This window comes from Bacillus paramycoides (assembly GCF_038971285.1).
In the GTDB taxonomy this organism is placed as follows: Bacteria; Bacillota; Bacilli; order Bacillales; family Bacillaceae_G; genus Bacillus_A.
The window spans coordinates 92,501-148,385 of the sequence record NZ_CP152427.1 but is presented as its reverse complement, the minus strand read 5'-3'; the positions used below and the strand labels follow the sequence as shown (position 1 = coordinate 148,385).

At 39.2% G+C, this 55,885-nt stretch carries 71 protein-coding genes, 2 rRNA genes and 2 other annotated features (2 of these 75 cut by a window edge); of the genes, 1 reads left to right on the top strand and 72 read right to left on the bottom strand.

Features of this window, described 5'->3' with window-relative positions:
- Positions 1–192, top strand: the 3' portion of a protein-coding gene (gerD, locus tag AAG068_RS00860) for a spore germination protein GerD (RefSeq protein ID WP_098669532.1). It extends 426 nt beyond the left edge of the window; only the last 192 of its 618 coding nucleotides appear in the window; the start codon falls outside the window, past its left edge; the stop codon is at positions 190–192.
- Positions 193–248: 56 nt separating this feature from the next.
- Here gerD and AAG068_RS00855 read toward each other — a convergent pair whose 3' ends face one another.
- From AAG068_RS00855 to AAG068_RS00500, 72 genes are all read right to left on the bottom strand, one after another.
- Positions 249–1,316 (bottom strand): Mrp/NBP35 family ATP-binding protein, encoded by a 1,068-nt coding sequence (locus tag AAG068_RS00855; RefSeq protein WP_342716617.1) that lies wholly within the window; start codon positions 1,314–1,316, stop codon positions 249–251.
- Positions 1,317–1,460: 144 nt separating this feature from the next.
- Positions 1,461–2,174, bottom strand: a complete 714-nt coding sequence (cwlD, locus tag AAG068_RS00850) for an N-acetylmuramoyl-L-alanine amidase CwlD (protein WP_306188733.1) — start codon at positions 2,172–2,174, stop codon at positions 1,461–1,463.
- Positions 2,175–2,240: 66 nt separating this feature from the next.
- Positions 2,241–2,669 (bottom strand): DUF2521 family protein, encoded by a 429-nt coding sequence (locus AAG068_RS00845; RefSeq protein WP_048526371.1) that lies wholly within the window; start codon positions 2,667–2,669, stop codon positions 2,241–2,243.
- A 162-nt stretch (positions 2,670–2,831) separates the two neighbouring features.
- Positions 2,832–3,224: a 30S ribosomal protein S9 gene (gene rpsI, locus AAG068_RS00840; RefSeq protein ID WP_000079986.1), complete on the bottom strand. Its 393-nt coding sequence runs from the start codon at positions 3,222–3,224 to the stop codon at positions 2,832–2,834.
- Between the two features lie 21 nt (positions 3,225–3,245).
- On the bottom strand, positions 3,246–3,683 hold the full coding sequence (gene rplM / locus AAG068_RS00835) for a 50S ribosomal protein L13 (protein WP_001260793.1): 438 nt from the start codon (positions 3,681–3,683) through the stop codon (positions 3,246–3,248).
- A gap of 152 nt (positions 3,684–3,835) precedes the next feature.
- Positions 3,836–4,579, bottom strand: coding sequence for a tRNA pseudouridine(38-40) synthase TruA (gene truA, locus AAG068_RS00830; RefSeq protein WP_342716616.1), 744 nt, complete (start codon positions 4,577–4,579; stop codon positions 3,836–3,838).
- Between the two features lie 14 nt (positions 4,580–4,593).
- Positions 4,594–5,388 carry an energy-coupling factor transporter transmembrane component T family protein gene (locus AAG068_RS00825; protein WP_098669536.1) on the bottom strand — a complete coding sequence of 265 codons (795 nt, stop codon included), beginning with the start codon at positions 5,386–5,388 and terminating at the stop codon, positions 4,594–4,596.
- Positions 5,376–6,257, bottom strand: a complete 882-nt coding sequence (locus tag AAG068_RS00820; protein ID WP_342716615.1) for an energy-coupling factor ABC transporter ATP-binding protein — start codon at positions 6,255–6,257, stop codon at positions 5,376–5,378. The genes AAG068_RS00825 and AAG068_RS00820 overlap by 13 nt, the downstream gene beginning before the upstream one ends.
- A complete protein-coding gene (locus tag AAG068_RS00815; protein WP_342716614.1) occupies positions 6,233–7,075 on the bottom strand; it encodes an energy-coupling factor ABC transporter ATP-binding protein in 843 nt (280 codons plus the stop codon). Before AAG068_RS00815 ends, AAG068_RS00820 begins: the two co-directional genes overlap by 25 nt.
- Before the next feature lie 103 nt (positions 7,076–7,178).
- Positions 7,179–7,541, bottom strand: coding sequence for a 50S ribosomal protein L17 (rplQ, locus tag AAG068_RS00810; protein WP_000331490.1), 363 nt, complete (start codon positions 7,539–7,541; stop codon positions 7,179–7,181).
- 35 nt (positions 7,542–7,576) lie between these two features.
- Positions 7,577–8,521 (bottom strand): DNA-directed RNA polymerase subunit alpha, encoded by a 945-nt coding sequence (locus tag AAG068_RS00805; protein WP_000569643.1) that lies wholly within the window; start codon positions 8,519–8,521, stop codon positions 7,577–7,579.
- Between the two features lie 180 nt (positions 8,522–8,701).
- Complete coding sequence (gene rpsK / locus AAG068_RS00800) at positions 8,702–9,091, bottom strand: 30S ribosomal protein S11 (RefSeq protein WP_000101798.1); 390 nt, start codon at positions 9,089–9,091, stop codon at positions 8,702–8,704.
- A gap of 24 nt (positions 9,092–9,115) precedes the next feature.
- Positions 9,116–9,481, bottom strand: a complete 366-nt coding sequence (gene rpsM, locus AAG068_RS00795) for a 30S ribosomal protein S13 (protein WP_000090788.1) — start codon at positions 9,479–9,481, stop codon at positions 9,116–9,118.
- 21 nt (positions 9,482–9,502) lie between these two features.
- Positions 9,503–9,616, bottom strand: a complete 114-nt coding sequence (gene rpmJ, locus AAG068_RS00790) for a 50S ribosomal protein L36 (RefSeq protein WP_000868344.1) — start codon at positions 9,614–9,616, stop codon at positions 9,503–9,505.
- 35 nt (positions 9,617–9,651) lie between these two features.
- Positions 9,652–9,870, bottom strand: coding sequence for a translation initiation factor IF-1 (gene infA, locus AAG068_RS00785; protein WP_001029884.1), 219 nt, complete (start codon positions 9,868–9,870; stop codon positions 9,652–9,654).
- 68 nt (positions 9,871–9,938) lie between these two features.
- Entirely contained in the window at positions 9,939–10,685 is a 747-nt protein-coding gene (gene map, locus AAG068_RS00780) for a type I methionyl aminopeptidase (RefSeq protein WP_000582539.1), read from the bottom strand.
- Complete coding sequence (locus AAG068_RS00775) at positions 10,685–11,335, bottom strand: adenylate kinase (protein ID WP_098669539.1); 651 nt, start codon at positions 11,333–11,335, stop codon at positions 10,685–10,687. Before AAG068_RS00775 ends, map begins: the two co-directional genes overlap by 1 nt.
- Positions 11,336–11,391: 56 nt before the next feature.
- A complete protein-coding gene (gene secY / locus AAG068_RS00770) occupies positions 11,392–12,693 on the bottom strand; it encodes a preprotein translocase subunit SecY (RefSeq protein ID WP_000490117.1) in 1,302 nt (433 codons plus the stop codon).
- Positions 12,693–13,133, bottom strand: coding sequence for a 50S ribosomal protein L15 (rplO, locus tag AAG068_RS00765; protein WP_000766080.1), 441 nt, complete (start codon positions 13,131–13,133; stop codon positions 12,693–12,695). Before rplO ends, secY begins: the two co-directional genes overlap by 1 nt.
- Positions 13,134–13,166: 33 nt before the next feature.
- Positions 13,167–13,349, bottom strand: a complete 183-nt coding sequence (rpmD, locus tag AAG068_RS00760) for a 50S ribosomal protein L30 (protein WP_001085234.1) — start codon at positions 13,347–13,349, stop codon at positions 13,167–13,169.
- Positions 13,350–13,362: 13 nt separating this feature from the next.
- Positions 13,363–13,863, bottom strand: a complete 501-nt coding sequence (gene rpsE, locus AAG068_RS00755; RefSeq protein WP_000554646.1) for a 30S ribosomal protein S5 — start codon at positions 13,861–13,863, stop codon at positions 13,363–13,365.
- A 21-nt stretch (positions 13,864–13,884) separates the two neighbouring features.
- Positions 13,885–14,247 carry a 50S ribosomal protein L18 gene (gene rplR / locus AAG068_RS00750; RefSeq protein ID WP_000628816.1) on the bottom strand — a complete coding sequence of 121 codons (363 nt, stop codon included), beginning with the start codon at positions 14,245–14,247 and terminating at the stop codon, positions 13,885–13,887.
- 31 nt (positions 14,248–14,278) lie between these two features.
- Entirely contained in the window at positions 14,279–14,818 is a 540-nt protein-coding gene (gene rplF, locus AAG068_RS00745; RefSeq protein ID WP_000086558.1) for a 50S ribosomal protein L6, read from the bottom strand.
- A gap of 32 nt (positions 14,819–14,850) precedes the next feature.
- Positions 14,851–15,249: a 30S ribosomal protein S8 gene (gene rpsH / locus AAG068_RS00740; protein ID WP_000245511.1), complete on the bottom strand. Its 399-nt coding sequence runs from the start codon at positions 15,247–15,249 to the stop codon at positions 14,851–14,853.
- Between the two features lie 29 nt (positions 15,250–15,278).
- A complete protein-coding gene (gene rpsN / locus AAG068_RS00735) occupies positions 15,279–15,464 on the bottom strand; it encodes a 30S ribosomal protein S14 (RefSeq protein WP_001085700.1) in 186 nt (61 codons plus the stop codon).
- 33 nt (positions 15,465–15,497) lie between these two features.
- Positions 15,498–16,037 carry a 50S ribosomal protein L5 gene (gene rplE / locus AAG068_RS00730; protein WP_001080829.1) on the bottom strand — a complete coding sequence of 180 codons (540 nt, stop codon included), beginning with the start codon at positions 16,035–16,037 and terminating at the stop codon, positions 15,498–15,500.
- Between the two features lie 26 nt (positions 16,038–16,063).
- A complete protein-coding gene (rplX, locus tag AAG068_RS00725; RefSeq protein ID WP_000558200.1) occupies positions 16,064–16,375 on the bottom strand; it encodes a 50S ribosomal protein L24 in 312 nt (103 codons plus the stop codon).
- 38 nt (positions 16,376–16,413) lie between these two features.
- The gene (rplN, locus tag AAG068_RS00720; protein WP_000615912.1) at positions 16,414–16,782 is read right to left on the bottom strand and encodes a 50S ribosomal protein L14; all 369 of its coding nucleotides are present in this window, start codon (positions 16,780–16,782) and stop codon (positions 16,414–16,416) included.
- Between the two features lie 43 nt (positions 16,783–16,825).
- A complete protein-coding gene (gene rpsQ, locus AAG068_RS00715; protein WP_000004106.1) occupies positions 16,826–17,089 on the bottom strand; it encodes a 30S ribosomal protein S17 in 264 nt (87 codons plus the stop codon).
- A 20-nt stretch (positions 17,090–17,109) separates the two neighbouring features.
- A complete protein-coding gene (gene rpmC, locus AAG068_RS00710; protein ID WP_000855718.1) occupies positions 17,110–17,310 on the bottom strand; it encodes a 50S ribosomal protein L29 in 201 nt (66 codons plus the stop codon).
- Complete coding sequence (gene rplP / locus AAG068_RS00705) at positions 17,300–17,734, bottom strand: 50S ribosomal protein L16 (RefSeq protein WP_000928971.1); 435 nt, start codon at positions 17,732–17,734, stop codon at positions 17,300–17,302. Before rplP ends, rpmC begins: the two co-directional genes overlap by 11 nt.
- 1 nt (position 17,735) lies before the next feature.
- Positions 17,736–18,395, bottom strand: coding sequence for a 30S ribosomal protein S3 (gene rpsC / locus AAG068_RS00700; RefSeq protein ID WP_000529956.1), 660 nt, complete (start codon positions 18,393–18,395; stop codon positions 17,736–17,738).
- A 3-nt stretch (positions 18,396–18,398) separates the two neighbouring features.
- A complete protein-coding gene (gene rplV, locus AAG068_RS00695; protein WP_001148024.1) occupies positions 18,399–18,740 on the bottom strand; it encodes a 50S ribosomal protein L22 in 342 nt (113 codons plus the stop codon).
- A 17-nt stretch (positions 18,741–18,757) separates the two neighbouring features.
- Complete coding sequence (gene rpsS, locus AAG068_RS00690) at positions 18,758–19,036, bottom strand: 30S ribosomal protein S19 (protein ID WP_098669541.1); 279 nt, start codon at positions 19,034–19,036, stop codon at positions 18,758–18,760.
- A 60-nt stretch (positions 19,037–19,096) separates the two neighbouring features.
- Entirely contained in the window at positions 19,097–19,927 is an 831-nt protein-coding gene (gene rplB, locus AAG068_RS00685; RefSeq protein ID WP_000511582.1) for a 50S ribosomal protein L2, read from the bottom strand.
- Positions 19,928–19,955: 28 nt separating this feature from the next.
- Complete coding sequence (gene rplW / locus AAG068_RS00680) at positions 19,956–20,246, bottom strand: 50S ribosomal protein L23 (protein ID WP_001205558.1); 291 nt, start codon at positions 20,244–20,246, stop codon at positions 19,956–19,958.
- On the bottom strand, positions 20,246–20,869 hold the full coding sequence (gene rplD / locus AAG068_RS00675) for a 50S ribosomal protein L4 (RefSeq protein WP_001127258.1): 624 nt from the start codon (positions 20,867–20,869) through the stop codon (positions 20,246–20,248). The genes rplW and rplD overlap by 1 nt, the downstream gene beginning before the upstream one ends.
- A gap of 25 nt (positions 20,870–20,894) precedes the next feature.
- Complete coding sequence (gene rplC, locus AAG068_RS00670) at positions 20,895–21,527, bottom strand: 50S ribosomal protein L3 (protein ID WP_000160207.1); 633 nt, start codon at positions 21,525–21,527, stop codon at positions 20,895–20,897.
- Positions 21,528–21,561: 34 nt separating this feature from the next.
- Positions 21,562–21,870 carry a 30S ribosomal protein S10 gene (gene rpsJ, locus AAG068_RS00665; RefSeq protein WP_001040596.1) on the bottom strand — a complete coding sequence of 103 codons (309 nt, stop codon included), beginning with the start codon at positions 21,868–21,870 and terminating at the stop codon, positions 21,562–21,564.
- 398 nt (positions 21,871–22,268) lie between these two features.
- Entirely contained in the window at positions 22,269–23,456 is a 1,188-nt protein-coding gene (gene tuf, locus AAG068_RS00660; protein WP_001029614.1) for an elongation factor Tu, read from the bottom strand.
- A gap of 117 nt (positions 23,457–23,573) precedes the next feature.
- Positions 23,574–25,652 carry an elongation factor G gene (fusA, locus tag AAG068_RS00655; protein WP_000090370.1) on the bottom strand — a complete coding sequence of 693 codons (2,079 nt, stop codon included), beginning with the start codon at positions 25,650–25,652 and terminating at the stop codon, positions 23,574–23,576.
- A 208-nt stretch (positions 25,653–25,860) separates the two neighbouring features.
- Positions 25,861–26,331, bottom strand: a complete 471-nt coding sequence (rpsG, locus tag AAG068_RS00650) for a 30S ribosomal protein S7 (protein WP_001137493.1) — start codon at positions 26,329–26,331, stop codon at positions 25,861–25,863.
- A gap of 29 nt (positions 26,332–26,360) precedes the next feature.
- Positions 26,361–26,783, bottom strand: coding sequence for a 30S ribosomal protein S12 (gene rpsL / locus AAG068_RS00645; RefSeq protein WP_001142340.1), 423 nt, complete (start codon positions 26,781–26,783; stop codon positions 26,361–26,363).
- Between the two features lie 114 nt (positions 26,784–26,897).
- Entirely contained in the window at positions 26,898–27,146 is a 249-nt protein-coding gene (locus AAG068_RS00640; RefSeq protein ID WP_342716613.1) for a ribosomal L7Ae/L30e/S12e/Gadd45 family protein, read from the bottom strand.
- A 113-nt stretch (positions 27,147–27,259) separates the two neighbouring features.
- A complete protein-coding gene (gene rpoC, locus AAG068_RS00635; RefSeq protein WP_048526366.1) occupies positions 27,260–30,871 on the bottom strand; it encodes a DNA-directed RNA polymerase subunit beta' in 3,612 nt (1,203 codons plus the stop codon).
- Positions 30,872–30,908: 37 nt separating this feature from the next.
- Positions 30,909–34,442: a DNA-directed RNA polymerase subunit beta gene (gene rpoB / locus AAG068_RS00630; protein ID WP_000147554.1), complete on the bottom strand. Its 3,534-nt coding sequence runs from the start codon at positions 34,440–34,442 to the stop codon at positions 30,909–30,911.
- 293 nt (positions 34,443–34,735) lie between these two features.
- Positions 34,736–35,335: a class I SAM-dependent methyltransferase gene (locus tag AAG068_RS00625; RefSeq protein ID WP_000763282.1), complete on the bottom strand. Its 600-nt coding sequence runs from the start codon at positions 35,333–35,335 to the stop codon at positions 34,736–34,738.
- Positions 35,336–35,411: 76 nt separating this feature from the next.
- Positions 35,412–35,771: a 50S ribosomal protein L7/L12 gene (gene rplL / locus AAG068_RS00620; protein WP_000159736.1), complete on the bottom strand. Its 360-nt coding sequence runs from the start codon at positions 35,769–35,771 to the stop codon at positions 35,412–35,414.
- A 67-nt stretch (positions 35,772–35,838) separates the two neighbouring features.
- Positions 35,839–36,339 (bottom strand): 50S ribosomal protein L10, encoded by a 501-nt coding sequence (rplJ, locus tag AAG068_RS00615; protein WP_000048716.1) that lies wholly within the window; start codon positions 36,337–36,339, stop codon positions 35,839–35,841.
- Between the two features lie 39 nt (positions 36,340–36,378).
- Positions 36,379–36,522, bottom strand: a sequence feature (ribosomal protein L10 leader region).
- Positions 36,523–36,571: 49 nt separating this feature from the next.
- A complete protein-coding gene (gene rplA / locus AAG068_RS00610; protein ID WP_002020168.1) occupies positions 36,572–37,264 on the bottom strand; it encodes a 50S ribosomal protein L1 in 693 nt (230 codons plus the stop codon).
- Between the two features lie 177 nt (positions 37,265–37,441).
- Complete coding sequence (rplK, locus tag AAG068_RS00605; protein ID WP_001085872.1) at positions 37,442–37,867, bottom strand: 50S ribosomal protein L11; 426 nt, start codon at positions 37,865–37,867, stop codon at positions 37,442–37,444.
- Positions 37,868–38,034: 167 nt separating this feature from the next.
- The gene (gene nusG / locus AAG068_RS00600; protein WP_000415794.1) at positions 38,035–38,568 is read right to left on the bottom strand and encodes a transcription termination/antitermination protein NusG; all 534 of its coding nucleotides are present in this window, start codon (positions 38,566–38,568) and stop codon (positions 38,035–38,037) included.
- Positions 38,569–38,699: 131 nt separating this feature from the next.
- Complete coding sequence (gene secE, locus AAG068_RS00595; protein ID WP_001241321.1) at positions 38,700–38,879, bottom strand: preprotein translocase subunit SecE; 180 nt, start codon at positions 38,877–38,879, stop codon at positions 38,700–38,702.
- 32 nt (positions 38,880–38,911) lie between these two features.
- Entirely contained in the window at positions 38,912–39,058 is a 147-nt protein-coding gene (rpmG, locus tag AAG068_RS00590) for a 50S ribosomal protein L33 (RefSeq protein WP_002070160.1), read from the bottom strand.
- A 127-nt stretch (positions 39,059–39,185) separates the two neighbouring features.
- The gene (locus tag AAG068_RS00585) at positions 39,186–39,845 is read right to left on the bottom strand and encodes an RNA polymerase sporulation sigma factor SigH (RefSeq protein ID WP_000387198.1); all 660 of its coding nucleotides are present in this window, start codon (positions 39,843–39,845) and stop codon (positions 39,186–39,188) included.
- 67 nt (positions 39,846–39,912) lie between these two features.
- Entirely contained in the window at positions 39,913–40,425 is a 513-nt protein-coding gene (locus AAG068_RS00580; RefSeq protein WP_342716611.1) for an NYN domain-containing protein, read from the bottom strand.
- A 3-nt stretch (positions 40,426–40,428) separates the two neighbouring features.
- Complete coding sequence (gene rlmB / locus AAG068_RS00575) at positions 40,429–41,172, bottom strand: 23S rRNA (guanosine(2251)-2'-O)-methyltransferase RlmB (RefSeq protein WP_000093759.1); 744 nt, start codon at positions 41,170–41,172, stop codon at positions 40,429–40,431.
- Positions 41,169–41,576 (bottom strand): Mini-ribonuclease 3, encoded by a 408-nt coding sequence (locus AAG068_RS00570; RefSeq protein ID WP_168898396.1) that lies wholly within the window; start codon positions 41,574–41,576, stop codon positions 41,169–41,171. Before AAG068_RS00570 ends, rlmB begins: the two co-directional genes overlap by 4 nt.
- A gap of 2 nt (positions 41,577–41,578) precedes the next feature.
- A complete protein-coding gene (gene cysS / locus AAG068_RS00565; RefSeq protein WP_306188688.1) occupies positions 41,579–42,976 on the bottom strand; it encodes a cysteine--tRNA ligase in 1,398 nt (465 codons plus the stop codon).
- Positions 42,957–43,622, bottom strand: a complete 666-nt coding sequence (cysE, locus tag AAG068_RS00560; RefSeq protein WP_098669546.1) for a serine O-acetyltransferase — start codon at positions 43,620–43,622, stop codon at positions 42,957–42,959. Before cysE ends, cysS begins: the two co-directional genes overlap by 20 nt.
- 138 nt (positions 43,623–43,760) lie before the next feature.
- Positions 43,761–43,989 (bottom strand) — a binding site (T-box leader).
- Between the two features lie 47 nt (positions 43,990–44,036).
- Positions 44,037–45,494: a glutamate--tRNA ligase gene (gltX, locus tag AAG068_RS00555; RefSeq protein WP_000415154.1), complete on the bottom strand. Its 1,458-nt coding sequence runs from the start codon at positions 45,492–45,494 to the stop codon at positions 44,037–44,039.
- 89 nt (positions 45,495–45,583) lie between these two features.
- The gene (ispF, locus tag AAG068_RS00550) at positions 45,584–46,060 is read right to left on the bottom strand and encodes a 2-C-methyl-D-erythritol 2,4-cyclodiphosphate synthase (RefSeq protein ID WP_000488386.1); all 477 of its coding nucleotides are present in this window, start codon (positions 46,058–46,060) and stop codon (positions 45,584–45,586) included.
- A gap of 115 nt (positions 46,061–46,175) precedes the next feature.
- Positions 46,176–46,856, bottom strand: coding sequence for a 2-C-methyl-D-erythritol 4-phosphate cytidylyltransferase (gene ispD, locus AAG068_RS00545; protein WP_342716610.1), 681 nt, complete (start codon positions 46,854–46,856; stop codon positions 46,176–46,178).
- 16 nt (positions 46,857–46,872) lie between these two features.
- The gene (locus AAG068_RS00540; protein WP_342716609.1) at positions 46,873–47,982 is read right to left on the bottom strand and encodes a PIN/TRAM domain-containing protein; all 1,110 of its coding nucleotides are present in this window, start codon (positions 47,980–47,982) and stop codon (positions 46,873–46,875) included.
- 160 nt (positions 47,983–48,142) lie between these two features.
- Complete coding sequence (gene disA / locus AAG068_RS00535) at positions 48,143–49,216, bottom strand: DNA integrity scanning diadenylate cyclase DisA (RefSeq protein WP_342716608.1); 1,074 nt, start codon at positions 49,214–49,216, stop codon at positions 48,143–48,145.
- A gap of 3 nt (positions 49,217–49,219) precedes the next feature.
- Positions 49,220–50,596: a DNA repair protein RadA gene (gene radA / locus AAG068_RS00530; RefSeq protein WP_001085207.1), complete on the bottom strand. Its 1,377-nt coding sequence runs from the start codon at positions 50,594–50,596 to the stop codon at positions 49,220–49,222.
- A gap of 96 nt (positions 50,597–50,692) precedes the next feature.
- Complete coding sequence (clpC, locus tag AAG068_RS00525) at positions 50,693–53,128, bottom strand: ATP-dependent protease ATP-binding subunit ClpC (RefSeq protein WP_000971179.1); 2,436 nt, start codon at positions 53,126–53,128, stop codon at positions 50,693–50,695.
- Between the two features lie 22 nt (positions 53,129–53,150).
- Positions 53,151–54,215 (bottom strand): protein arginine kinase, encoded by a 1,065-nt coding sequence (locus AAG068_RS00520; protein WP_342716607.1) that lies wholly within the window; start codon positions 54,213–54,215, stop codon positions 53,151–53,153.
- Between the two features lie 4 nt (positions 54,216–54,219).
- Complete coding sequence (locus AAG068_RS00515) at positions 54,220–54,768, bottom strand: UvrB/UvrC motif-containing protein (RefSeq protein ID WP_342716606.1); 549 nt, start codon at positions 54,766–54,768, stop codon at positions 54,220–54,222.
- 173 nt (positions 54,769–54,941) lie between these two features.
- Positions 54,942–55,403 (bottom strand): transcriptional regulator CtsR, encoded by a 462-nt coding sequence (ctsR, locus tag AAG068_RS00510; protein ID WP_342716605.1) that lies wholly within the window; start codon positions 55,401–55,403, stop codon positions 54,942–54,944.
- 207 nt (positions 55,404–55,610) lie between these two features.
- A 5S ribosomal RNA gene (gene rrf, locus AAG068_RS00505) occupies positions 55,611–55,726 on the bottom strand.
- A gap of 49 nt (positions 55,727–55,775) precedes the next feature.
- Positions 55,776–55,885, bottom strand: a 23S ribosomal RNA gene (locus AAG068_RS00500) (it continues 2,812 nt past the right edge of the window).

The following is a 55,885-nucleotide window of genomic DNA, read 5'->3' as shown; positions in this document are numbered from 1 at the left end:
ACGATGAAGAGCAAAGAATACCGCCAATATTTACAACAAGTACTAACAGAAACTGCCGAAAGCCCACTCTTCCAAGCTAAGATGATTGATATTATTAGTAAAGGTGTACAAAAGGCTGAAAAAAGTGGTTCTGATAAAAAAGAAGCAGGCGGTGAAGGTGGTTCTCAAGGCGATAAAAAGGAACAGCAATAACAATAATAACGATAATAATGAGTGGACAATATGCGTATCGTCCACTCATTATCATTTTATTTTTGCGCAACAGCTGTTTTATCAATCACTGTCTCAGCTATCGTGCGATAAATAAGGCCTGTCGTATGTGTATCTTCGTATACCGACGGCGCAAAGTCTTCTTTATTCCAATCAGGTTGCTGAAGCGGGATTCGGCCAAGTACTTCCGTTTGCAGTTCTGCAGCTAATTTATCTCCTCCGCCTCTTCCAAACACATATTCTTTTTCACCAGTTGTTTTACTTTCAAAATACGCCATATTTTCAACAACACCAAGAATACTATGTTCTGTGCGTAAAGCCATAGCTCCAGCACGCGCTGCTACAAATGCCGCTGTTGGATGCGGCGTTGTGACAATAATTTCTTTACAAGCCGGCAACATCGAATGTAAATCTAGGGCAACATCACCTGTACCCGGTGGTAAATCTAAAACTAAATAGTCTAAATCTCCCCACTCTACTTCTGTAAAGAAATGATTTAACATTTTCCCAAGCATAGGCCCTCTCCAAATAACTGGTGCATTATCTTCTACAAAGAACCCCATTGAGATTACCTTTACACCTAGACGTTCCACTGGAATGATTCTATCTCCTCTTACAACAGGACGTTTTTCTATCCCCATCATATCCGGTACGCTAAAACCATAAATATCGGCATCAATGATACCAACCTTTTTCCCTAGACGAGCTAAAGCAATAGCAAGGTTAACAGAAACTGTTGATTTCCCAACTCCACCTTTTCCACTCGCCACTGCTAAAAATGTCGTTTTTGAATTTGGTGACAATAAAGATTCAGTTTGCTCATCTTCCTGTTTTGGTGCAAACTGAGCTAATTCCTCTTCTGTAAATTCTGCAAAGCGAAGCCCTACTGTTGCTGCTCCTAGTTCTTTTACTAACTTTACAATTCCAGATTGCAATTGCATTTGTTCCGCTGTACCGGTTTTTACGATTGCAATTTTAACACTTACATGTTCCTTTTCAGGCTTAACCGTTACCTCTTTAATTGCCCCTGTTTCTTTTAGCGTTTTATGTAAAAACGGATCTACAATCCCTTCTAACGCTTCCACTACTTGCTCTTTCGTTACCATAATTAGCCCAGCCCCCTGTATGAAAAATAACGTAATGTTAATTTATTGTATCTCTCTTTATTTTAGAAATAAATGCGTTTACATTTCCAGTATAACATATTTTCGGAAAACTTCGTTAACGAGAGAAACGCAAAAAAATCCTCCTTATTCTGGAGGATTTCCTTTTTCCGTGAAATAACGTAATATACCACGATATACTGCAGCCGCTACCTTTTGCTGATATTTCTCCGAATTTAACATATACCTTTCATTCACATTCGATAAAAAGCCAGCTTCAATTAAAGCGCCTGGTGTTTTCGCATACTTTAATAAATACACATGAGAAATTGTTTTAGCAGAACGATTCGTATTCTCTAAACTTGTTCTCAATTCTGCTTGTATAAATTTCGCAGCACGTTCATTTTCAATCGAAGAACGGTAATAGAACGTTTGTGCGCCTTTCGATCCACTACTAGTTAAAGCGTTTAAATGAATACTCGCAAAAAAGTCTACATCAGGTTTATTAATAATCTCTACACGCTTTTTTAAATCCTCTGCTTTACGTCTACTATATGATTTTGTATCTTTCTGTGCTAAATCATAATCTCCATCACGCGTTAAAATAACTAGTGCACCTTGCTCTTGTAAATAATCTTGTACCTTCTTTGTAATCTCAAGCGTAATATCCTTTTCTATAATATCCTTTCCACCAACAGCCCCTCCGTCTGGTCCACCATGCCCAGCATCTAATACAATTACTTTCCCTGATAAGGGTAAATTCCAAGCTCGCCACGATTTTGTAATTTGAAACTCTTGTTTAACTAAAAAAAACAAAACAACCGCAGCGAGTGCAAAAGAGATAATTCGAATTCTCTTCATACCTTTCCTCCTCCAGCTAGTCCCTCTAATTACTTATATGGGACAAGAGGAAAGTTTATGCTTGTCTTAATGAAGCTTTAATCGATATCTTCTTTCACCTTTTTCATATCCCTCCTGCCACCATAAACCGATAAACTGCTGGCAAGATTCAAAAAGCAATTCCTCATCTTGTAATTTAATTTCCCGCATAGTCATGCTAGCCAAAAATTGAAATAGTGTTTCCGTTAATTGTTGCTCTTCTTCTAAGGCTCTATATTTCACATCAAAAAATGATTCACCGTAATAACCAAACTTACTATATCTCGCTCCTAATAAATACGATTCTATCCCTAGTTCAATACAGTAATCTTCATACTGTCGATGAAGTTCCTGCATCTGAAAGGCATCTCTAATATTTGAACGTAATGTTTTTAATGATAACTCCCGCAGCATCTTCCGTTCATATTTCAACTGCTTTTCTTTTTGTTTTTCTTGTAAGCTGACAATGACATTCATAGTACTTATAAACCTCCCTAATACATATTAGTCTAAACTTCTAAAGAAGAAGCATACGCGAGAGGATAGCACTAAAATATTCCAAACTACAAAAATTCCAAAAGAGGAATGAAACATAAAAAAACCCCAACCAAAATGGTTGGGGTTTGTAGTTCGCAAAAATTAACGTTTTGAGAACTGAGGTGCACGACGTGCGCCTTTAAGACCGTATTTTTTACGCTCTTTCATACGTGCGTCACGAGTTAATAGACCTGCACGTTTTAGTGTTAGACGGTATTCTGGATCAGCTTTTAATAAAGCGCGAGAAATACCGTGACGAATAGCACCAGCTTGACCAGTGTATCCACCACCATTTACGTTTACAAGTACATCGTAGTTACCTAAAGTTTCTGTTGCAACTAGAGGTTGTTTCACTACTTCACGTAATGCAGCAAATGGGATATAGTTTTCAAAATCACGACCGTTAATGATAACGCGTCCTTCGCCTGGAACTAGGCGTACGCGCGCTACTGAACTCTTACGACGTCCAGTGCCATAGTATTGAACCTGTGCCAAAGTAAGCCCTCCTTTAATTGATTATCCGCGAAGTTCGTAAACTTCTGGTTTTTGTGCTTGGTGTGGATGCTCTGCTCCAGCATACACGTTTAGTTTCTTAGAAACTTGACGGCCTAAGCGTCCTTTTGGAAGCATGCCTTTAATTGCAAGCTCTAACATTTGTACAGGGTAGTTTGTACGCATTTCAAGAGCTGTTCTTTGTTTAAGTCCACCTGGGTGGTTAGTGTGACGGTAGTAAATTTTATCGTTTAATTTATTACCTGTTAAGTGAATTTTCTCAGCGTTAATAATAATTACATGATCACCCGTGTCAACGTGTGGTGTAAATGTAGGTTTGTTTTTACCACGTAAAATGGATGCTACTTCACTAGCAAGGCGACCTAAAGTTTGACCTTCAGCATCAACCACATACCATTTACGCTCAACTTCGTTAGCTTTTGCCATAAAAGTCGTACGCATGTGTTTCCCTCCTCGTTATCTTTTCCATAGAAAAAATCTATTGTTTATCTTAAACACGATTTCCTTCCGGGGCTAATCGTGGTTTTAGAAACAATACCATATGTTATGATATACTTTTGAGTTTCTAATGTCAAGCAAATGTTACACCAGGATTAGTTGTTATAGTTTACCTGCCATAAGTAAAGCCCATGACCAGGAGCCATCTTTCCAGCAAACTGACGATTTTGTTTCGCTAGAATCTCTGGAATGCTGTCTGGATCAAGCTTTCCTTGCCCTACGCTCAGTAACGTACCAACAATAATTCTGACCATATTATATAAAAATCCATTACCTACAAAACGAAAAATTAATTCATCGTCTTGCTCAATTAGCTCAATTTCATAAATTGTTCTCACTTTATCTTTTTTGTCAGTTTTTGCCGAACAAAAAGAAGTGAAATCATGCGTTCCAATAAAATAAGGGATCGCTTTTCTTATAGCGTTTATTTCGAGCGGATATGGATATTGATATACGTAATTTCTACGGAATACATCCGCAGTCTTTGATAATAATACACGATAACGATATTCTTTTCTCTCGACACCGTAACGCGCATGAAATTCTTTTGTTTTTTTCTCTACCTGTCTAATAACAATATCATCTGGTAGCATTGTGTTTAATGCATTACTCCATTGCCACTCTTCAAGAGACAACGGTGTATCAAAGTGTATCACTTGTCCTTTAGCATGAACAGTAGAATCTGTTCTGCCAGATGCTTGCACACGAACAAGTTCTCCTTTATGCAATTTCTGTAAAGCTTTCTCTATTTCTTGTTGAACAGTACGATGCTGCGGCTGAATTTGATAACCACAAAAATGCATGCCATCATATGCAACCGTACATTTTATTCTATCCATTTCTCTATTCTCCATTACGATCGCACCCATGCCAAAATACAAGCTAAACAAAGTAAGCTTATAATCGTTACTGTATCACTTGTTTTCCAGCGCAGTTGCCTAAATTTAGTACGTCCTTCGCCACTTTGATACCCACGAGCTTCCATAGCAATTGCTAAGTCCTCTGCGCGCTTAAAAGCACTGATAAATAGAGGGACGAGTAGTGAGATAATAGCTTTCATCCTATCCTTTATCGGTCCCCCAGCAAAATCAATACCACGTGACGCTTGTGCCTTCATTATTTTACTCGTTTCATCCATCAATGTCGGGATAAAACGAAGAGAAATTGACATCATTAATGCGATTTCATGAACAGGAACTTTTATACGCTTCAACGGTTTTAATAACGTCTCCAAACCATCTGTAATCTCAATAGGTGTCGTCGTTAACGTTAATAATGTCGTCATTAAAATAATAACGAAGAATCGTATAGAAATGTATATCCCTTGCTCTAATCCTTTTTCATGTATCGAAAACCAACCAAGCTGGAATAGTACTTCCCCTTCTTTATTTGTAAAAATATGCAGGAAAAATGTAAAAAGAAAAATCCATAGAATTGGTTTTAAGCCCGAAAGTACATAACGAATCGGCACTTTTGCAAAAAATAAAGCAATGAGTGCATATAAAAATAAAAATCCATATGAAATCGCATTATTTGCTAAGAAAACAACAAATACATATAAAAAGACAATCAGCAGCTTCGTACGTGGATCAAGTTGATGAATAAGAGAATTCCCTGGAATATACCTTCCAATAATCAACTGCTGCATGATTCATGACCACCTTTTCGTAACACCTGCACAACTTCATGAGTAAGATCCTCTAAAGATAAGGTAGCCTTTGGGATTGAAATGCCAAACTTCTCTTCAATTGCACGTTTATACTTTAAAGACATAGGAAGATCCACGCCAATTTTCTCTAATTCATCAGCATGTGAAAATACTTCCTCTGCACTTCCTTGCAAAAAGACCGTTCCTTTATGCATGACTACAATCTGTTCGGCATATTTAGCAGCATCCTCCATATTATGCGTTACAAGGATAACTGTAAGACCTTTCTCCTTATGTAGCTTATAAAACATCTCCATAAGTTCATTCTGCCCTTTTGGATCTAGTCCTGCTGTAGGTTCATCTAATACAAGCACTTCGGGTTCCATAGCTAATACGCCTGCTATCGCAACACGCCTCATTTGCCCACCACTTAACTCAAACGGTGAACGTGCTAACAGTTCTGGTTCTAACCCTACAAGTTCAATTGCCTCTCTTGCCTTTTGCTTCGCTTCTTCTACAGATACTCCGAAATTAGTAGGACCGAAACAAATATCTTTCTCCACAGTCTCTTCAAACAACTGATGTTCTGGGAATTGAAAGACAACCCCTACCTTTTTACGTAGTGACTTTAGCTTTTTTTCTTTCTTTCCTGCCGAAATGAAATGTTCACCAATTTGAACTGTGCCATTTGTCGGCTGCAATAAACCATTTAAATGTTGAATCATCGTCGACTTACCTGAACCAGTATGACCGATAATGGCATAATAGCCCCCACTTGGAAACGACACGTTTACATCATAAAGTGCGCGTCTTTCAAATGGAGTTTTATATTGATAACGATGTTCTACTTTTTGGAATGTAATCTCCAAAGTTCGTTCACCAAGCTTTCCATTGTAAGATGCGTATTTTGCAAGAGAATTTCATTTCTTTTTAATAATTCTGCTATTTTCAATGAGAATGGTACATCTAATCCAATTTCTTGGAGCATATGAGAGGACTTGAAAATTTGTTCTGGAGTTCCTTCCTCTAATATCTCTCCCTTATTTAAAATAATGACACGGTCTGATTGTGCCGCTTCTTCTAAATCGTGCGTAATTGATAACACGGTAATACCTTTTTGATTAACGAGTTGTCTAACCGTTTCTACTACTTCACGTCTCCCTTGGGGGTCTAGCATTGACGTTGCTTCATCTAATATTAAAATAGATGGCTGAAGTGCCAAAACGCCTGCTATTGCCACTCGCTGCTTTTGCCCACCAGATAACGAATGAGGCTCATCATTAAGAAACTCTTCCATACGGACGAGTCGCAAGGCCTGATTTAATCTTTCTACCATTTGCTCTCTTGGCATTCCGATATTCTCTAAGCCAAAGACAACGTCATCTTGCACTGTCGTTCCAACAAATTGATTATCTGGATTTTGAAATACCATCCCAATTTGTTTTCGAACATCCCATACCGTTTCCTCTGATAAAACCATTGTATCATTTACTGTAATAGTTCCTGCTTCCGGCAAAAACAAACCATTCAATAATTTTGCAAGTGTAGACTTCCCTGAACCGTTTTGTCCAATAACAGATACCCATTCTCCTTCATATAAGGAAAATGAAACATCTTTTAACGCATAAGTGGCTGCCCCAGGATATTGAAATGATATATTTTCTGTCCGAAGTTTCTCTTTTTTCAATACAAGGCACCCTTTCCTTCGTCAAGTAAGCCTATTTTTATATTTAAAAAAAAGGGCCATGACCAGTTTCTTGAAAAGAACTGTCCTGCCCTTTTAATTATCATTATACTAACTCGATAATTACCATTGGTGCTGCGTCTCCGCGACGTGGACCAATTTTTGCAATACGAGTGTATCCGCCTTGGCGCTCAGCATAGCGTGGAGCTACATCAGCGAATAATTTTTGAAGTGCATCTTGACCAGTCTCAGCGTTAGCTACTTCATTGCGAATGAAAGCTGCTGCTTGACGACGAGCATGAAGATCTCCGCGTTTACCTAAAGTGATCATTTTTTCCACTACAGAACGAAGTTCTTTTGCACGAGTTTCTGTCGTTTGGATGCGCTCGTTGATAATTAAATCAGTAGCTAAGTCACGTAACATAGCTTTACGTTGCGCACTTGTACGGCCTAATTTTCTGTATGCCATTCGTAGTTCCCTCCTTTGTTGATGGGTTTAAATCCTCAGTCGTCTTTACGTAAACCTAAACCTAATTCCTCAAGTTTATGTTTAACTTCTTCTAAGGATTTACGTCCTAAGTTACGAACTTTCATCATATCTTCTTCTGTTTTGTTCGCAAGCTCTTGTACAGTATTAATTCCTGCACGTTTTAGGCAATTATAAGAACGAACAGAAAGGTCTAGTTCTTCGATAGTCATCTCAAGAACTTTCTCTTTTTGATCTTCTTCCTTCTCGACCATAATCTCAGCATTTTGTGCTTCATCAGTTAAACCAACAAAGATATTTAAATGCTCAGTTAAGATTTTGGCACCTAAAGAGATAGCTTCTTTTGGCCCGATGCTTCCATCCGTCCATACATCAAGCGTAAGCTTATCATAATTAGCCACTTGTCCGACACGTGTCTTTTCCACTTGGTAAGTCACACGTGATACCGGAGTATAAATAGAATCAATAGGAATTACTCCTATTGGTTGATCTTCGCTTTTATTTGCATCAGCTGGCGTATACCCACGGCCACGCTTTGCAGTTAAACGCACGCGGAAATGCGCATCTTTTGCTAACGTTGCAATGTGTAAATCTGGATTTAAGATTTCTACATCACTATCGTGAGTAATATCAGCAGCTGTGACAATACCTTCGCCCTGCACATCAATTTCCAACGTCTTCTCTTCTTCAGAGTAGATTTTAAGAGCTAACTTTTTCAAGTTTAAGATGATCGTCGTAACGTCTTCTACTACGCCCTCAACTGTTGAAAATTCATGTAATACGCCATCGATTTGGATAGCAGTAACAGCGGCACCAGGGAGTGAGGATAAAAGAATACGACGTAAGGAGTTACCCAAAGTAGTACCATATCCACGCTCAAGCGGTTCAATTACGAATTTACCATATTTAGCATCTTCGTTAAGTTCAACCGTTTCGATTTTCGGCTTTTCGATTTCAATCATTAACTAAACCCTCCTTCAAAACGTCGAAACCCCGGTTAAACAAAGGTATAACCCCTGTCTAACCGAAAGTCCCCCTTAGGCAGTTCCCGATTGTGCACAACAAGCGATGTTTCTGTACGAAATTTCTCGATAATGCATCATATCCATTATAGACAAAAGGGAAAATTCTATACAGAAAAATTACACACGACGACGTTTTGGTGGACGACATCCATTATGAGGAACTGGAGTAACATCTCTAATTGCTGTTACTTCTAGACCTGCAGCTTGAAGAGCACGAATTGCAGCTTCACGACCAGCACCAGGACCTTTAACAGTAACCTCTAAAGTTTTTAAACCGTGCTCCATTGCAGCTTTAGCAGCAGTTTCAGCAGCCATTTGCGCAGCGAATGGAGTCGATTTACGAGATCCACGGAAACCAAGTGCACCAGCACTAGACCAAGAAAGTGCGTTACCGTGAGTATCTGTAAGAGTTACGATTGTGTTGTTGAAAGTAGAACGAATATGAGCTATACCAGCTTCAATATTCTTTTTCACACGTTTTTTACGAGTGTTTGTTTTACGTGCCATTGTTAGTTCAACCTCCTTTACTTATTATTTCTTTTTATTTGCTACTGTACGACGTGGACCTTTACGTGTACGAGCATTGTTTTTAGAGTTTTGACCACGAACTGGTAAACCACGACGGTGACGAAGACCACGGTAAGAACCGATCTCCATTAGACGTTTAATGTTAAGAGATACTTCACGACGAAGGTCTCCCTCAACTTTAATACGATCGATGATATCACGGATACGTCCTAATTCGTCTTCCGTTAAATCACGAACTCGTGTTTCTTCAGAAATACCTGCTTCAGCAAGAATTTTTTCAGCAGTTGTGCGACCAATGCCGAATACGTAAGTTAAAGAAATAACAACGCGTTTGTCTCGAGGAATATCTACACCTGCGATACGTGCCATTACGAATGCACCTCCTTCTGATTAACCTTGTTTTTGTTTATGTTTAGGGTTTTCACAAATAACCATTACTTTTCCACGTCTACGAATAACTTTACATTTTTCGCAGATTGGTTTAACTGACGGTCTTACTTTCATGTCTCGAACCTCCTTAAAGATTACGGAGTGCTATATTATTTAAAACGGTACGTAATACGACCACGATTTAAATCGTACGGAGATAATTCTACCGTAACTTTGTCTCCTGGTAAAATACGAATGAAGTTCATACGGATTTTACCAGAAACGTGAGCCAATACGACATGCCCATTCTCTAATTCTACTTTGAACATAGCATTTGGCAACGTTTCAAGAACGGTACCTTCGACTTCAATTACATCATCTTTAGCCATTCAATAGTTCTCCCTTCTTCAAATCAGTAACATTTTACACTGCTCTGAAATCCCGGAGAGCCAGCTACTTATAAAGTGGTAAGGATTTCGTATCCTGCTTCTGTAAGAGCAATCGTGTGCTCAAAATGGGCACACCATTTACCATCTACCGTTACCACTGTCCAGTCATCAGATAGTGTTTTTACATATCGTCTTCCTTGATTCACCATCGGCTCAACACAGATGACCATTCCCGGCTTTAATCTAGGGCCTCTATTTGGTGGACCATAGTGCGGGATTTGAGGGTCCTCATGTAAGTCTTGCCCGATTCCGTGACCAACATACTCCCTAACGATCGAGAATCCATTCTCTTCAGCATGGGTTTGAACCGCATGTGAGATATTTGATAATCTCTCGCCTGGTTTTACTTGTTCTAGACCAAGATACAACGATTTTTCTGTGACATCAAGTAGCTTTTGAACAGATTCAGAAATGTTTCCAACTGGATACGTCCATGCAGAATCTCCATGGTACCCATTGTATTTCGCACCAATATCGATACTGATGATATCGCCCTCTTTGAGTTTGCGCTTCCCTGGAATTCCGTGTACAAGCTCTTCATTTACAGAAGCACATATGCTCCCCGGAAATCCGTTGTATCCTTTAAAAGATGGCGTAGCACCATATTTTTGAATCGTCTTTTCCGCTATTTGATCGAGCTCTTTCGTTGTAATTCCTGGAGTAATGTGCTGTTTTAACTCCTGATGAGTTAAAGCAACGATCCTGCCAGCTTCTCGCATGATTTCTATCTCGCGAGGAGTTTTGCAGATTATCATTACGCTAAGCCTCCGATGAGAACATCGATATCAGCAAATACTTTATTGATATCTTGCTCACCATTAATGCTTTGTAGGTAACCAAGCTCCTCGTAGAAATCAAGCAAAGGTTTTGTTTGCTTAATATTTACATCTAAGCGATTTGCTACAGTTTCTTCATTGTCATCAGAGCGTTGATATAATTCGCCACCACATTTATCGCACACGTCAACTTTTGCTGGCGCATTGAATTCTAAGTGGTAAGTCGCACCGCACTCTTTACAAATGCGACGGCCTGTAAGACGTTTTAATAACAACCCTGAATCCACATTAATGTTTAAAACATAGTCGATTTTTTTGCCAAGATCTTTCATAATCTCTTCAAGAGCTGATGCTTGTGCAACAGTTCGTGGGAAACCATCTAGTAAGAAGCCTTTTACGCAGTCTTCTTGACTTAAACGTTCACGAACGATTCCGATTGTAACTTCATCTGGAACAAGTGCACCTTTATCAATAAAAGATTTTGCTTGTAAACCCATTTCAGTTTCAGCCTTCATAGCTGCACGGAACATATCTCCTGTTGAGATGTGAGGGATGTTATACTTGGCAACAATCTGTTCGGCTTGTGTACCTTTACCAGCACCAGGAAGCCCCATTAAAATTAAGTTCATCCTTGTTCCCCCTCAGAGTACATGAGCATGTAGGGAAGACAATACTTCCCACTTACTCACTGCTTGATAAACCCTTTGTAATGGCGTTTTACCAGTTGGCTTTCTAGCTGCTTCATTGTTTCTAAAGCAACGCCGACAACGATTAACATACTCGTTCCACCGATCTGTGCAGATGGAGGAAGATTTCCCAGCTTCGTAAAGATAACTGGTAAGATTGCAATCGCTGCTAGGAAAATTGATCCTACAAAGGTCAAACGATACAATATTTTTGTTAGATATTGTTCCGTATTCTTACCCGGACGAATACCTGGAACATATCCACCTTGCTTGTTTAGATTCTCTGACATTTGCTCTGGATTAACCTGAACAAACGCATAGAAATATGTGAAGGCTACAATGAGCGCAACATATATAATCATTCCCACTGGGTGAGAATAGTTAAAGTTAGCAATAATCCACTGCGATACATCATGTTTCGGGAAGAACTGTGCAATAGTGGGAGGCGTAATTAAGAATGAAACAGCAAAAATTACTGGAATAACACCAGCACTATTTACCTTAAGCGGTAAATGTGTGTTTTGTGCTCCAGCATAACCACCATTTCCTCCTGTTACACGCTTCGCATATTGAATTGGGATCTTTCTAACAGCCTGTTGAATGAAGATAACACCCACAATAACTGCTAGCACAGCTAGTAAGATCAATGCAACTTTAACGATACTCATGAACAATTGATCTCCGATATTTTGAAACTGTTGCTGATACACTTGAGATATAACACTTGGGATCGCTGCGGCAATACCACCAAAGATAAGGATGGAAATACCATTACCTACACCTTTAGCTGTAATCTGTTCGCCTAACCACATTAAAAATGCAGTACCAGCAGTCAGTACCGTAGCAATGTATAAATAAGTGCTCCAACCAGGATTCAAAATTAATTGCCCACCTACCATACCGTTAAAACCGATTGACATACCAAACCCCTGAATAAACGCAAGAACAATTGTAAAATAACGCGTGAATTGCGTTAATTTACGACGGCCCATTTCACCTTGCTTCGACCATTCCGAAAATTTAGGAACAACATCCATCTGCAATAATTGCACGATGATGGATGCTGTAATATACGGCATGATTCCCATCGCAAAGATGGAGAAGTTTTTCAAGGCTCCACCGCCAAATGTATTTAGAATACCTAAAGCATTTAATTGATCTTGTGCCTTCAGTACGTCTCCATTTGTAAATGGCACGGGGATAAACGTGCCAATCCTGAATACGATTAACATCGCTAAAGTGAATAATATTTTACGTCTTATCTCAGCAACGCGCATAAAGTTGGAGATTGTACGAAACATTAGATCACCTCAACTGATCCGCCAGCTGCTTCAATTGCTTCTTTAGCACTTGAAGAGAACTTGTGCGCTTTAACAGTTAGTTTTTTCTCTACTGCGCCGCTTGCAAGAATTTTAACACCGTCGTTTAATTTGCTGATAACGCCAGTTTCCAGCAATAATTCAGGTGTTACTTCTGTACCATCTTCAAAACGATTTAACGTTGATAAGTTTACAATAGCAAACTCTTTACGGTTAATGTTTGTGAAGCCGCGTTTTGGTAAACGACGGAATAATGGAGTTTGACCACCTTCGAAGCCAAGACGAACACCGCCGCCAGAACGTGCGTTTTGTCCTTTATGACCTTTACCAGCAGTTTTACCGTTACCAGAACCGATACCACGACCGACACGGTTACGTACTTTACGAGAACCTTCTGCAGGTTTTAATTCATGAAGTTTCATTCCCAGGCACCTCCTTATATTAATGAGTTATCCTTAAGCTTCTTTTACAGTTACAAGGTGAGAAACTTTGTTGATCATACCAAGAATAGCAGGAGTTTCTTCCTTAACTACAGTTGAATTCAACTTTTTAAGACCTAAAGCTTCTACCGTCGCACGTTGATCTTGTGGACGACCAATTACACTACGAGTGAGGGTAATTTCTAACTTTTTCGCCATTTGTTTTCCCTCCTTAACCTAGTAGCTCTTCTACAGATTTACCGCGTAATTTTGCAACATCTTCAGCGCGCTTAAGTTCGCTTAATCCGTTCACAGTAGCGCGAATCATGTTGATTGGTGTGTTAGAACCAAGAGATTTCGAAAGAATATCTTGTACACCAGCTAATTCAAGGACCGCACGAACAGGTCCACCAGCAATAACACCAGTACCCTCAGCAGCAGGCTTTAAGAATACTTCACCAGCGCCAAAATGACCGTTGATTGTGTGTGGAATTGTTGTACCAACTAATGGTACAGCGATTAAGTTTTTCTTAGCGTCTTCGATAGCTTTGCGGATTGCGTCTGGTACCTCTTGTGCTTTACCAGTACCGAATCCAACATGACCGTTTTTATCGCCAACTACAACTAGTGCAGCAAAGCGGAAACGACGACCACCCTTAACAACTTTCGCGACACGATTTATCGTAACTACACGTTCTTCAAGTTCTAATTTACTTGGGTCAATGCGATGCATCAATTTTCCCTCCTTTGACCATTAAAATTGTAATCCAGCCTCACGAGCAGCTTCAGCTAGAGCTTTAACACGGCCATGGTATAAGTAACCACCGCGATCAAATACTACTTCTTTAACGCCTTTCTCTACAGCACGCTTAGCAACTGATTCTCCAACTTTCGTAGCAGCTTCAATATTGCTAGTACCGTTAAGAGCAAGGTCTTTATCAAGAGTAGATGCACTTACTAACGTTACACCATTCACATCATCAATAACTTGAGCGTAAATATGTTGGTTAGAACGGAACACGTTTAAACGTGGACGCTCTGCAGTACCAGTAAGTTTAGCACGTACACGTGCATGTCTTTTCTTACGAGTCGCATTTTTATCAGCTTTAGTGATCATTCTTGTCACTCCTTTCTCTCACCTAACGGGTTTACTTAGCAGTTTTACCTTCTTTACGACGAACAACTTCGCCTTCGTAACGAATACCTTTACCTTTGTAAGGCTCAGGAGCACGTACAGCGCGGATGTTAGCAGCGAATTCGCCAACACGTTGCTTGTCGATACCTTTGATTACGATCTTTGTTGGTGCAGGTACTTCAACTTCAAGACCTGCTTCCGGAGTCATTTCTACTGGATGAGAATAACCTACGCTTAATACAAGTTTATCACCTTGTTTTTGAGCACGGTAACCAACACCGACTAATTCAAGTCCGCGTGCGAAACCTTCAGTTACACCTTCAACCATATTTCCGATTAAAGCACGAGTTGTACCGTGTAATGCACGGTGTTCCTTCTGTTCAGATGGACGCTCAACTGTTAATGTATTCTCTTCAATTTTGATAAGCATATCAGCATTGAAAGTACGAGTTAATTCACCTTTAGGGCCTTTTACTGTTACAGTATTGTCTTCTGCAACTGTAATAGTAACACCTGCAGGGATTTCAAGAATCTTTTTACCAATACGAGACATGTGGTCACACCTCCGTTCGTTTTAAATATATATTACCAAACGTATGCTACTACTTCTCCACCAGTTTGTAATTGACGAGCGTCTTTGTCTGTCATTACTCCCTTAGATGTAGAAACAAGAGCGATACCTAATCCGTTAAGTACACGTGGTACTTCGTCAGCTTTAGCGTAAACGCGTAAGCCAGGCTTACTGATACGTTTTAATCCAGTGATTACACGTTCATTGTTTGCACCATATTTCAGGAAAATACGAAGGATACCTTGTTTGTTATCCTCGATGTATTCTACATCACGAATGAAACCTTCACGTTTTAAAAGTTCAGCGATCTCTTTTTTGATTTTAGAAGCAGGAACCTCTAATTTCTCATGACGTACCATGTTCGCATTACGGATGCGAGTAAGCATGTCTGCAATTGGATCTGTCATCACCATGTGTTTTACCTCCTTCCCATTTGTGGGTTTTACCAACTAGCTTTTTTAACACCAGGAATTTGACCTTTATATGCAAGTTCACGGAAACAAATACGGCAAAGTTTAAATTTGCGGTATACAGAATGCGGACGACCGCAGCGTTCGCAACGTGTATACTCTTGTACTTTAAACTTAGGAGTACGCTTTTGTTTCGCTATCATAGATTTTTTAGCCACGTTTTCGCCTCCTCTACTTAGCGTTGGCTTCCATTATTTTTGGAATGGCATACCGAATTGTGTTAACAGTTCACGAGCTTCTTCATCAGTTTTCGCTGTAGTAACGATTACGATGTCCATACCGCGGACTTTGCTTACTTTATCATAATCAATCTCAGGGAAAATAAGTTGCTCTTTAACACCTAATGTGTAGTTTCCACGACCATCGAATGATTTCTTAGAAACACCACGGAAATCACGTACACGTGGTAAAGAAACTGATACTAATTTGTCGAAGAACTCATACATTTGCTCGCCGCGTAAAGTTACTTTCGCACCGATTGGCATACCTTCACGAAGACGGAAACCAGCGATTGATTTTTTAGCACGAGTTACAACAGGTTTTTGACCTGCGATTTGTGTTAATTCTTCTACTGCATTGTCTAAAGCTTTTGAGTTAGATACCGCGTCACCAACACCAGTGTTGATTACGATCTTTTCGATTTTCGGTACTTCCATCACAGATTTATAGTTAAACTTGCTCACTAGAGCAGGAGTAATTTCCTTTTGGAACTTCTCTTTAAGGCGATTCAATGAAGTGACCTCCTTTCTTAAGAAAATTATTTATCTAATAATTCACCAGATTTTTTTGCAATACGAACTTTTTTACCATCTTCTACTTTGAAGCCTACGCGAGTAGGTTCACCTGTTTTCGGATCTAAAATCATAACGTTAGAAACGTGAATAGGTGCTTCTTTAGTAATAATTCCACCTTGTGGATTTAATTGAGATGGCTTAGAGTGCTTCTTAACGATATTGACACCCTCAACGATAACACGGTTTTGCTTTGGGAAAGCCACAAGGATAACGCCTTGTTTTCCTTTGTCTTTACCAGTGATTACCTGTACTTTATCACCTTTTTTTACATGCATCTTAATTCTGCACCTCCTTAGCAAGGCAATACCTTAAATTATAGAACTTCTGGAGCTAAAGAAACGATCTTCATGAAGTTGCTATCACGTAATTCACGAGCTACTGGTCCGAAGATACGAGTACCACGTGGGCTCTTATCGTCTTTAATGATAACCGCTGCGTTTTCATCAAATTTGATGTAAGAACCGTCCGGACGACGAGCTCCGCTCTTCGTACGTACTACTACCGCTTTAACAACGTCACCTTTTTTAACAACGCCACCTGGTGTTGCTTGTTTTACCGTAGCAACGATAATGTCACCAATGTTAGCATATTTACGACCAGAGCCGCCTAATACTTTGATTGTTAAAAGTTCACGTGCACCAGAGTTGTCAGCAACTTTCAAACGAGATTCTTGTTGGATCATGTTATGAAACCTCCCTTCGGACTAAAAATTCCGATTCGTCTATTTAGATAATAACCGCTTCTTCAACGATTTCAACTAAACGGAAACGCTTAGTAGCAGAAAGCGGGCGAGTTTCCATGATTTTAACGATATCGCCAAGTTTCGCTTGGTTTTGCTCATCATGGGCTTTGTACTTCTTAGAATACTTAACACGTTTTCCGTACAAGGAATGAGTTTTGTAAGTTTCAACTAAAACTGTAATCGTTTTGTCCATTTTGTCAGACACAACACGACCAGTATAAACTTTGCGTTGGTTACGTTCGCTCACTATGCAAACCTCCCCTCAATTTATCGATTAATTCCGATCTCTCTTTCACGAACTACAGTTTTCATACGAGCAATTGCTTTACGCACTTCACGAATGCGAGTTGGATTCTCTAATTGTCCTGTAGCAAGTTGGAAGCGAAGATTAAACAACTCTTCCTTTAAAGCTTTAACTTTTGTTTCGATTTCGGCAGTGGTTAATTCACGAATATCATTAGTTTTCATTAGATTCACCACCATTTTCTTCACGTTTTACGAATTTACATTTCACAGGTAACTTGTGAGCTGCAAGACGTAATGCTTCGCGTGCTACCTCTTCAGATACACCCGCGATTTCGAACATAATTTTCCCAGGTTTTACTACTGCTACCCAGCCTTCTGGTGCCCCTTTACCGGAACCCATACGTACTTCTAGAGGTTTTGCAGTGTAAGGTTTAGAAGGGAAAATTTTAATCCATACTTTACCGCCACGTTTCATGTAACGAGTCATTGCACGACGAGCAGCTTCGATTTGACGGTTTGTAATCCATGAAGCAGCTTGTGCTTGTAAACCGAATTCACCGAAAGCAACTTCAGTTCCACCTTTAGCACGACCACGCATTTTACCACGATGCTCTCTACGATATTTTACGCGTTTTGGCATTAACATATTATTTTCCTCCTTCCTCAGAAGCTTTCTTTTTTGTAGGAAGGACTTCTCCACGGTAGATCCATACTTTTACGCCTAATTTACCGTATGTTGTATCAGCTTCAACTGCTGCATAGTCAATATCAGCGCGAAGTGTATGAAGTGGAACAGTTCCTTCACTGTAAGATTCTGCACGAGCGATATCAGCTCCGCCAAGACGACCAGAAACCTGTGTTTTAATACCTTTAGCACCTGCACGCATAGCACGTTGAATAACTTGCTTTTGTGCACGACGGAATGATACACGGTTTTCTAATTGACGAGCGATGTTTTCGCCTACTAATTTAGCGTTAAGATCAGCTCTCTTAACTTCTAAAATGTTGATGTGTACACGCTTGCCTGTTAATTGGTTAAGAGCTTTACGAAGTGCTTCAACTTCAGTACCACCTTTACCAATTACCATACCAGGTTTTGCAGTGTGAATTGTAACATTTACACGATTTGCTGCACGTTCGATTTCTACTTTAGCAACAGCAGAATCTTTTAAGCGTACATTAATGTACTCACGGATTTTGATGTCTTCATGTAATAATGTAGCGTAATCTTTCTCAGCGAACCAACGAGATTCCCAGTCACGGATAACGCCGACACGAAGACCAATTGGATTAACCTTTTGACCCATCGATTATCCCTCCTTCTTTTCTGATACCACAACTGTGATGTGGCTTGTGCGTTTGTTAATTTGGCTTGCACGACCCATTGCACGTGGACGGAAACGTTTTAACGTAGGACCTTCGTCAACGAAAACTTTCTCAACAACTAGGTTGTTAATGTCCATTTCATAATTGTGCTCTGCATTTGCGATTGCAGATTTTAAAACTTTTTCTACAACTGGAGAAGCAGTTTTTGGTGTGTGGTTAAGGATAGCAATCGCTTCACCCACTTGCTTACCTCGGATTAAGTCTACAACTAAACGAACTTTACGAGGAGCAATACGAACTGTTCTCGCTACTGCTTTAGCTTGCATTGAAGTGCCTCCTCTCATTATCTTCTAGTTTTCTTATCGTCAGCATCATGACCTTTATACGTACGAGTTGGTGCGAATTCACCTAACTTGTGGCCAACCATGTCCTCAGTGATGTACACAGGTACGTGTTTACGACCGTCATATACAGCGATTGTGTGTCCGATGAACTGAGGGAAGATTGTTGAACGGCGAGACCAAGTTTTAACAACTTGTTTTTGCTCAGATGCAACTAATTTTTCCATTTTGCTCATTAAATGATCATCGACAAATGGTCCTTTTTTTAAGCTACGAGCCATTTTGGTGCCTCCCTTCGTGATTGGCGTACGGTTCTAGAAATGAACCGTACTACAATCCCATTATTTTTTGCGACGACGAACGATGAATTTGTCAGACGCTTTGTTTTTCTTACGAGTCTTGAATCCAAGAGTTGGTTTACCCCATGGAGACATTGGAGACTTACGTCCGATTGGAGAACGTCCTTCACCACCACCGTGTGGGTGATCAACTGGGTTCATTACAGAACCACGAACTGTTGGGCGTTTACCTAACCAGCGAGAGCGACCTGCTTTACCGATTTTGATAAGTTCGTGTTGTTCGTTACCTACTTGACCGATTGAAGCGCGACAAGCAGATAATACAAGACGTACTTCACCAGAAGTTAAACGTACAAGTACGTATTTACCTTCTTTACCAAGTACTTGAGCAGATGTACCAGCAGAACGAACTAATTGTCCGCCACGACCAGGCTTAAGCTCGATGTTATGAACAACAGTACCTACTGGAATGTTGATTAATGGTAATGCGTTACCGATTTTGATGTCAGCTTCTGGGCCAGACATAACCTCCATACCTACTTCTAAGTTCTTAGGAGCAAGAATGTAACGTTTTTCACCGTCAACGTAGTTAATTAATGCGATATTCGCAGAGCGGTTTGGATCGTATTCGATCGTAGCAACGCGTCCTGGAATTCCATCTTTGTTACGCTTAAAGTCGATGATACGGTATTGACGCTTATGTCCGCCACCTTGATGACGTACAGTAATTTTACCTTGGTTATTACGACCAGCCTTCTTGCTTAAAGGAGCAAGTAATGACTTTTCGGGTCTGTCAGTCGTGATTTCAGCGAAATCATTCGTAGTCATATTACGACGACCGTTAGTAGTTGGATTATACTTTTTAATTCCCATCTCAATTTCCCTCCTTCTTTAGTAAGAATTAAACGCCTTGGAAGATTTCGATTTCTTTGCTGTCAGCAGTTAGCTTAACGATTGCTTTACGACGACGGCTAGTAAAACCAGCGTGACGACCAACGCGTTTTGCTTTCGGCTTGTAGTTCATGATGTTCACTTTTTCTACTTTAACACCAAAGATCGCTTCAAGAGCATCTTTAACTTCTGTTTTATTAGATTTAACGTCCACATCGAACGTGTATTTTTTTTCAGCCATCATTTCCATAGAACGTTCAGTGATAACTGGGCGCTTAATGATATCACGAGGATCTCTCATTATGCAAGCACCTCCTCTACTTTTTCCACTGCCGCTTTTGTCATGATTAGCTTATCATGATGAAGCACGTCTAAAACGTTTACGCCATCAGCAGTGATTACTGTTACTCCAGGGATATTGCGAGCAGATAACTCTACAGATTCGTTTGCATCAGCAGTTACGATAAGAGCTTTCTTCTCAACAGTTAATCCTTTAAGTACTGCTAGCATGTCTTTTGTTTTTGGAGCATTTAACACTAGGTCTTCAAGAACTACAATGTTGTTCTCAACTACTTTAGTAGCTAATGCAGATTTGATTGCTAAACGACGAACTTTCTTAGGAAGTTTGTACGCATAGCTTCTTGGTGTAGGTCCGAATACCGTACCACCACCACGCCATTGAGGAGAGCGGATAGACCCTTGGCGAGCACGTCCAGTTCCTTTTTGACGCCATGGTTTACGACCACCACCGCGAACTTCAGAGCGAGTTTTTACTTTGTGTGTACCTTGACGTAAAGATGCACGTTGCATCATTACAGCTTCGAAAAGTACAGCTTCATTTGGTTCGATACCGAAAATAGCTTCAGCTAATTCGATTTCACCAACCTGTGAACCAGTTTGGTTATATACAGTAACTTTTGGCATTGGAATTCCTCCTTCCTATTGTGAATTATTTGCTAACCTTCACAGCGCCTTGAACAACTACAAGAGATTTCTTAGCACCTGGAACGTTACCTTTTACTAATAATAAGTTGCGCTCAGTGTCAACTTGAACGATTTCTAAGTTTTGGATAGTAACTTGGTCTCCACCCATACGTCCAGCAAGTTTTTTGCCTTTGAATACACGGTTCGGAGCAACTGGGCCCATTGAACCTGGACGACGGTGATAGCGAGAACCATGAGACATAGGTCCGCGAGATTGTCCGTGGCGTTTGATAACACCTTGGAAACCTTTACCTTTAGAAATTCCTGTTACATCAACGATTTCACCTGTAGCGAATACGTCAACTTTTACCTCTTGACCAACCTCTAATCCGTCCACGTCTGCATCGCGGATTTCGCGAATGAAGCGCTTAGGAGTTGTAGATGCTTTAGCAGTGTGGCCTTGTTCAGGTTTGTTAGTTAACTTTTCACGTTTATCTTCAAATCCTAACTGGATTGCATTGTAGCCATCAGTTTCAGTTGTTTTCTTTTGAAGAACAACGTTTGGATTAGCAGCGATAACTGTTACTGGGATTAACTCACCGTTCTCAGCAAATACTTGAGTCATACCGATCTTTCTTCCTAAGATTCCTTTGGTCATGAGTTACACCTCCTACATTTTTAAGTTATATAAATTATAGTTTGATTTCGATATCTACACCAGATGGTAAGTCTAAACGCATTAATGAATCTACTGTTTGTGGAGTAGGACTCACGATGTCGATTAGACGTTTGTGCGTGCGCATTTCGAATTGCTCACGAGAATCTTTGTACTTATGAACAGCACGAAGAATTGTGTAAACAGTTTTTTCAGTTGGTAATGGGATCGGACCAGAAACTGTTGCCCCAGAACGCTTAGCTGTTTCTACAATTTTCTCAGCTGACTGATCAAGAATACGGTGATCGTAAGCTTTTAAACGGATACGAATTTTTTCTTTTGCCATTATTTTCCCTCCTTCGTTCGCCTATTTCTAAAATAGACCTTCTCCATGGAAATTTCCCCACACCATGCCATGGCAAAGCGGCCGGGTGTGTCAGCAACCTTCCACTTCATCGCAGTCAAAGACCAACATTGTCTATTATACAATGTTATTCGTCTAGATGCAAGCATCTTTTTGTTTGCATCTGCTTTTCTCTACTTTTGCTATTATACATGGCACTTTAAAGAATTTCAAGTTTTCATCTACCAGAATTCATTTTACAGTTTCTGGGTTTTGTTTATTGCTTTTTATATACTATAGAAGAAACTCGTCAAAACATAAAAATATGATCTCATTCATTATATAAACGCAAACAAAAACCCCAAGAGAAAATCCCTTGGGGTTTTTTATATCAGTTAAGATTACTCAACGATAGTAGCAACTACACCGTAACCTACTGTACGTCCACCTTCACGAATAGAGAATTTAGTTCCCTCTTCGATAGCGATTGGAGCGATAAGTTCGATAGTCATTTCGATGTTGTCACCAGGCATTACCATTTCAGTACCTTCTGGTAATTGGATGATACCAGTTACGTCAGTTGTACGGAAGTAGAACTGAGGACGGTAGTTAGCGAAGAATGGAGTGTGACGTCCACCTTCTTCTTTAGATAATACGAAAACTTCAGCTTTGAATTTAGCATGAGCTTTTACAGAACCGCTTTTTGCAAGTACTTGTCCACGTTGGATGTCTTCACGAGCAACCCCACGAAGTAAAGCACCGATGTTGTCTCCAGCTTGAGCTTGGTCAAGAAGTTTACGGAACATCTCTACACCAGTTACAGTTGTAGAAGCATTTTCTTCAGCAAGACCGATGATTTCTACTACGTCACCAACTTTAACGATACCGCGCTCAACACGACCAGTAGCAACTGTACCACGACCTGTGATAGAGAATACGTCCTCTACAGGCATTAAGAATGGTTTGTCAGTTTCACGTTCTGGAGTTGGGATGTAAGCATCAACTTCAGCCATTAATTCAATGATTTTTGCTTCCCAATCAGCTTCTCCTTGAAGAGCTTTAAGAGCAGAACCTTTGATTACAGGAATGTCGTCGCCTGGGAATCCGTATTCAGATAATAGGTCGCGAACTTCCATTTCTACTAATTCTAATAATTCTTCGTCGTCTACCATGTCGCATTTGTTTAAGAATACAACGATGTAAGGTACACCTACTTGACGAGAAAGAAGGATGTGCTCACGAGTTTGAGGCATTGGGCCATCAGCAGCAGATACTACTAAGATACCGCCGTCCATTTGAGCAGCACCAGTGATCATGTTTTTAACATAGTCAGCGTGACCTGGGCAGTCAACGTGTGCATAGTGACGAGTTTCAGTTTCGTACTCAACGTGTGCAGTTGAGATTGTGATACCGCGCTCTCTTTCTTCTGGAGCAGCATCGATTTGATCGTATCCGCGTGCTTCAGCACCACCAGCTTTTGCAAGTACTGTAGTGATCGCAGCAGTTAATGTAGTTTTACCATGGTCAACGTGGCCGATTGTACCGATGTTAACATGGGGTTTAGAACGTTCGAATTTAGCTTTAGCCATTCTAAATTCCTCCTTAGTTTATATAGGTTATTTTATATTTAGGCTAGAAAGTGAAACTTGCGTCCCACTTTCTAAGCTTACATAAGTAGTTATACGTGAAGAATCGATAAAAATCAATTATTCACCTTTATTTTTTTTGATAATTTCTTCAGAAACAGACTTTGGTACTTCTTCATAGTGGTCAAACACCATAGAGAATGTTCCGCGTCCTTGAGTGTTAGAACGTAATGACGTTGCATAACCGAACATTTCAGAAAGTGGAACCATAGCGCGAACAACTTGAGCGTTACCGCGAGCTTCCATACCTTCTACACGTCCACGACGAGATGTTACGTCACCCATAATGTCACCCATGTACTCTTCAGGAATTACAACTTCAACTTTCATCATTGGCTCAAGAATTACTGGGCTACATTTAGAAACCGCAGCTTTAAGTGCCATAGATGCAGCGATTTTGAACGCCATCTCAGATGAATCGACATCATGGTAAGATCCGTCAACTAATGCAGCTTTAATGTCAACTAGTGGATAACCAGCTAGTACACCATTTTTAAGTGCATCTTCAAGACCTGCTCCAACAGCTGGGATGTATTCACGTGGAACTACACCACCGACGATCTTGTTTTCGAATTCGAATCCTTTACCTTCTTCGTTAGGTTCAAACTCAATCCAAACGTGACCGAATTGTCCACGTCCACCAGATTGACGAGCGAACTTACCTTCAACTTTCGCAGCAGCGCGGAAAGTTTCACGGTATGCTACCTGAGGAGCACCAACGTTTGCTTCAACTTTGAATTCACGGCGCATACGGTCAACGATGATATCAAGGTGAAGTTCACCCATACCAGCGATGATTGTTTGGCCAGTTTCTTGGTCAGTGTGAGCACGGAATGTTGGATCTTCTTCAGAAAGCTTAGATAATGCTGTACCCATTTTATCTTGGTCAGCTTTTGATTTTGGTTCGATAGCTACAGAGATAACTGGCTCTGGGAATTCCATAGACTCAAGGATAACAAGGCTCTTCTCGTCACAAAGAGTATCACCAGTAGTAGTATCTTTTAAACCTACAGCAGCAGCGATATCACCAGCGTAAACTGTTGAAATCTCTTCACGGCTGTTAGCGTGCATTTGTAGGATACGACCTACACGCTCACGCTTACCTTTAGTTGAGTTTTTCACGTATGATCCAGAGTTTAACACACCAGAGTACACACGGAAGAACGTTAACTTACCAACATAAGGGTCAGTCATGATTTTGAATGCTAAAGCTGCGAATGGTTCTTCATCGCTAGACTTACGTTCTACTTCTTCATCTGTATCCGGAAGAGTACCTTTGATTGCAGGTACATCTAATGGAGATGGTAGGTAGTCGATAACTGCGTCTAACAGAATTTGAACACCTTTGTTTTTGAATGCAGAACCACAGATTACTGGGAAGAATTCTACAGAAGTTGTAGCCTTACGGATACCAGCTTTAAGCTCTTCTACAGTGATTTCTTCACCTTCTAGGTACTTCATCATCATTTCTTCATCAAGCTCAGCTACCGCTTCAATAAGTTTTCCACGGTATTCTTCAGCTAGTTCTTTGTGCTCTTCAGGAATTTCAACACGTTGAATGTCTGTTCCTAAATCGTTACCGTACATGTAAGCACATTCTTCAACAAGGTCAATGATACCATTGAACTCATCTTCAGCACCGATTGGTAACTGAATTGGGTGTGCGTTTGCTTGTAAACGATCGTGGATTGTTCCTACAGAGTATAAGAAATCTGCACCGATTTTATCCATTTTGTTAACGAATACGATACGAGGTACGCCGTAAGTAGTAGCCTGACGCCAAACAGTTTCTGTTTGTGGTTCTACACCAGATTGTGCATCAAGTACTGCTACTGCGCCATCAAGTACGCGTAAAGAACGTTCTACTTCTACTGTGAAATCTACGTGACCTGGAGTGTCAATGATGTTTACACGGTGACCTTTCCATTGTGCTGTAGTTGCAGCAGAAGTAATTGTGATACCACGCTCTTGCTCTTGCTCCATCCAGTCCATCTGAGATGCACCTTCGTGAGTTTCACCGATTTTGTGAATACGTCCTGTGTAGTACAGAATACGTTCAGTAGCTGTTGTTTTACCAGCATCGATGTGAGCCATGATACCAATATTACGAGTGTTTTCTAAAGAGAACTCTCTTGCCATTTGGTGTCTTGCTCCTTCCATATATGGATTGGATTTTTTTATTTTAAGTAGCAAAAAAGCCACTTTATATTGTTACACATGTCAGTATGTCCAGTACCCTCATTATGTAAAACGAGCGCCCAACGAAAGGGAGAGGCATTCTCCCTCTCCACACTTCCATAAGCGACAAATAAAGCGGTTTATGCTTACATTTATTTTACGTTGAATCCTACCAACGGTAATGAGCAAATGCTTTGTTAGCTTCTGCCATTTTATGAGTGTCTTCACGTTTCTTAACAGATGCACCAGCGTTGTTAGCTGCATCTAAGATTTCGTTAGCAAGACGCTCTTCCATAGTTTTTTCACCACGAAGACGAGCGTAGTTTACTAACCAACGAAGACCTAAAGTTGTACGGCGTTCTGGACGAACCTCAACTGGAACTTGGTAGTTAGCACCACCAACACGACGAGCGCGTACTTCAAGAACAGGCATAATGTTCTTAAGAGCTTGCTCGAATACTTCCATTGGCTCTTTACCAGTACGTTCGCTTACGATATCGAACGCATTATAAAGAATTGTTTGAGATTTACCTTTTTTACCGTCAACCATCATTTTGTTGATAAGGCGTGTTACTAGTTTCGAATTGTACATTGGATCTGGTAACACGTCACGTTTTGCAACAGGTCCTTTACGAGGCATATTGAGTTCCTCCTTTCATTAAAAAGTTATTATTTCTTAGCCGCTTTTGGCTTTTTAGTACCGTATTTAGAACGGCCTTGCATACGCTTGTCAACACCAGCTGTATCAAGCGCACCACGAACGATGTGGTAACGTACCCCTGGTAAGTCTTTTACACGACCGCCGCGAATTAATACTACGCTGTGCTCTTGTAAGTTGTGACCGATACCTGGGATGTATGCTGTTACCTCAATACCATTTGTTAAACGAACACGAGCATATTTACGTAACGCTGAGTTAGGTTTCTTTGGAGTCATTGTACCAACACGAGTACATACACCACGTTTTTGAGGTGCAGAGATATCAGTTGATTTTTTCTTTAAAGAGTTAAAACCTTTGTTTAACGCAGGTGATTTAGATTTCCATACTTTATCAGTACGACCATTTCTCACTAATTGGTTAATAGTAGGCATTTGATTATCCTCCCTTCGCATGTTTGTATGACCACATATCCAGGTGGTTCATTATTAGTTGAAAACAAAGTTTTTGCAAGGGAGAGCAAATGCTCTCTCCTCACAAAAACAGTTTTAACTTATTATTCCTATTGCTGAAGCTCCTACTTGAATCCCCGCAACTTTACCAAGTTTACGAACTGATTCAACTTTTGTTATGGGTATGTTATGTTGCAATGCAGTACGAATGATAACATGGGTCAACCGCATATCAGCATCTTCTGCAATGACAACTTCTTTAACTATACCATTTTGGATTGCTTCCAATGTGCGTTTATGACCAACGACCACATTTTCAGCATTTGACACTTTTTGATAAGACATATAAATATCCTCCAAAGCATCGTTCAGGAGCAACCTTGCTTATAGTAACATTTTGACTCATACAATGTCAACTAGGATTAACTGTTTTTATACAAAATTTACGACGGAAAATTTTACTGTTCCACATAAACTTCATCGTTTTCTACATTCATGTCATCTTGTGTTGTTTTAACAAGATCCACTTTGCGATAACGATTCATACCTGTTCCAGCAGGAACAAGTTTACCGATAATAACATTTTCTTTCAATCCTAGAAGCTCATCACGTTTACCCTTAATCGCTGCATCAGTTAAGACACGAGTTGTTTCTTGGAACGATGCTGCAGATAAGAATGAATCTGTTTCAAGTGAAGCTTTTGTAATACCAAGTAGAACAGGTCTAGCTGTTGCTGGTTGTTTACCTTGCAGTAACACCTTCGCATTCGCATCAGTAAACTGATGGATATCTAGTAACGTTCCTGGTAATACATCTGTTTCACCTGCATCACTTACACGAACTTTACGTAACATTTGGCGTACCATTACTTCTACGTGCTTGTCACCAATTTCTACCCCTTGCATACGGTATACTTTTTGAACTTCACGTAATAAGTATTCTTGAACTGCCGTAATGTCCGTTACTTTTAGTAATTCTTTCGGATCAATAGAACCTTCTGTTAACTCTTTACCGTGGCTAATTTGCTGTCCTGGAATTACTTTCAGACGAGCACCATAAGGAATAGCATACGTACGAGCTTCAACTTCACCCTGTACAACTACTTCTTGGCGATCTTTAACATCGTTGATCGCTGCGATAACACCGTCGATTTCACTGATAACTGCCTGACCTTTCGGATTACGAGCTTCGAAGATCTCTTGGATACGAGGTAAACCTTGAGTGATATCATCTCCGGCAACCCCACCTGTATGGAACGTACGCATCGTTAACTGTGTACCTGGCTCACCGATAGATTGAGCTGCGATAATACCTACCGCTTCCCCTACTTCTACGTCTGTTCCAGTTGCTAAGTTACGACCGTAACACTTCTTACATACACCATGGCGAGTGTTACACGTGAACGCTGAACGAATGTTTACAGTTTCAACACCCGAATTCTCAACGATATGAGCGATATCTTCAGTAATTAATTGATTTTCAGCAACTAATACTTCACCTGTTTCAGGATGTTTTACAGTTTTTCTTGCAAAACGTCCAACAAGACGATCATATAATGACTCAATAACTTCATTACCCTCTTTAATCGCACCAATTAATAAACCACGATCTGTTCCACAATCATCTTCACGAACAATTACATCTTGTGCAACGTCAACAAGACGACGTGTTAAGTAACCAGAATCGGCAGTTTTAAGTGCTGTATCGGCAAGACCTTTACGCGCACCATGCGTAGAGATGAAGTACTCAAGTACTGTTAAACCTTCACGGAAACTTGATTTGATCGGAAGTTCGATGATACGACCAGATGGATTGGCCATCAGACCACGCATACCAGCAAGCTGAGTAAAGTTCGATGCGTTACCACGGGCACCAGAATCACTCATCATGAAGATTGGGTTGCGTTTATTCAAGGACTTCATCAGTTTTCCTTGGATAACATCTTTTGCATTACTCCAAATAGAGATAACGCGATCGTAACGTTCTTCTTCCGTGATTAAACCGCGACGGAATTGTTTAATTACATTATCTACTTTTGCTTGTGCTTCGTGGAGAATTTCATCTTTTTCGCCTAATACAAGAATGTCAGATACCCCAACTGTAATACCAGCTTTTGTAGAGTATTTGAATCCTAAGTTTTTCATACGGTCAAGCATGCGAGACGTTTCTGTAATTTTGAAACGTTTAAACACTTCCGCAATGATGTTACCAAGGATTTTCTTGCTAAATGGCGCCACTTCTTCGCGACTAGCAATAATTTCTTTAATGTTCGCACCTTTTTCAACGAAATATTTCGCTGGTGTTTCTTTTTCAAGGTTTGAATTTGTTGGTTCATTAATATAAGGGAACGACTCTGGTAAGATTTCGTTGAATATTAATTTACCAACTGTTGTTAATAGAAGCATACTCTTTTGCTCTTCAGTAAATGTTGCGTTGTTTACTGCGCTTGCAGCTACTGCAACACGTGTATGAAGATGTACATATCCATTTTGGTATGCAAGTAATGCTTCGTTCGCATCTTTGAAGACCATACCTTCACCGATTGCGCCTTCACGCTCAAGTGTTAAGTAGTAGTTACCTAATACCATATCCTGAGATGGAGTAACAACTGGTTTACCGTCTTTCGGGTTCAAGATGTTTTGTGCCGCTAACATAAGAAGACGAGCTTCTGCTTGTGCTTCTGATGATAAAGGTACGTGAACGGCCATTTGGTCACCGTCAAAGTCCGCGTTGTATGCAGTACATACAAGTGGGTGAAGACGGATTGCGCGACCTTCTACTAATGTAGGTTCAAACGCCTGAATACCAAGACGGTGAAGTGTTGGTGCGCGGTTTAGAAGTACTGGATGTTCTTTAATCACAGATTCTAAAACGTCCCAAACTTCAGGTTGTACACGCTCGATTTTACGTTTCGCACTCTTAATGTTGTGTGCTAATCCTTTTTCAACTAACTCTTTCATTACGAAAGGTTTGAACAGTTCAAGCGCCATCTCTTTCGGTAATCCACATTGATACATCTTTAAGTTCGGTCCTACAACGATTACAGAACGACCAGAGTAGTCAACACGTTTACCTAATAAGTTTTGACGGAAACGTCCTTGTTTACCTTTAAGCATGTGAGATAGTGATTTTAATGGACGGTTACCTGGTCCAGTAACTGGACGGCCACGACGACCATTATCGATTAATGCGTCTACAGCTTCTTGTAACATACGTTTTTCGTTTTGAACGATAATGCTTGGTGCACCTAAGTCCAATAGACGTTTTAAACGGTTATTACGGTTAATTACACGACGGTATAAGTCGTTTAAGTCAGAAGTAGCAAAACGTCCACCATCTAACTGTACCATTGGGCGTAGTTCTGGTGGAATTACTGGTAGAACATCTAAGATCATCCAAGATGGCTCATTTCCAGAGTTACGGAATGCTTCTAATACTTCTAGACGTTTAATAGCACGAGTACGGCGTTGTCCTTGTGCTGTTTTTAATTCTTCTTTTAAGAAGTCTACTTCTTTATCTAAATCGATGTCTTGTAATAGCTTTTTAATCGCTTCTGCACCCATAGCAGCTTGGAATGTGCTACCATATCGATCACGATATGCACGGTATTCTTTTTCAGAAAGTAATTGCTTCTTATCAAGTGGTGTATCTCCACTTTCTGTTACAACATAAGAAGCGAAATAAATTACTTCTTCAAGCGCGCGAGGGGACATGTCTAAGACAAGTCCCATGCGGCTCGGGATACCTTTGAAATACCAAATATGAGATACAGGAGCAGCTAATTCGATATGACCCATACGTTCACGACGTACTTTTGCACGCGTTACTTCAACGCCACATCGATCACAAACTACACCTTTATAACGTACACGTTTGTATTTTCCGCAATGACATTCCCAGTCCTTTTGTGGTCCGAAAATACGCTCACAGAACAAGCCGTCTTTTTCTGGCTTTAACGTACGATAGTTAATTGTTTCTGGTTTCTTAACTTCACCGTATGACCAAGAACGAATCTTGTCAGGTGAAGCAAGTCCAATCTTCATATATTCAAAGTTATTTACATCTATCAAGGGGCCTACCTCCCTTTTAGTCTACAGGTTATCCCAATTATTCCTTAGTTGTCTCAACTTCGACATTCAATTTATCTGCTGATTGATGATCATCGTCATCTTCTGTATCACGCATTTCAATTTCTGTATCGTCGCTAGACATCATTTTAACGTCCATACCTAAACTTTGCAGCTCTTTAATCAATACTTTGAATGATTCAGGAACGCCTGGTTCTGGAACATTTTCGCCTTTAACAATTGCTTCATACGTCTTAACACGTCCAACAACATCATCAGACTTCACTGTTAAGATTTCTTGAAGAGTATAAGCAGCACCGTAAGCTTCAAGTGCCCAAACCTCCATCTCACCGAAACGCTGTCCACCGAACTGAGCTTTACCTCCAAGAGGCTGCTGCGTTACAAGTGAGTATGGTCCAGTAGAACGAGCATGAAGTTTATCGTCAACCATGTGCGCAAGTTTGATCATATACATGACACCAACAGATACGCGGTTATCGAATGGTTCACCAGTACGTCCGTCATACAGGATTGTTTTCGCGTCATTTGCCATACCAGCTTCTTCAATTGTGCCCCAAACATCTTCCTCACGAGCACCATCGAATACTGGTGTTGCAATGTGAATGCCAAGGTATCTTGCCGCCATACCAAGATGAAGCTCTAATACCTGACCGATATTCATACGAGATGGTACCCCTAATGGGTTTAACATGATATCGATTGGCGTACCGTCTGGTAAGTAAGGCATATCTTCTTCTGGTAAAATACGAGAGATAACACCTTTGTTACCGTGACGTCCGGCCATCTTGTCACCTTCAGAAATTTTACGTTTTTGAACGATATATGCACGTACAAGTTGATTCACACCTGGTGGCAATTCATCGCCATCTTCGCGGTTGAATACTTTTACGTCTAAGATAATACCGCCACCACCGTGTGGTACACGTAGTGATGTATCACGTACTTCACGTGCTTTTTCTCCAAAGATTGCATGTAATAGACGTTCTTCAGCTGTTAATTCTGTTACACCTTTAGGTGTTACTTTACCAACAAGTAAATCTCCATCTTTTACTTCAGCACCAACGCGAATGATACCGCGCTCGTCAAGGTTACGTAATGCATCTTCCCCAACGTTTGGAATGTCACGTGTAATTTCTTCTGGTCCAAGCTTCGTATCACGAGCTTCTGACTCATATTCTTCAATATGAATAGAAGTGTACACATCATCTTTTACAAGGCGCTCACTCATGATGATCGCATCCTCGTAGTTATAACCGTCCCAAGTCATGAAGCCAACAAGCACGTTACGTCCAAGTGCTAGTTCACCTAATTCCATAGAAGGACCATCCGCAAGGATTTCACCTTTTACAACTTCATTTCCAACACTTACGATTGGACGTTGGTTGTAGCAAGTTCCTTGGTTAGAACGAATGAATTTTTGCATTTTGTAGCGATCTAAATCGCCTTTTACTGTTTGACCGTCAACTTCTACATAGCGACGTACCCAAACTTCACGTGCTTCTACGCGTTCAACAATACCAGGGTGTTTACAGATTACTGCAGCACCTGAGTCTTTTGCTGATACGTACTCCATACCTGTACCTACAATCGGAGATTCCGGATTCATTAACGGAACCGCCTGACGTTGCATGTTCGCTCCCATAAGTGCGCGGTTAGAGTCATCGTTTTCTAAGAACGGAATACAAGCTGTCGCTGCCGACACTACTTGTTTTGGTGATACATCCATGTAGTCGATGCGTTCTTTATTTGTGACAATGTTTTCACCACGGAACCGAGCTACGATATCTTCATCAAGGAATTCTCCTTCTTCAGATAACTTCATGTTCGCTTGGGCTACAACATAATTATCTTCTTCATCTGCTGTTAAATAATCAACATGCCCTGTTACAAGACCAGTTTCTGGGTCAACACGACGGTATGGTGTTTCAATGAAACCAAACTCATTTACTTTCGCGAACGAAGATAATGAGTTAATCAAACCGATGTTTGGTCCCTCTGGTGTTTCGATTGGACACATACGACCATAGTGAGAGTAGTGCACGTCACGCACTTCAAAGCCTGCGCGCTCACGCGTTAAACCACCCGGTCCTAATGCAGATAGTCTTCGTTTGTGAGTTAGCTCTGCTAATGGGTTTGTTTGGTCCATGAACTGAGATAACTGAGAACTTCCGAAGAACTCTTTAATAGATGCAATAACAGGACGAATGTTAATTAGTGCCTGTGGTGTAATTGCATTTGTATCTTGGATCGACATTCTCTCACGAACAACACGTTCCATACGAGAAAGACCGATACGGAATTGATTTTGTAATAGTTCTCCAACAGAACGCAGACGACGGTTTCCTAAATGGTCGATATCATCTGTATCCCCTACTTTGTATAGTAGGTTGAAGAAGTAACTGATAGAAGCAAGGATATCACCTGGTGTGATGTGTTTTACATCGCGAGTAATATTTGCATTACCAATTACGTTAATTACGCGTTCGCCTTCCGACTCAGGAGCATAAATCTTAATAGATTGCAGCTCAACATCGCCTTCTACCACTCCACCCATTGGTTTCGCTGTTTTGAATCCAATGTTTTTCTCTAAGTAAGGTAAAATGCGATCAAGTGTACGACGATCTAAGATTGTTCCTTCTGCCGCTAAAATTTCACCAGTTTCTGGATCCACTAATGTTTCAGCTAAACGTTGATTAAACAATCTGTTTTTAATGTGTAACTTCTTGTTGATCTTGTAGCGACCTACATTTGCTAAATCGTAGCGCTTTGGATCGAAGAAACGAGACACAAGTAAGCTCTTAGCATTTTCTACTGTTGGTGGTTCACCAGGACGTAGACGCTCATAAATTTCAAGCAATGCTTTTTCTGTGCTATCTGTGTTGTCTTTTTCTAATGTGTTGCTTAAGTATTCGTTATCACCTAAAAGCTCGGTGATTTCTTGATCAGAGCCAAACCCTAATGCGCGTAACAAAACAGTTACAGGAAGTTTACGCGTACGGTCAATACGCACATATACAACATCCTTAGCATCTGTCTCATACTCTAACCAAGCTCCGCGGTTTGGAATTACAGTAGCAGTAAAACCACGTTTTCCGTTTTTATCCACTTTGCCACTATAGTATACGCTTGGAGAGCGAACTAACTGGGAAACGATAACACGTTCTGCACCGTTAATTACGAATGTTCCAGTCTCTGTCATGAGTGGGAAATCTCCCATGAACACATCTTGTTCTTTTACTTCACCAGTTTCCTTGTTGATTAGACGCACTTTTACACGAAGTGGTGCTGCATACGTCACATCACGCTCTTTGCATTCGTCTACAGAGTATTTAGGTTCACCCAAGCTGTAGTCGATAAATTCAAGCGATAGATTTCCCGTAAAGTCTTCAATCGGAGAAATGTCTTGGAACATTTCTCGCAAACCCTCATCAAGAAACCACTGATAAGAAGAGGTTTGAATTTCGATAAGATTTGGTAACTCTAATACTTCACTAATACGGGCATAACTTCTTCGTTGGCGGTGGCGTCCGTATTGAACTAGTTGACCTGTCAACTGCTTCACCCCTCAAATCATGAGTATTATAAATGCACAAAAAAATTTGTGCAAAATCACAAATAAATACAACTACTGCTATTTAGCGTAGTCTTTTTTCTCTTAAAGATAAATACGTTGAGTCTTTCTACCTGCTCAAAAAAGAAAAATGGCTTCTATAAGAAAACCATCATTCTGTTTCATAATCTGCTGATTTTACTATCTTTTCCAAGAGAAACAAAAATATACATCTTTCTCAACGCAGAAAATCATATATTGGCATTGTATAATGTTAACATAGCCAAAAATAACCGTCAACGTTTTTTTGATTTTATGATATAATATCCTTTTTTCTTTTCTACAACTTCGACTTCAGAAAATACTTCTTCTAGTTTTTTCAGCGCAGATGGTGCACCTTGCTTCTTTTGAATAACAATCCACAACTCTCCACCTGGAACTAAATGCTCTACAGCTTTTTCTAAAATCTCATGCACGATATCTTTACCTGCACGAATTGGAGGATTAGATAGAATGGCAGCATACATACCATCTACATTTTCATAGACGCTACTTTGAAAAATGTGCACATTTCCAATTCTATTGTTAGCGGCATTTTCTTTCGCAAGCTCAAGTGCCCTTTCATTCACATCCACCATGTGAACTTTACGGTCTTGAAACTCTTTCGCCAACGATAAACCAATTGGTCCATATCCACAACCTACGTCTAATATATCACCTTTAATATCTGGCACTTGAAACGCTTCAATTAAAAGACGAGAACCAAAGTCCACTTCGTTTTTCGAGAACACCCCACGGTCAGATAAGAAAGTAAATTGAGATCCACGAAGGGTAAATTCCCATCGCTTACGATCACTTTTACTAGAAGGGTCGTTAGAAAAATAATGGTCTGCCATATGGCCACCTCTTTTCTTTACAGTTAAAAAAAAAGCTCGCATGAGAGCGAGCTTTTTTTAAAGCATCAAAAGTTAATTACTTAACTTCTACAGCAGCGCCAACTTCTTCAAGTTTAGCTTTGATTTCTTCAGCTTCTTCTTTAGCAGCAGCTTCTTTGATTACTTTTGGAGTGTTGTCAACTAATTCTTTAGCTTCTTTTAAGCCAAGACCAGTGATTTCACGAACAACTTTGATAACTTTGATTTTTTGTGCACCAGCGCTAGTTAGTTCCACATCAAATTCAGTTTTCTCAGCAGCAGCTTCTCCAGCGCCACCAGCAACAGCTACAGGAGCAGCAGCAGTTACGCCGAATTCTTCCTCGATAGCTTTTACTAAGTCGTTAAGTTCTAATACAGTCATAGATTTAACTGCTTCAATGATTTGTTCTTTAGTCATTGTAAATATCCTCCCTTAAATAGGTTTGTATTGTTTTATCGATAATACGTAATTATCTTTTAAAAAATTAAGCGCCTTGCTCTTCCTTTTGGTCTGCAACTGCTTTAGTAGCAAGTGCAAGGTTACGGATTGGAGCTTGAAGAACGCTAAGAAGCATAGAAAGTAAGCCTTCACGTGATGGAAGAGTAGCGATTGCTTTAACCTCATCAAGTGTTACAAGTTTACCTTCGATTACGCCCGCTTTAATTTCTAAAGCTTCATGATCTTTAGCGAAGTCGTTTAATACTTTCGCAGGAGCAACTACATCCTCGTTACTGAACGCGATTGCGTTTGGTCCTGTTAAGAATTCATTTAACTCAGCCATTTCAGCAGACTCTGCAGCACGACGAGTTAGAGAGTTTTTGTAAACTTTGAACTCAACGCCAGCTTCACGTAATTGCTTACGTAATTCTGTTGCCTCAGAAACTGTTAAACCACGGTAGTCAACAACGATTGTAGATTTACTAGCGCGAAGTTTGTCCGCGATTTCAGTTACAACTTGTTGTTTAGTTTCGATTACTTTGCTCATGTTATTACACCTCCTGTAGATTATATAGAAGATGTACCGAAAGTGCACTAAAAACCTCCATGCCCAACTTGTAGACATGGAGGCATATAGTCACAGAAAAAAATTCCGCTTCGTATATTAACACCTAGGTAGGAAATTAAGTCTATTGACACCTACTGTCTACGGTACACTAATTAAATTCACAACATAAATGATTATATAAAAACTTCTTTATGAAGTCAACTTCCAAAATTTACGCTAATGTAGAAACGTCTACACGTACGCCAGGTCCCATTGTAGAAGCAACTGTTACGTTCTTCATGTAAGTACCTTTTGCAGCAGCTGGCTTAACTTTTTGTAAAGTGTCAGCAATTGTTCTGAAGTTTTCTACTAATTTAGCATCTTCGAAAGATACTTTACCGATTGGAACGTGGATGTTACCAGCTTTATCAACGCGGTATTCAACTTTACCAGCTTTGATTTCGTTAACAGCTTTAGTTACATCGAAAGTAACTGTTCCAGTTTTAGGGTTTGGCATTAAACCTTTAGGTCCTAATACGCGACCAAGTTTACCAACTTCACCCATCATGTCAGGAGTTGCTACTACTACATCGAAATCGAACCAACCTTGTTGGATTTTACCAATGTAATCTGCATCGCCTACGAAGTCAGCTCCAGCAGCTTCAGCTTCTTTAGCTTTTTCACCTTTAGCGAATACTAATACACGTTGTACTTTACCAGTACCGTGCGGAAGAACAACTGCACCACGGATTTGTTGGTCAGCTTTCTTAGGGTCAACACCTAAACGGAATGCAGCTTCTACAGTTGCATCAAATTTAGCTGTGTTTGTTTTCTTTACTAATTCTACTGCTTCTGTTGCAGAGTAAGCAGCTGCACGATCAACAAGCTTTGCAGCTTCTACGTACTTTTTACCTCTTTTAGCCATTTTTATTTCCTCCTCGAATGTGGTTTTAGCGGAATAACCTCCCACGTTTACGCTTATTTTCAGGTATAACCTGAGGATGCGCGCCATCCATTTATTTAAAAACGATAATCATTTACGATAATAAAGGTTGCGAATTGGAATTCCAGACCCGCAACCTTTTTTAAAAAACAAATCGAATTAGTCTTCGATAACGATGCCCATACTGCGTGCAGTACCTTCAACCATACGCATTGCAGCTTCTACGCTAGCAGCGTTAAGGTCAGGCATTTTAGTTTCAGCGATTTCGCGTACTTTATCACGCTTAACAGTTGCCACTTTATTACGGTTTGGTTCACCAGAACCAGACTCAATACCAGCTACTTTCTTAAGAAGAACAGCAGCAGGAGGAGTTTTAGTAATGAAAGTGAATGAACGGTCCTCAAATACCGTAATTTCAACAGGGATGATAAGACCAGCTTGATCTGCTGTACGAGCGTTAAACTCTTTACAGAAGCCCATGATGTTAACACCTGCTTGTCCTAATGCTGGACCAACTGGTGGAGCTGGGTTAGCTTTACCTGCAGGAATTTGAAGTTTTACCATTTTAATTACCTTTTTAGCCACGAGACACACCTCCTTAAGTCCGTGATGTGGTCAATTGGACAGTGATTTGCCCTCCCACGTCATATTTTATCTGTAAGGATAAAATCTTTCAAAAAACGTCTCCGATAACGAAGACGTACTGACTTAAAAGATATTATCACTTTTTACAATTCATTTCAAGTTTCATTTTATAATTTTTCAATTTGATGGAAGTCAAGCTCAACTGGAGTCTCGCGACCAAACATGTCCACAAGCACGCTAACCTTTTTCTTCTCCACATCAATTTCTTCGATAGCACCTGTATAATCTGCGAATGGCCCCTCATTTACACGTACTGTCTCATGAAGTTCAAAGTCGAAATCAACCACTTCGTTGTCCATTCCCATATGTTTCATAATGGTAACAACTTCCTCTTCCAATAGAGGTGATGGTTTAGATCCAGAACCAGAAGAACCAACGAACCCAGTTACACCTGGCGTGTTACGTACAACATACCAAGAGTCATCAGTCATGATTAGTTCTACTAATACATAACCTGGGAACACTTTTCTTTTCATTAATTTTTCTTTACCGTTTTTCATTTCTACTTCTACTTCTTCCGGGACAACAACACGGAAAATTTTATCTTGCATACCCATTGATTCTACACGTTTCTCTAGGTTTGCTTTTACTTTATTTTCATATCCAGAATAAGTATGGACAACATACCAACTTTTTTCCATTCATTTAGGACGAGCGTCCTTCCCTCCCTGACGTACATTTTTTTGCGCAAATGAAAAAACCCGTTCACCGGGCTTTTACACAGTTCTTATAAATAACATTATATCATGGATAAGTGCTTCTTATTCAAGAATTAACCAAGAATTAACCGAATTAAAGAAGAAATGCCCATATCAACCACTGCGAAGAAAATCGCAAAGAAGACAACTGTAGCGATAACAGTCGCTGTTGAACGGAGTAATTCATCTTTTTTAGGCCAACTTACTTTTTTCATTTCGCGACCTACATCGCCGAAAAAGTTCGTTAAACGCATCTACGGGACCTCCAGTGTATTATTTCAATTATTTATTTTGTTTCCTTGTGAACTGTATGCTGATTGCATGTTTTACAGAATTTCTTTATTTCAAGTCGCTCTACTGAGCTCGTATCTTTCATCGTAGAGTAGTTTCGATTTTTACACTCTTCACATGAGAGTACAACTTTTTTCCTCATTAGTTACACCAACCTTGTAACATTATGTCCCTAAAAATGTATCATACAACAAAAGACAATGTCAATGTCATGCCTTTTGTACTCTCTACAAAAAGAAAACAGGTGATTTTTACACCTGTAGTACTTGTTATGAATTTAAAGTGGTACTCTCTCTCATTTCCATATATCGTTCCAATTTTCGCTTCACCCTTTGTAAAGCGTTATCAATAGATTTCACATGTCTATTTAACTGTTCCGAAATCTCCTGATAAGAACGACCATCCAGATATAAAGAAAGCACTTTTCTTTCTAAATCGCTTAATAATTCAGATATTTTAGACTCTATGTCTGTATATTCTTCCTGACTTATAATCATTTCTTCAGGATCAGTTACCTTCGCTTCCGAAATAACATCTAATAATGTCCGATCCGATTCCTCATCATAAATCGGTTTATCTAAAGACACATATGAATTTAACGGAATATGCTTTTGCCTGGTTGCTGTTTTAATAGCGGTAATAATTTGTCGAGTGATACACAGTTCAGCAAATGCTTTGAATGAAGACAGCTTGTCCTCTTTATAATCACGAATCGCTTTAAACAATCCAATCATACCTTCTTGAACAATATCTTCTCGATCGGCACCCACTAAGAAATAAGATCTCGATTTCGCGCGAACAAAGTTCTTATATTTGTGAATCAAATATTCTAGAGCGTCAGTATTACCTTTTCGAACTAACTCAACGATTGCCTCATCTTCTAAATCACGAAATGTAACGTCGCCTACACTTACGAAGCCTGCTTCCACCTTGATCCCTCCGACCGCTATTTATTTAGCAATATTATACAGTAAAAAGACAAAGAGCGTCAATGCTTCAACGCTCTCCTCTTCTTAATTTTTCTAACTTTTCTGTAATATCTTTACTAAATATCTTTCGCATGGCGGGTTGTTTTTCTTTTGTGTCTTGTGTACGCCTTCTTACTTGTTGCTCCATCGCTTGTACTTCCAACTCTAATTCACGTGCAGATTTCCGAAGAGCACCTTGCGCAAATATAACCCATTGTTCCGTATAATCAGAAGTCGCAACATATATTTGCGTATTTATATTTCTAAGCTCAATTGCAAGTTGCTCTATCTTTTCATCTGCAGTTTGATTCTTCCTTGTGAATATCACTTCCACACGCGATTGTTTCATCTTTTTTTCAATACCGTGGACTGTATAAGCATCAAAGACTATCATTACCCTTATACCTGTGTAACCTTGATAATCCGCCATCTTATCAATCAGTGCATCTCTTGATGATTGCAAATCTACATCCCGTAGTTTCTTCAAGTCTCCCCAAGCTCCAATAATGTTGTAACCGTCAACGATTAAAATATCGTTCATTTTTTATTTACCAATTTCGTTACGTTTACGATATACCTCATACATTAACAGACTTGCGGCTACTGAAGCATTTAAGGATGTAACTTTACCAACCATCGGTAAAGTAATTAAGAAATCACATTTTTCACCAATAATACGACTCATACCTTTTCCTTCACTTCCAATTACTAATCCAATTGGCATTTTACCATCTAAATTACGGTAATCTGTTTTCCCTTTTGCGTCTGTACCAGCAATCCAAAGTCCACGTTCTTTTAATTCATCGATTGTACGAGATAAATTCGTTACGCGCGCAACCGGAATATATTCAATTGCCCCAGTAGATGCTTTCGCAACTGATGCTGTAAGTCCTACAGCTCTTCTTTTTGGAATAATAATGCCATGAGCTCCTGTCGCATCCGCAGTACGCATAATAGAACCTAGGTTATGCGGGTCTTCAATTTCATCTAAAATTAAGAAGAACGGATCTTCATTACGCTTCTCTGCTACTTTGAATAGATCTTCTAGCTCAGCATATTGATATGCAGCCACTTGCGCAATTACACCTTGATGGTTCCCCTCAACTAATTGATCTAATTTCTTTTTTGGTGCATGTTGTAAAATAATCTTATTTTCTTTCGCTAGTGCTAGTACAATTTGTACCTGTCCTTTGGCAGCACCTTCTGCGATCCAAATTTTATTAATATCTCTTCCTGAGCGTAACGCTTCAATTACAGGGTTACGTCCGATAATATATTCACTACTCATGATGATGTGCCCCCTTCCTTTTCTTCTAAAACAGCAATTGCCTTATATACAATTTCGTCTAATCTTTCACGATTATTTAATAAGTGATGATAGCCAATAAGCGCTTCAAAGGCTGTACTATGTCGATATGTTTGTACATCCGTATTTTTCGGAACAGTACCCGAATTGGCATTGCGTCCTCTTCTTAGTACCGCTTCTTCTTCCTCAGTTAAAAATGCTGCCTCTAATAAATGATAAACAACTTTCGCCTGTGCCTTTGCCGAAACAAAGCTTGTCCCTAATCGATGTAATTGATTAGGACGAACTTTCCCTTTTTGAAGTAGGTGATAGCGGATATATTGTTCATATACCGCATCACCCATATATGCTAACGCTAAGCTGTTTAATTGCTTTGCATCAATCATTCTTATCCTCTTTTCCATCTTGTACCTTGAGCGGTATCTTCTAAAATAATGTTACGGTCTTTTAAATCATCGCGAATTTGATCTGACAATGCAAAATCACGATTTTTACGAGCTTCAATACGTTTTTGAATAAGCGCCTCAATTTCTTCATCAAGTAACTCTTCTTGCGCTAATTCCAATCCTAAAATATCAAATAATGTTTCAAGTTGTTTTACGTATGCTTCAATTACCACTGTAGACGTATGCTCTTCCAGTAAATATTGATTTGCATGATTGGCTACATTATATAACTCAGTGATTGCATTAGCAGTATTGAAGTCATCATCCATCGCTTCTTCAAATGCAGTCTGGAATTTCTCCAGTTCAGCCAACCATTTCTCATTATGATCTGTTAAATCCGTACTACTTTCCATACGGTGTTTTAAGTTACCGTAAGCCGTTTTAATTCTTTCCAGTCCGTTATTTGTACTTTGTAATAACTCTTCACTGAAATTAATTGGGTGACGGTAATGCACTGATAGCATAAAGAATCTAATTAACTGTGGATCATATTGCTTAATGATATCGTGAACTAAAATGAAGTTCCCAAGTGACTTAGACATCTTCTCATTATTAATATTAATATATCCATTGTGCATCCAATAACGTGCAAATGTTTTTCCTGTTAACGCCTCAGATTGCGCGATTTCATTCTCATGATGAGGAAATGCCAAGTCTTGACCACCAGCATGAATATCGATTGTGTCCCCTAAGTATTTACGCGCCATTGCCGAGCATTCGATATGCCAACCTGGACGACCTTGCCCCCAAGGGCTCTCCCAGAAGATTTCTCCTTCTTTCGCAGCTTTCCATAAAGCAAAATCAAGTGGATCTTGTTTCTTCTCTCCTACTTCAATGCGCGCACCGTGACGTAAGTCTGCGATTGGTTGATGAGATAATTTACCGTACCCTTCGAATTCCTTCGTTCTAAAGTACACATCTCCTTCTGATTCATATGCATATCCTTTATTCACAAGTTCTTGAATAAATTCAATAATGATATCCATATTTTCCGTTACACGCGGGTGCACTGTTGCATGCTTGCAACCTAGCGCCGTTACATCTTCAAAATACGCTTCAACGAAACGATCAGCAATTGTTGGCACATCTTCACCTAATTCATTTGCTGCTTTAATTAATTTATCATCTACGTCAGTAAAGTTAGATACGTACTGCACATCATACCCTTTATATTCTAAATAACGGCGTACCGTATCAAATACCATAGGTGGTCTCGCATTCCCAATGTGAATGTAGTTATAAACTGTAGGTCCGCATACGTACATCTTTACCTTATTTTCTTCTAATGGAGTAAACTCTTCCTTTTGACGTGTTAACGTATTATAAATGTGAATAGTCATTTTTATCCTCCCTTTCTACCTTTACTTCAAGTTGTTTTTTTAATTTATCAAGTTCTACTTCCATAACCTTTAATTTATCAAAAATTGGATCCGGAAGGTCAGAATGATTTAATTCTTGACCAATCTTTACTCCATTTTGAATAACGACTCGGCCAGGTATACCTACAACTGTAGAATGTGCAGGGACTTCTTTTAATACGACAGAACCTGCTCCAATTTTAGAATTCTCTCCAACTGTAATGGATCCTAGTACTTTAGCACCCGTTGCAATTAATACATTATCCTGGATTGTAGGGTGCCTCTTTCCCTTTTCTTTACCCGTACCACCTAATGTAACCCCTTGATAGATCGTTACATTATCACCAATTTCACACGTTTCTCCAATTACAACCCCCATCCCATGGTCTATGAAAAAACGACGACCAATTGTTGCTCCTGGATGAATCTCAATGCCAGTAAAGAAACGACTAACTTGTGAGATCCAACGTGCCATAAAGAAGAAATTCTTTTTATAAAAAGCATGTGCAATTCGATGGGCCCAAACTGCATGTAATCCAGAGTAAGTCAAAATGACTTCGAAGTAACTTCTTGCCGCTGGATCCTGTTCAAAAACGACTTCAATATCTTCCCGAAGCCTCTTAAACATCGACGTTCCCTCCCCTTTATGGGCTGCTTTTTCGAGTGAACTAACTCCCTACTTATCTCCCTAAATCTTTATACACGCGGATAAAACTTATACTCACACCCAGTTTTACGGTATAAAAAAAGACGCCTCTGTCATATTGACAGAGACGCCTTATAAGCGCGGTTCCACTCTGTTTAGGCTAAAAAAGCCTCAAACTCATCTTTGATAACGGTGTAAACCGCTTCTGCTTACTTTACAAAACAATTTGCTGTTCAGCAGAAGACTCGAAGGGGCATTTCAAAAATCCGCTTATAAACCACTTCCAGCCTAAAGGTGGTTCTCTCTGTAAAAAGCCTGATTTTCTACTTCTCCTTCTCGTCGCTTTTCCTTATTAGGTTTTAAGTATACTTATTATATTTCTAAACCTAGAAAATGTTAACCAATTACTTTTTGTAGACGATTTAAAACTTTTTCTTTTCCAAGAAGTGCAATAGCATTTGGAAGCTCTGGGCCATGTGTTTGACCAGTAGTTGCAACACGGATTGGCATAAATAAGTTTTTACCTTTATGACCTGTTTCCTTTTGAACTGCTTTAATAGCCGCCTTAATTGCTGCTGGTTCCATCGCTTCTAGTGCTTCTACTTGACCAGCAAATGCACGAAGTACTTCTGGTACTTGTTCACCTTTTAATACTTCTTGTCCTTCTTCTTCATAATCAACATGATCTTTGAAGAACATTTCGGAAAGCTCTACAATTTCAGCTCCAAAGCTCATTTGTTCATGATATAACGCAATTACATCACGAATCCAAGCTTGTTCTTGTTCACTTAAAGTTTCACCTATACGTCCAGCTTTCACTAGATGCGGTAAGCTTAATTCTACTACCGTATCTAAATCTTGCTTTTTCATATATTGGTTGTTCATCCATTTTAGTTTTTGAGAATCAAATAATGCAGGTGATTTTGATAAACGAGCTGCATCGAACATTTTGATAAACTCTTCTTGAGAGAAGATTTCTTCTTCTCCTACTGGCGACCAACCTAGTAATGCAATAAAGTTAAAGATTGCTTCTGGAAGATATCCAAGCTCTTTATATTGCTCAATAAATTGAATAATAGATTCATCACGCTTACTTAATTTTTTACGGCTTTCATTTACAATTAAAGTCATGTGACCGAATTGTGGGATATCCCAACCGAAAGCTTCATAAATCATCATTTGTTTTGGCGTGTTTGAAATATGGTCATCACCACGAAGTACGTGTGTAATTTCCATTAAGTGATCATCTACCGCTACCGCAAAGTTATAAGTTGGAATTCCATCTTTTTTCACGATAACGAAATCACCAAAATCATTTGAATGGAATGCAACTTCATCTTTTACGATATCTTTAAATGTGTAATCACGGTCAGCTGGTACACGGAAACGAATACTTGGAATACGTCCCTCAGCTTCAAATTCTTTCACTTGTGCTTCAGTTAAATCACGGTGGTTACCTGCGTAACGAGGTGTTTCACCACGAGCGATTTGCCCTTCACGTTCTGCTTCTAACTCTTCTTCTGTCATATAACATTTGTAAGCTAGACCACGCTCTAATAAATCTTCATATAACTTTTTATAAATATCTAAACGCTCTGTTTGACGATATGGTCCAAATTCACCACCAACATCAACACCTTCATCCCAGTCCATACCGAGCCATTTCAAGTATTTTAATTGGCTTTCTTCTCCACCTGCAACATTACGTTTTACATCAGTATCTTCAATACGAATAATAAACTTACCATCTTGATGACGAGCAAATAAATAATTAAATAATGCCGTACGCGCATTTCCGATATGTAAGTGTCCTGTTGGACTTGGCGCATAGCGCACTCTCACTTGCTTTTCCATAATTGGTACACCTTCCATTCTTAATGTCAACACATTCTATAATTGTACACCAAAAAAATGTGATTATCCATCTTACGAATTAAAAACCATTATTTTTTCTGCAATAAAACAACTGCTTGAGAAGCAATTCCTTCTTCTCTACCTGTAAATCCTAATTTTTCTGTTGTTGTTGCCTTTACATTAATATTATCAATAGACGTTTCTAATAGCTCGCTAATGCGTTTACGCATACTTTCAATATGTGGTGCCATTTTTGGCTTTTGAGCAATAATTGTACAATCTAAATTCCCTAACTCATAACCTTGTTCACGCACAAATTCCCAAACCTTTTGCAATAATACAGCTGAATCAGCATCTTTAAAGGCAGGGTCTGTGTCAGGGAAATGTTTTCCGATATCTCCTGCTGCTATTGCACCTAAGCATGCGTCCGCAATCGTATGTAACAATACATCTGCATCCGAATGACCGATTAATCCTTTCTCATGGGGAATTGTAATTCCACCAATAATTAACGGTCTACCTTCCGCGAATTCATGCACATCAAAACCTTGTCCAATTCGAAACATTTTTTACATCCTCCTCAAGCTAAACTACTGGGCTTTATGATTCTATATTATATCGCTATCCTTATAAAGAAAAGCCCGGCCTTTGCCGAGCTTTTCTTCGCTATAATCATTGCTATCATTTCTTTTGAACGTGAAGAAAACTTTCAGCAATTAGTAAATCCTCTGGAGTCGTTACTTTAATATTATAGTAACTCCCCTCTACTACACCTACTTGCTTCCCGATACGTTCTATGAGACTTGCATCATCTGTACCAAGAAAACAACTCTGCTTCGCGCTTCTATGAGCTTCTAATAAAAGAGAAACAGAAAACCCTTGCGGTGTTTGTACAGCTTTAAGCTGAGATCTCTCTACCGTTTCGACAACGACACCCTGCTCTACTTTCTTAACGGTATCTTTTACTGGCACCGCACAAATGGAAGCTCCATATTTTTCTGCTGCAGTTAATACATCTTGAATCACTTTATTCGCTATGAACGGGCGTGCTCCATCATGTACAAGAACATACTCAACACCACTCGTATGCTGAATCGCGTTATACACACTATCTTGTCTTTCAGCTCCACCTTGAATAAATTGTACTGGCTTTTCAATTGGATACTTCTGCATTAACTCTTCAAAATACGGGCGCTCTTCTTCATTAATTGCCATAATAATATTTTTACACGCCTTATCCTTTTCAAAAGCACGTAACGTATGCACAATAATCGGTACTTCATTAATAAGTAAAAACAACTTATTTTTGCCAGCACCCATCCGCTTTCCTTGACCAGCTGCTGGAATAATTAATGTATACATATTAATAACCCTCTACTTATAATGCTTTTTCTAATAACTTACGTTTGGCGAAAATCATACGACCCGCCGATGTTTGTAACACACTCGTAACGAGTACATCGAGTTGTGAGCCTACATATTCTCTACCGTCTTCTACTACAATCATCGTGCCGTCATCTAAATATGCAACACCTTGATTTTGTTCTTTTCCATCTTTTACAACATAAACACTTAGTTCTTCACCTGGGAGTACAACAGGTTTAATTGCATTAGCTAAATCGTTAATGTTTAACACCGTTACCCCTTGTAATTCAGAAACTTTGTTTAAGTTGAAATCATTCGTTACTACCGTTCCACCAGTGATTTTCGCCAACTTTACAAGTTTGCTATCCACTTCTTGAATATCCTCGAAATCGCCTTCATAAATCTCTACCGGAATCGGCATCTCTTTTTGAATACGATTTAAAATGTCTAATCCTCTGCGACCACGATTACGCTTTAAAGCATCGGAAGAATCAGCAATGTGCTGAAGTTCTTCTAACACGAATTGTGGAATGACAATTGTTCCTTCTAAGAACTTTGTTTGGCAAATATCAGCAATACGCCCATCGATAATTACACTCGTATCAAGAATTTTCCAATGCGCTAAAGATTCTTCTGCCTCATTTTCTGGCTCTTCATTCTCACTATTATTATTTTTCTTCTTCCCACGTTGTGGTAATGTAAATAATCCTAACAATTCATTCCTCTTTTTAAAACCTACTTGGAATCCTAAATATCCTAGTAAAAGAGTGAAGAACACTTGCAACACCGTACTAATAACTGGAATTGTAAATTCACGAATTGGTATTAAAATTAAGTACGCAACAATAAGCCCCGAGATTAAACCTAATGTACCAAATAAAACATCCGCTACAGGCGCTTTTACAAGAGCCTCTTCAATATGCTTAATAAGTTGAACAATATAATCTACAAGCCAAAATGTTGTTAAAAATAAAATAATTGCACCAATAATTGCACGAACATACGATCCTTCCAGTAAAGGAATGGCACCGATGTCTAATACATTAATAACTTTTGGGATTAAATAAATCCCTAACGCTCCCCCGATTACTAAAAAGAAGAGCTGTACAATCCGTTTTAACATCCAACCACCTCCTACTCATTATTAACCATTGTTTCGCTAATCAAAACGCCGAATGCAAAAGCGGACGTGTTTTTTTATAAATAGTTTTATTTACCAATATATCATATCATATACCAAAAATGTTCTAGTGTCGTTATATTATGGAATCAATGTAATATTCTTAATTGTGTCTACTCATATAGAGATGCTCTTGAATTCTTTTTAGGCCTTCTCGTATTTTCTTCGCCCTGACTTCCCCAATTCCTTCCACATCATCTAATTCATTAATAGTCGCCCGACAAACACCTTGTAAGGTTTTAAATCGATTAATTAAATTTTCAATGATAAGTGGTGGAACACGTGAAATTTTGCTAGTGATTCGATATCCTCTCGGTGTCACACTTTCTTCTAAACTTGTTTGTCCTGGGTATCCGAGCAATTTAACTAAATCGCTATCCTCTAGAAGTTGTGCATTTGCAAGTTCTTGTAACTTTTTCAATATTTGATGATGATCTTGCGTTTTCTCTTGATAGTAATCTTTAATTAATAGTGCTGCCTCTGCTTCTAAATCGGCTAGTAGTTCCGTAAGTTGTAAACGAATTAACCTACCTTCTGTCCCCAGTTCATGGATATAGCTCAATATTTCATTTTTAATACGTAGTACCATTTCAACACTATGTAAAACATGAACTACTTCGGACATTGTAACGACCTCTTCAAATTCTAGAATGCCCAAATTCGTAATCCCATCATTCCATACAGCCTTATATTTTTCTAACGTTTGAATAGCTTGGTTTGCCTTTGTTAAAATAACACCTATATCTTTTAGTGTATAACGTAAATTCCCTTGATATAGCGTAATTACGTTACGTCTTTGTGAAATAGCCACTACAAGGCTACCTGTCTGCTTTGCTACACGCTCCGCCGTTCGATGGCGCATACCAGTCTCAATAGAGTCAATAGATGAATCTGGAACTAACTGTGCGTTCGCAATCAAAATTTTACTTCCAGTTTCATTTAAAATAAGTGCTCCATCCATTTTTGCTAATTCGTATAAACTAGCGGGAGAGAATGCACAATTAATATGAAACCCGCCATCAACAATACTTTTAATTTGTTCATTATATCCAAGAACAATTAATCCCCCTGTTTGTGCGCGAAGTACATTATCTATCCCTTCGCGCAGTGGTGTTCCTGGGGCCACAAGTTGTAAAATATTAATCATACTTTTGACACGTTGCTTGTTTTCTTCCATAGCCTAGCCTCCTAATGTCAAACGAAGCGCTTCTCCTAAATTGGATACACCTACTACCTCAATCCCATCCGGAATTGTCCATCCTCCTAAATTTTTTCTAGGAATAATAGCGCGTTGAAATCCTAATTTAGCTGCTTCTTGTACACGTTGTTCAATTCTTGATACCCTTCTTATTTCTCCAGTTAATCCCACTTCTCCTATTACTGCATCGGTCGGTGCCGTAGATTTATCTCTAAAACTTGAAGCTATACTTAAAGCCACAGCTAAATCAATTGCTGGTTCATCTAACTTCAAACCGCCTGCTACTTTTAAATATGCGTCTTGATTTTGCAATAATAAACCTGTTCTTTTTTCTAACACTGCCATAATAAGCGATACACGGTTATGGTCAATTCCCGTTGCCATTCTTCGAGGGTTTCCAAAACTAGTAGGGGAGATTAATGCTTGTATTTCTACTAAAACTGGTCGTGTTCCTTCCATTGAGGCAACCACTGTCGATCCCGCAACCCCAACTGGTCTTTCCTCCAGGAAAATTTCAGAAGGGTTTAAGACTTCTGCAAGACCAAGTTCCTTCATTTCAAAAATACCCATTTCATTTGTAGAACCAAAACGATTCTTCACAGCTCGCAAAATACGATATGTATGATGACGGTCTCCTTCAAAGTAAAGAACTGCATCGACCATATGTTCTAACATACGAGGTCCTGCGATTGCGCCCTCTTTTGTCACATGTCCAACGATAAAAATAGGGATCCCTTTCGTTTTTGCAAGTTTCATTAATTCCGCTGTACATTCACGTACTTGTGCCACACTTCCCGGTGCTGACGTTACCTCAGGTAAATGTATCGTTTGGATGGAATCAATAACAACAAAGGCTGGATTCACTTCTTCAATGTGTGCTGCAATTCGCTGTAAATCCGTCTCTGATACAACAAATAGATTACTACCATTTACATGTAAACGATCCGCGCGCAGTTTAATCTGTTTTGCTGATTCTTCACCCGATATATATAGTACATCATATGAAGAATCTGCTAATTGCGATGATATTTGTAATAGTAACGTTGATTTTCCAATCCCAGGGTCTCCGCCAATAAGTACTAAGGAACCATCTACAATCCCGCCACCAAGTACACGATTAAATTCTTGAAATTTCGTTTCAATACGCGCCTCAGACTTTGTTTCTACTTCTGTTAGGCGTCTTGGTTTTGTTACTTCCGATTGAATTGCATTGGCATAATTAAGGCGCCTTGATGATACAACCGGTTCCATCTCTTCAACAAGCGTATTCCATTGACCACATCCAGGGCATTTCCCCATATATTTCGGTGACTGATACCCACACTCTTGACATGTGAATTTTGTTTTCTTTTTAGCCATATCGTTTTATATTTCACTTCACTTTCATCTATAAACAGTTTATCCTTCTCGTACAAGAAAGAGGGCTATCTCGTAGCCCTCTTAGTTTGTCTATACTTATTTTACCTTTTCAGCACTATGAATGACAAATGATTCTCCTTCAACATCAAAGATAACTTTTTGTCCTTTCTCAATAGCACCTTTTAAAAGTTCTTCCGATAGTCTATCTTCTACATGTTTCTGAATTGCTCTACGAAGCGGACGAGCACCGTACTCTCGGTCAAATCCTTTATCAGCAATAGCTGAAATCGCTCCTTCTGTTAAATGCAATTCAATTTCTTGCTCTTTTAAGCGGTTCACTAACTGATTTACCATAAGTGTTACAATCTCTTGAATATGTTTTTTCTCAAGCATATGGAACACGATAATTTCATCAATACGGTTTAAGAATTCTGGACGAAATGCCTTTTTCAATTCATCCATTACTTTACCTTTCATATCTGAATAATCGCGGCTCTCATCTTGGACGTTAAATCCAAGATGTTTATTACGTTTTAACGCCTCTGCACCAACGTTAGATGTCATAATAACAATCGTATTACGGAAATCAACTGTACGACCTTTAGAATCTGTTAAGCGACCATCTTCTAATACTTGTAGTAGAATGTTAAACACATCAGGATGAGCTTTCTCTACTTCATCTAATAAGACTACTGAATATGGCTTACGGCGAACTTTCTCTGTTAACTGTCCACCTTCTTCATATCCAACATATCCTGGAGGAGAACCAACTAAACGAGAAGTAGAATGCTTCTCCATGTACTCCGACATATCGATGCGGATCATTGCATCCTCATCACCGAACATAGATTCTGCTAACGCTCTTGCTAGCTCCGTTTTACCTACACCTGTTGGTCCTAAGAAAATAAATGAACCAATTGGACGTTTCGGATCTTTCAATCCTGCTCTAGCACGACGAACAGCTTTCGCTACAGCTACTACCGCTTCATCTTGACCAATAACACGATCGTGAAGAATGGATTCTAAGTTTAATAATTTATCAGTCTCTGTTTGTGCAAGTTTAGAAACCGGGATACGAGTCCACGTAGAAACGACATTTGCAATATCTTCTACTGTCACTTCTGAGTTTTCTTTTCCTTGTTGCTCTTTCCATTGACGCTTCGTATCTTCTAACTTCTCACGTAAGCGTTGTTCCATATCACGTAACGAAGCAGCCTTTTCAAATTCTTGACTTTGTACAGCTGCATCTTTTTCTTTTCTAATTTCCTCAAGCTTCACTTCAAGCTCTTTTAAATTTGGTGGTGTTGTATAAGAGCGTAAACGAACCTTTGAAGCAGCTTCATCAATTAAATCAATCGCTTTATCTGGTAAGAAACGATCTGTAATATAACGGTCTGAAAGCTTTACAGCTGCATCAATTGCATCATCTGTAATAGATACGCGGTGATGTGCCTCATAACGATCACGTAAGCCTTTCAAGATTTGAGTTGATTCATCTAAGCTTGGTTCATCAACGTGAATTGGTTGGAAACGTCTCTCTAAAGCCGCATCTTTTTCAATATATTTGCGATATTCATCTAACGTTGTCGCCCCAATACATTGTAACTCTCCACGAGCTAAAGACGGTTTTAAAATGTTCGATGCGTCAATGGCACCTTCTGCTCCACCTGCACCAATTAATGTATGAAGTTCATCAATAAATAGAATGATATTTCCTGCTTGGCGGATTTCATCCATTACTTTCTTCAAACGATCTTCAAATTCACCACGATATTTCGTTCCAGCTACCACTGTACCCATATCTAGCGTCATAACACGCTTATCTCTTAAAGTTTCAGGAACTTCGTTATTTACGATTTGTTGTGCTAACCCTTCTGCAATTGCCGTTTTACCTACACCAGGCTCACCGATTAATACAGGGTTGTTTTTTGTTCTACGGCTTAAAACTTCAATTACACGTTGAATTTCTTTACCACGTCCGATAACAGGATCTAAACGATTTTCACGTGCAACAACTGTTAAATCACGTGCTAAGCTATCAAGTGTTGGTGTATTTGCATTTGTTGAAGAACCACCTTGGTGACCTGAACTTGCTTCATTACTTCCAAGAAGTTGCAATACTTGTTGTCTTGCCTTATTTAGACTAACACCCAAGTTATTTAAAACACGTGCCGCTACACCTTCACCCTCGCGGATTAAACCAAGTAAAATATGTTCTGTTCCAACGTAAGAATGACCTAATTTGCGAGCTTCATCCATAGACAATTCAATAACTTTTTTAGCACGCGGTGTATAATGCACAGTTTGAGAAGCTTCTGTTCCGCGCCCAATTAACGCTTCTACCTCTTTTTGAACTTTCTCCGGGCTTAATCCAAGAGCAATTAACGCTTTTGCTGCAATTCCTTCACCTTCGCGTACAAGCCCAAGTAAAATATGTTCTGTTCCAATATTATTATGCCCAATGCGAATTGCTTCCTCTTGAGATAAAGCTAATACTTTCTGTGCTCTTTCTGTAAATCTTCCAAACATCATAGAAATCGCCTCCTACTTGCGCTTAGTTTTTTTCAATACGTAATCGCTCACGGATTAAGGTTGATCTTCGATAATCTCTTTCTTCTGGTCCTAAAGGCCCTCCTGCATATTGTTGTAAAATGCCTGGTTGTGTAAGAACCATTAGCTCAGTCAAAATATTTCTCGACACACCTTTTATATATCCTAAATCAATACCAAGTCGTACATCTGATAAGCAATTGGCCGCTTCCGCAGATTGAATCAATCGACTGTTTGCTAGTATGCCATAAGAGCGATAAACTTTGTCTTCAAGCTCAATACTTGAATTTTGTACAATTAATTCTCTCGCCATTTTTTCTTGCTGTATAATTTGTTGAATGACACTCTTTAAATCTGCAATAATATCTTCTTCAGATTTTCCTAGTGTCATTTGATTTGACACTTGAAATATATTACCTAACGCTTCGCTACCTTCACCGTATATTCCTCTTACTACTAACCCTAATTTTTGAATTACTTGTATGATACGGCTAATTCTTTTCGTTAAGACGAGTCCTGGTAAATGAATCATTACAGAAGCTCTTAATCCTGTACCAACGTTAGTAGGGCAGCTCGTAATATATCCAAGTGATTCATCAAAAGCATACTCAACCTCTTTTTCTATCCAATTATCTATTTGATTGGCACTTTGAAGAGCCTCTGATAACTGCAATCCTGAAAATAAGCATTGAATCCGAATATGGTCTTCTTCATTCAGCATGACACTAATATGTTCGCTTTCTGACAATAAACATGCTCCATATTCTGTTCCTGCAAGGTTGGGACTAATTAAATGCTTTTCAACTAATACTCTCCTTTGAAGAGGCGTTAACTCATTCATTTTTAATAGTTCAAACTCTCCAAAAGGTTCTACCGTTTTATTTATAAATTCCTTTTTAAATAATTCATGAATCTGTTCAGCTTCTTCTTCGTTTTGCATAGTAGAGAATTGATACTTTTTAAAATTACGGGCCAAACGAATTCGGCTACTTAAAACAATATCAGAATCAGGGCCATCCCCCTTCATCCATGGACTAATCGCTTCATTCATAATTTTGTCCAGTGACATAGAACTATTCCCCCTCTCTATGCTCACTAAGCTGAGTTTCAAGACCTCGAATTTTATCCCTTATTTCAGCAGCTTTCTCAAACTCCTCTTTCTGTACATATTGTTTCAGAATGAGTTTTAGTTCATCTAATTCTTTCTTTAAGTGAATATTTCCTTCTATACGTTTAGGAATTTTTCCACAATGATCTGTATGCCCGCCGTGAAGACGTTTTAATAAGGGCTTTAAATGTTCCTTAAATGTATCGTAACAAGAAGCACATCCAAAGCGTCCTACCTTTGTAAATTGCTCATATGTCATCTTACAATCTGGACACCTTAATATACTTGTATTCGAAAATCCGTTTTTTCCTTCTTCAAACATTGTTGATTCACCGTGTAATAACCCAGCAAATAAATCATGGAATGAAAAGTTAGACTGCGATGATTGAAAGAAAGACGTATAGCCACTTTGTTCTGCACATTGCTCACAAAGATGAACTTCCGCCTTCTTTTCGTTAATTACTTTTGTATAATGTAAAGTTGCTGGTCTTATATTACAGTTTTGACAAGTCATCACTATCCCCACCTTTACAACAGGAACGATCTATCTCATAGTACTTTTCATACATTACTAGATTGTTCACTTTCCTTTTTTCGTTTAAATAAAAGTGCGTGTTCTTTTTTCAAAACTTCTACAATATTTAACTGCCTTATTTCTTAATTATTATTCTTTTACAAAAGCTGTATTTATTTATATTTCAGTGTCCTTAACATTGCGCATAATATTCGAGCCCTAAGTTCATCTCGAGAAGGAACATCCATTGATAGTACAGAACGATCTAGTACACTTAACATGAGTTTAGCTTCACGATTTGTTATGATTCCCTCTTCTATTAAACGTATAATCATACTCTCTGCATTTCCTTGAGCAACGCTATGATCAATCATATGAAGCATTTGATTAATAATGTCTATATCGTCATGCAGTTTGACTTTTATAATGCGAATGTAACCTCCTCCACCACGTTTACTTTCTACTACAAATCCTCTTTCTAACGTAAAACGGGTATTGATTACATAATTGATTTGAGATGGTACGCACTCGAATCGATCCGCAATCTCATTTCTTTTGATTTCAATCACATTATTATTGCTTAAGTCAATAACTTGCTTTAGATATTGCTCAATGATATCAGATATATTTCTCATTTATCCGCCACCTTTATTGACTTTGACTATCTTTGACTTTAATTATATACGTATTAATAAAATTTGCAACTCTTTTGCTTATTCACTATCCTAGCCACATTCCCCTGTATTTAATCAAAATTATTATTATTTAAACACATTTTTTTATTACTATGGATTATAAAAGAAAACACGAAAAAACACGAGTCAAATGACTCGTGTTTAATTGCTTGGCGACGTCCTACTCTCACAGGGACAAGGTCCCAACTACCATCGGCGCTAGAGAGCTTAACTTCCGTGTTCGGTATGGGAACGGGTGTGACCTCTCTGCCATCATCACCAAACTATGAAGGCATATTCCTTCAAAACTAGATAACATTTGCTACATATTATATGGTTAAGTCCTCGATCTATTAGTATTCGTCAGCTCCACATGTCACCATGCTTCCACCTCGAACCTATCAACCTGATCATCTTTCAGGGATCTTACTAGCTTACGCTAT

Excerpts from the sequence above, each read along its gene's own strand:
- AAG068_RS00855 (WP_342716617.1), bottom strand. The coding sequence starts at position 1,316 with ATGGTAACGAAAGAGCAAGTAGTGGAAGCGTTAGAAGGGATTGTAGAT.
- cwlD (WP_306188733.1), bottom strand. The coding sequence starts at position 2,174 with ATGAAGAGAATTCGAATTATCTCTTTTGCACTCGCTGCGGTTGTTTTG.
- AAG068_RS00845 (WP_048526371.1), bottom strand. The coding sequence starts at position 2,669 with ATGAATGTCATTGTCAGCTTACAAGAAAAACAAAAAGAAAAGCAGTTG.
- rplM (WP_001260793.1), bottom strand. The coding sequence starts at position 3,683 with ATGCGTACGACTTTTATGGCAAAAGCTAACGAAGTTGAGCGTAAATGG.
- truA (WP_342716616.1), bottom strand. The coding sequence starts at position 4,579 with ATGGATAGAATAAAATGTACGGTTGCATATGATGGCATGCATTTTTGT.
- AAG068_RS00825 (WP_098669536.1), bottom strand. The coding sequence starts at position 5,388 with ATGCAGCAGTTGATTATTGGAAGGTATATTCCAGGGAATTCTCTTATT.
- rplQ (WP_000331490.1), bottom strand. The coding sequence starts at position 7,541 with ATGGCATACAGAAAATTAGGCCGTACAAGTGCGCAACGTAAAGCTATG.
- AAG068_RS00805 (WP_000569643.1), bottom strand. The coding sequence starts at position 8,521 with ATGATTGAAATCGAAAAGCCGAAAATCGAAACGGTTGAACTTAACGAA.
- rpsK (WP_000101798.1), bottom strand. The coding sequence starts at position 9,091 with ATGGCACGTAAAACAAACACTCGTAAAAAACGTGTGAAAAAGAATATT.
- rpsM (WP_000090788.1), bottom strand. The coding sequence starts at position 9,481 with ATGGCACGTATCGCAGGTGTAGATATTCCTCGAGACAAACGCGTTGTT.
- rpmJ (WP_000868344.1), bottom strand. The coding sequence starts at position 9,616 with ATGAAAGTAAGACCGTCAGTTAAACCAATCTGCGAAAAATGTAAAGTT.
- infA (WP_001029884.1), bottom strand. The coding sequence starts at position 9,870 with ATGGCTAAAGATGATGTAATTGAAGTCGAAGGTACCGTTCTTGAAACG.
- map (WP_000582539.1), bottom strand. The coding sequence starts at position 10,685 with ATGATAATCTGCAAAACTCCTCGCGAGATAGAAATCATGCGAGAAGCT.
- AAG068_RS00775 (WP_098669539.1), bottom strand. The coding sequence starts at position 11,335 with ATGAACTTAATTTTAATGGGGCTTCCTGGTGCTGGTAAAGGTACACAA.
- secY (WP_000490117.1), bottom strand. The coding sequence starts at position 12,693 with ATGTTTCGTACAATCTCCAACTTTATGCGCGTTGCTGAGATAAGACGT.
- rplO (WP_000766080.1), bottom strand. The coding sequence starts at position 13,133 with ATGAAACTTCATGAATTAAAACCTGCAGAAGGTTCTCGTAAAGTACGT.
- rpmD (WP_001085234.1), bottom strand. The coding sequence starts at position 13,349 with ATGGCGAAAAAGTTAGAAATTACCCTCACTCGTAGTGTAATTGGTCGT.
- rpsE (WP_000554646.1), bottom strand. The coding sequence starts at position 13,863 with ATGCATCGCATTGACCCAAGTAAATTAGAACTTGAAGAACGTGTAGTT.
- rplR (WP_000628816.1), bottom strand. The coding sequence starts at position 14,247 with ATGATCACTAAAGCTGATAAAAATGCGACTCGTAAGAAAAGACATGCA.
- rplF (WP_000086558.1), bottom strand. The coding sequence starts at position 14,818 with ATGTCTCGTATTGGTAAAAAGATTCTTGAAATCCCTGCAGGTGTTACT.
- rpsH (WP_000245511.1), bottom strand. The coding sequence starts at position 15,249 with ATGGTGATGACAGATCCAATTGCAGACATGCTTACTCGCATCCGTAAT.
- rplX (WP_000558200.1), bottom strand. The coding sequence starts at position 16,375 with ATGCATGTAAAAAAAGGTGATAAAGTACAGGTAATCACTGGTAAAGAC.
- rplN (WP_000615912.1), bottom strand. The coding sequence starts at position 16,782 with ATGATCCAACAAGAATCTCGTTTGAAAGTTGCTGACAACTCTGGTGCA.
- rpmC (WP_000855718.1), bottom strand. The coding sequence starts at position 17,310 with ATGAAAACTAATGATATTCGTGAATTAACCACTGCCGAAATCGAAACA.
- rplP (WP_000928971.1), bottom strand. The coding sequence starts at position 17,734 with ATGTTAATGCCAAAACGCGTAAAATATCGTAGAGAGCATCGTGGTAAA.
- rpsC (WP_000529956.1), bottom strand. The coding sequence starts at position 18,395 with ATGGGTCAAAAGGTTAATCCAATTGGTCTTCGTGTCGGCGTTATCCGT.
- rplV (WP_001148024.1), bottom strand. The coding sequence starts at position 18,740 with ATGCAAGCTAAAGCAGTAGCGAGAACAGTTCGTATTGCTCCTCGTAAA.
- rpsS (WP_098669541.1), bottom strand. The coding sequence starts at position 19,036 with ATGGCTCGTAGCTTAAAAAAAGGACCATTTGTCGATGATCATTTAATG.
- rplB (WP_000511582.1), bottom strand. The coding sequence starts at position 19,927 with ATGGGAATTAAAAAGTATAATCCAACTACTAACGGTCGTCGTAATATG.
- rplW (WP_001205558.1), bottom strand. The coding sequence starts at position 20,246 with ATGAGAGATCCTCGTGATATCATTAAGCGCCCAGTTATCACTGAACGT.
- rplD (WP_001127258.1), bottom strand. The coding sequence starts at position 20,869 with ATGCCAAAAGTTACTGTATATAACCAAACTGGTTCACAGGTTGGTGAA.
- rplC (WP_000160207.1), bottom strand. The coding sequence starts at position 21,527 with ATGACCAAAGGAATCTTAGGAAGAAAGATCGGTATGACTCAAGTATTT.
- rpsJ (WP_001040596.1), bottom strand. The coding sequence starts at position 21,870 with ATGGCAAAAGAAAAAATTCGTATCCGTTTAAAAGCTTACGATCACCGT.
- tuf (WP_001029614.1), bottom strand. The coding sequence starts at position 23,456 with ATGGCTAAAGCTAAATTCGAACGTTCTAAACCCCATGTTAACATCGGT.
- fusA (WP_000090370.1), bottom strand. The coding sequence starts at position 25,652 with ATGGCAAGAGAGTTCTCTTTAGAAAACACTCGTAATATTGGTATCATG.
- rpsG (WP_001137493.1), bottom strand. The coding sequence starts at position 26,331 with ATGCCTCGTAAAGGACCTGTTGCAAAACGTGACGTGTTACCAGATCCA.
- rpsL (WP_001142340.1), bottom strand. The coding sequence starts at position 26,783 with ATGCCTACTATTAACCAATTAGTGAGAAATGGTCGTACTGATAAAGTA.
- AAG068_RS00640 (WP_342716613.1), bottom strand. The coding sequence starts at position 27,146 with ATGTCTTATCAAAAAGTGTCAAATGCTGAAAATGTGGTCGTTGGTCAT.
- AAG068_RS00625 (WP_000763282.1), bottom strand. The coding sequence starts at position 35,335 with ATGGCAGACCATTATTTTTCTAACGACCCTTCTAGTAAAAGTGATCGT.
- rplL (WP_000159736.1), bottom strand. The coding sequence starts at position 35,771 with ATGACTAAAGAACAAATCATTGAAGCAGTTAAATCTATGACTGTATTA.
- rplJ (WP_000048716.1), bottom strand. The coding sequence starts at position 36,339 with ATGAGCAAAGTAATCGAAACTAAACAACAAGTTGTAACTGAAATCGCG.
- rplA (WP_002020168.1), bottom strand. The coding sequence starts at position 37,264 with ATGGCTAAAAGAGGTAAAAAGTACGTAGAAGCTGCAAAGCTTGTTGAT.
- nusG (WP_000415794.1), bottom strand. The coding sequence starts at position 38,568 with ATGGAAAAAAGTTGGTATGTTGTCCATACTTATTCTGGATATGAAAAT.
- secE (WP_001241321.1), bottom strand. The coding sequence starts at position 38,879 with ATGCGTTTAACGAACTTTTTCGGCGATGTAGGTCGCGAAATGAAAAAA.
- rpmG (WP_002070160.1), bottom strand. The coding sequence starts at position 39,058 with ATGAGGAAAAAAGTTGTACTCTCATGTGAAGAGTGTAAAAATCGAAAC.
- AAG068_RS00580 (WP_342716611.1), bottom strand. The coding sequence starts at position 40,425 with ATGAACGATATTTTAATCGTTGACGGTTACAACATTATTGGAGCTTGG.
- rlmB (WP_000093759.1), bottom strand. The coding sequence starts at position 41,172 with ATGAGTAGTGAATATATTATCGGACGTAACCCTGTAATTGAAGCGTTA.
- AAG068_RS00570 (WP_168898396.1), bottom strand. The coding sequence starts at position 41,576 with ATGATTGATGCAAAGCAATTAAACAGCTTAGCGTTAGCATATATGGGT.
- cysS (WP_306188688.1), bottom strand. The coding sequence starts at position 42,976 with ATGACTATTCACATTTATAATACGTTAACACGTCAAAAGGAAGAGTTT.
- cysE (WP_098669546.1), bottom strand. The coding sequence starts at position 43,622 with ATGTTTAAGAGGCTTCGGGAAGATATTGAAGTCGTTTTTGAACAGGAT.
- gltX (WP_000415154.1), bottom strand. The coding sequence starts at position 45,494 with ATGGAAAAGCAAGTGAGAGTGCGCTATGCGCCAAGTCCAACAGGACAC.
- ispF (WP_000488386.1), bottom strand. The coding sequence starts at position 46,060 with ATGTTTCGAATTGGACAAGGTTTTGATGTGCATGAATTCGCGGAAGGT.
- ispD (WP_342716610.1), bottom strand. The coding sequence starts at position 46,856 with ATGTATACATTAATTATTCCAGCAGCTGGTCAAGGAAAGCGGATGGGT.
- AAG068_RS00540 (WP_342716609.1), bottom strand. The coding sequence starts at position 47,982 with ATGTTAAAACGGATTGTACAGCTCTTCTTTTTAGTAATCGGGGGAGCG.
- disA (WP_342716608.1), bottom strand. The coding sequence starts at position 49,216 with ATGGAAGAAAACAAGCAACGTGTCAAAAGTATGATTAATATTTTACAA.
- radA (WP_001085207.1), bottom strand. The coding sequence starts at position 50,596 with ATGGCTAAAAAGAAAACAAAATTCACATGTCAAGAGTGTGGGTATCAG.
- clpC (WP_000971179.1), bottom strand. The coding sequence starts at position 53,128 with ATGATGTTTGGAAGATTTACAGAAAGAGCACAGAAAGTATTAGCTTTA.
- AAG068_RS00520 (WP_342716607.1), bottom strand. The coding sequence starts at position 54,215 with ATGTCACTGGACAAAATTATGAATGAAGCGATTAGTCCATGGATGAAG.
- AAG068_RS00515 (WP_342716606.1), bottom strand. The coding sequence starts at position 54,768 with ATGACTTGTCAAAACTGTAATATAAGACCAGCAACTTTACATTATACA.
- ctsR (WP_342716605.1), bottom strand. The coding sequence starts at position 55,403 with ATGAGAAATATATCTGATATCATTGAGCAATATCTAAAGCAAGTTATT.